General features: G+C 54.4%; 65 protein-coding genes and 1 other annotated feature (2 of these 66 only partly in view). Of the genes, 47 read left to right on the top strand and 18 right to left on the bottom strand.

What is annotated here, in order from left to right:
• From E5161_RS18200 to E5161_RS18190, 3 genes are all read right to left on the bottom strand, one after another.
• On the bottom strand, positions 1-553 hold the start of the coding sequence (locus E5161_RS18200; RefSeq protein WP_169306754.1) for an MFS transporter. It extends 875 nt beyond the left edge of the window; 553 of the gene's 1428 nt are visible here — the first part of the coding sequence; it begins with the start codon at positions 551-553; its stop codon lies beyond the left edge, outside the window.
• A 94-nt stretch (positions 554-647) separates the two neighbouring features.
• Entirely contained in the window at positions 648-1190 is a 543-nt protein-coding gene (locus tag E5161_RS18195; protein WP_136779308.1) for a TetR/AcrR family transcriptional regulator, read from the bottom strand.
• Between the two features lie 144 nt (positions 1191-1334).
• Positions 1335-1529 carry a DUF2188 domain-containing protein gene (locus E5161_RS18190; RefSeq protein ID WP_136779307.1) on the bottom strand — a complete coding sequence of 65 codons (195 nt, stop codon included), beginning with the start codon at positions 1527-1529 and terminating at the stop codon, positions 1335-1337.
• Positions 1530-1744: 215 nt separating this feature from the next.
• Between E5161_RS18190 and E5161_RS18185 the strand changes: the two genes are divergently transcribed.
• The 7 genes from E5161_RS18185 to E5161_RS18155 all read left to right on the top strand — a co-directional run bounded on the left by E5161_RS18185 (position 1745) and on the right by E5161_RS18155 (position 6479).
• Positions 1745-2038 (top strand): LiaF transmembrane domain-containing protein, encoded by a 294-nt coding sequence (locus tag E5161_RS18185; protein WP_136779306.1) that lies wholly within the window; start codon positions 1745-1747, stop codon positions 2036-2038.
• A gap of 44 nt (positions 2039-2082) precedes the next feature.
• Positions 2083-2748: a PspA/IM30 family protein gene (locus E5161_RS18180; protein WP_136779305.1), complete on the top strand. Its 666-nt coding sequence runs from the start codon at positions 2083-2085 to the stop codon at positions 2746-2748.
• 20 nt (positions 2749-2768) lie between these two features.
• On the top strand, positions 2769-3257 hold the full coding sequence (locus E5161_RS18175; protein ID WP_136779304.1) for a PspC domain-containing protein: 489 nt from the start codon (positions 2769-2771) through the stop codon (positions 3255-3257).
• Between the two features lie 3 nt (positions 3258-3260).
• Positions 3261-3944 carry a PspA/IM30 family protein gene (locus E5161_RS18170; RefSeq protein ID WP_136779303.1) on the top strand — a complete coding sequence of 228 codons (684 nt, stop codon included), beginning with the start codon at positions 3261-3263 and terminating at the stop codon, positions 3942-3944.
• Between the two features lie 173 nt (positions 3945-4117).
• Positions 4118-4756, top strand: a complete 639-nt coding sequence (gene liaF, locus E5161_RS18165) for a cell wall-active antibiotics response protein LiaF (protein ID WP_169306753.1) — start codon at positions 4118-4120, stop codon at positions 4754-4756.
• Between the two features lie 21 nt (positions 4757-4777).
• Positions 4778-5833 (top strand): HAMP domain-containing sensor histidine kinase, encoded by a 1056-nt coding sequence (locus tag E5161_RS18160; protein WP_136779301.1) that lies wholly within the window; start codon positions 4778-4780, stop codon positions 5831-5833.
• Positions 5826-6479 (top strand): response regulator, encoded by a 654-nt coding sequence (locus E5161_RS18155; protein ID WP_136779300.1) that lies wholly within the window; start codon positions 5826-5828, stop codon positions 6477-6479. The genes E5161_RS18160 and E5161_RS18155 overlap by 8 nt, the downstream gene beginning before the upstream one ends.
• Before the next feature lie 74 nt (positions 6480-6553).
• Here E5161_RS18155 and E5161_RS18150 read toward each other — a convergent pair whose 3' ends face one another.
• Both E5161_RS18150 and E5161_RS18145 read right to left on the bottom strand, forming a co-directional pair.
• Entirely contained in the window at positions 6554-6814 is a 261-nt protein-coding gene (locus E5161_RS18150; RefSeq protein ID WP_136779299.1) for a hypothetical protein, read from the bottom strand.
• A gap of 142 nt (positions 6815-6956) precedes the next feature.
• A complete protein-coding gene (locus E5161_RS18145; protein ID WP_136779298.1) occupies positions 6957-7331 on the bottom strand; it encodes a hypothetical protein in 375 nt (124 codons plus the stop codon).
• A 248-nt stretch (positions 7332-7579) separates the two neighbouring features.
• On the opposite strand from E5161_RS18145, the gene zwf reads away from it, so the two are divergent.
• The 6 genes from zwf (at position 7580) to E5161_RS18110 (ending at position 13616) form a co-directional block, all read left to right on the top strand.
• The gene (zwf, locus tag E5161_RS18135) at positions 7580-9118 is read left to right on the top strand and encodes a glucose-6-phosphate dehydrogenase (protein ID WP_246042410.1); all 1539 of its coding nucleotides are present in this window, start codon (positions 7580-7582) and stop codon (positions 9116-9118) included.
• A gap of 35 nt (positions 9119-9153) precedes the next feature.
• A complete protein-coding gene (locus E5161_RS18130) occupies positions 9154-9780 on the top strand; it encodes a cyclase family protein (RefSeq protein WP_136779335.1) in 627 nt (208 codons plus the stop codon).
• Positions 9781-9892: 112 nt separating this feature from the next.
• Positions 9893-10516 carry a YhbD family protein gene (locus E5161_RS18125; RefSeq protein ID WP_136779296.1) on the top strand — a complete coding sequence of 208 codons (624 nt, stop codon included), beginning with the start codon at positions 9893-9895 and terminating at the stop codon, positions 10514-10516.
• A 14-nt stretch (positions 10517-10530) separates the two neighbouring features.
• Positions 10531-11232 (top strand): polymer-forming cytoskeletal protein, encoded by a 702-nt coding sequence (locus tag E5161_RS18120; protein ID WP_169306752.1) that lies wholly within the window; start codon positions 10531-10533, stop codon positions 11230-11232.
• Positions 11210-11881 (top strand): hypothetical protein, encoded by a 672-nt coding sequence (locus E5161_RS18115; RefSeq protein WP_136779294.1) that lies wholly within the window; start codon positions 11210-11212, stop codon positions 11879-11881. The genes E5161_RS18120 and E5161_RS18115 overlap by 23 nt, the downstream gene beginning before the upstream one ends.
• A gap of 148 nt (positions 11882-12029) precedes the next feature.
• Positions 12030-13616, top strand: a complete 1587-nt coding sequence (locus tag E5161_RS18110) for a peptide chain release factor 3 (protein ID WP_136779293.1) — start codon at positions 12030-12032, stop codon at positions 13614-13616.
• Between the two features lie 78 nt (positions 13617-13694).
• On the opposite strand, the gene E5161_RS18105 is transcribed toward E5161_RS18110, so the two are convergent.
• Positions 13695-14084: an NINE protein gene (locus E5161_RS18105; protein ID WP_136779292.1), complete on the bottom strand. Its 390-nt coding sequence runs from the start codon at positions 14082-14084 to the stop codon at positions 13695-13697.
• Between the two features lie 4 nt (positions 14085-14088).
• Positions 14089-14430, bottom strand: coding sequence for a TM2 domain-containing protein (locus E5161_RS18100; RefSeq protein WP_425456539.1), 342 nt, complete (start codon positions 14428-14430; stop codon positions 14089-14091).
• A 143-nt stretch (positions 14431-14573) separates the two neighbouring features.
• Between E5161_RS18100 and E5161_RS18095 the strand changes: the two genes are divergently transcribed.
• The 3 genes from E5161_RS18095 to E5161_RS18085 all read left to right on the top strand — a co-directional run bounded on the left by E5161_RS18095 (position 14574) and on the right by E5161_RS18085 (position 17293).
• The gene (locus tag E5161_RS18095) at positions 14574-15743 is read left to right on the top strand and encodes an alpha-D-ribose 1-methylphosphonate 5-triphosphate diphosphatase (RefSeq protein WP_136779291.1); all 1170 of its coding nucleotides are present in this window, start codon (positions 14574-14576) and stop codon (positions 15741-15743) included.
• 82 nt (positions 15744-15825) lie between these two features.
• Positions 15826-16491 carry a potassium channel family protein gene (locus tag E5161_RS18090; protein WP_136779290.1) on the top strand — a complete coding sequence of 222 codons (666 nt, stop codon included), beginning with the start codon at positions 15826-15828 and terminating at the stop codon, positions 16489-16491.
• Positions 16478-17293, top strand: coding sequence for a TrmH family RNA methyltransferase (locus E5161_RS18085; protein WP_136779289.1), 816 nt, complete (start codon positions 16478-16480; stop codon positions 17291-17293). The genes E5161_RS18090 and E5161_RS18085 overlap by 14 nt, the downstream gene beginning before the upstream one ends.
• A 52-nt stretch (positions 17294-17345) precedes the next feature.
• Here E5161_RS18085 and E5161_RS18080 read toward each other — a convergent pair whose 3' ends face one another.
• Positions 17346-18017 (bottom strand): GntR family transcriptional regulator, encoded by a 672-nt coding sequence (locus tag E5161_RS18080; RefSeq protein WP_136779288.1) that lies wholly within the window; start codon positions 18015-18017, stop codon positions 17346-17348.
• A 245-nt stretch (positions 18018-18262) separates the two neighbouring features.
• On the opposite strand from E5161_RS18080, the gene E5161_RS18075 reads away from it, so the two are divergent.
• The 20 genes from E5161_RS18075 (at position 18263) to yunB (ending at position 39232) form a co-directional block, all read left to right on the top strand.
• Entirely contained in the window at positions 18263-19276 is a 1014-nt protein-coding gene (locus E5161_RS18075) for a zinc-binding alcohol dehydrogenase family protein (protein WP_136779287.1), read from the top strand.
• Positions 19277-19324: 48 nt separating this feature from the next.
• Positions 19325-20362 carry a TRAP transporter substrate-binding protein gene (locus E5161_RS18070; protein ID WP_136779286.1) on the top strand — a complete coding sequence of 346 codons (1038 nt, stop codon included), beginning with the start codon at positions 19325-19327 and terminating at the stop codon, positions 20360-20362.
• Between the two features lie 83 nt (positions 20363-20445).
• Complete coding sequence (locus tag E5161_RS18065) at positions 20446-21009, top strand: TRAP transporter small permease (protein ID WP_136779285.1); 564 nt, start codon at positions 20446-20448, stop codon at positions 21007-21009.
• The gene (locus E5161_RS18060; protein WP_136779284.1) at positions 21006-22283 is read left to right on the top strand and encodes a TRAP transporter large permease; all 1278 of its coding nucleotides are present in this window, start codon (positions 21006-21008) and stop codon (positions 22281-22283) included. Before E5161_RS18065 ends, E5161_RS18060 begins: the two co-directional genes overlap by 4 nt.
• A 303-nt stretch (positions 22284-22586) precedes the next feature.
• Complete coding sequence (locus tag E5161_RS18055) at positions 22587-22829, top strand: 3-dehydroquinate dehydratase (protein ID WP_136779283.1); 243 nt, start codon at positions 22587-22589, stop codon at positions 22827-22829.
• Between the two features lie 229 nt (positions 22830-23058).
• Positions 23059-24855, top strand: a complete 1797-nt coding sequence (locus E5161_RS18050) for a sensor histidine kinase (RefSeq protein ID WP_136779282.1) — start codon at positions 23059-23061, stop codon at positions 24853-24855.
• 24 nt (positions 24856-24879) lie between these two features.
• Positions 24880-26466, top strand: coding sequence for a response regulator (locus E5161_RS18045; RefSeq protein WP_246042416.1), 1587 nt, complete (start codon positions 24880-24882; stop codon positions 26464-26466).
• 118 nt (positions 26467-26584) lie between these two features.
• Positions 26585-27421: a sugar phosphate isomerase/epimerase family protein gene (locus E5161_RS18040; RefSeq protein WP_136779280.1), complete on the top strand. Its 837-nt coding sequence runs from the start codon at positions 26585-26587 to the stop codon at positions 27419-27421.
• Positions 27422-27442: 21 nt separating this feature from the next.
• The gene (locus E5161_RS18035) at positions 27443-28435 is read left to right on the top strand and encodes a Gfo/Idh/MocA family protein (RefSeq protein WP_136779279.1); all 993 of its coding nucleotides are present in this window, start codon (positions 27443-27445) and stop codon (positions 28433-28435) included.
• A 66-nt stretch (positions 28436-28501) separates the two neighbouring features.
• The gene (locus E5161_RS18030) at positions 28502-29776 is read left to right on the top strand and encodes an ABC transporter substrate-binding protein (RefSeq protein ID WP_136779278.1); all 1275 of its coding nucleotides are present in this window, start codon (positions 28502-28504) and stop codon (positions 29774-29776) included.
• Positions 29777-29828: 52 nt separating this feature from the next.
• A complete protein-coding gene (locus tag E5161_RS18025) occupies positions 29829-30779 on the top strand; it encodes a carbohydrate ABC transporter permease (RefSeq protein ID WP_246042408.1) in 951 nt (316 codons plus the stop codon).
• 15 nt (positions 30780-30794) lie between these two features.
• The gene (locus E5161_RS18020; protein ID WP_136779277.1) at positions 30795-31631 is read left to right on the top strand and encodes a carbohydrate ABC transporter permease; all 837 of its coding nucleotides are present in this window, start codon (positions 30795-30797) and stop codon (positions 31629-31631) included.
• Between the two features lie 23 nt (positions 31632-31654).
• Complete coding sequence (gene nagA / locus E5161_RS18015; protein ID WP_136779276.1) at positions 31655-32821, top strand: N-acetylglucosamine-6-phosphate deacetylase; 1167 nt, start codon at positions 31655-31657, stop codon at positions 32819-32821.
• Between the two features lie 25 nt (positions 32822-32846).
• Positions 32847-33821, top strand: a complete 975-nt coding sequence (locus E5161_RS18010) for an ROK family protein (protein ID WP_136779275.1) — start codon at positions 32847-32849, stop codon at positions 33819-33821.
• A gap of 36 nt (positions 33822-33857) precedes the next feature.
• On the top strand, positions 33858-35018 hold the full coding sequence (locus tag E5161_RS18005; protein WP_136779274.1) for an acyltransferase domain-containing protein: 1161 nt from the start codon (positions 33858-33860) through the stop codon (positions 35016-35018).
• The gene (locus tag E5161_RS18000; protein WP_136779273.1) at positions 35005-36366 is read left to right on the top strand and encodes a polysaccharide deacetylase family protein; all 1362 of its coding nucleotides are present in this window, start codon (positions 35005-35007) and stop codon (positions 36364-36366) included. Before E5161_RS18005 ends, E5161_RS18000 begins: the two co-directional genes overlap by 14 nt.
• 29 nt (positions 36367-36395) lie before the next feature.
• Entirely contained in the window at positions 36396-36914 is a 519-nt protein-coding gene (locus E5161_RS17995) for an AAA family ATPase (protein WP_246042406.1), read from the top strand.
• Positions 36915-37104: 190 nt separating this feature from the next.
• Positions 37105-37626, top strand: a complete 522-nt coding sequence (locus tag E5161_RS17990; RefSeq protein ID WP_246042404.1) for an NUDIX domain-containing protein — start codon at positions 37105-37107, stop codon at positions 37624-37626.
• A gap of 56 nt (positions 37627-37682) precedes the next feature.
• Positions 37683-38273 (top strand): SOS response-associated peptidase family protein, encoded by a 591-nt coding sequence (locus E5161_RS17985; RefSeq protein WP_246042414.1) that lies wholly within the window; start codon positions 37683-37685, stop codon positions 38271-38273.
• A 98-nt stretch (positions 38274-38371) separates the two neighbouring features.
• On the top strand, positions 38372-39232 hold the full coding sequence (gene yunB / locus E5161_RS17980; RefSeq protein ID WP_136779269.1) for a sporulation protein YunB: 861 nt from the start codon (positions 38372-38374) through the stop codon (positions 39230-39232).
• On the opposite strand, the gene E5161_RS17975 is transcribed toward yunB, so the two are convergent.
• Positions 39229-40293: a M23 family metallopeptidase gene (locus tag E5161_RS17975; protein ID WP_246042401.1), complete on the bottom strand. Its 1065-nt coding sequence runs from the start codon at positions 40291-40293 to the stop codon at positions 39229-39231. The two genes, yunB and E5161_RS17975, sit on opposite strands and share 4 nt — an antisense overlap.
• 128 nt (positions 40294-40421) lie before the next feature.
• On the opposite strand from E5161_RS17975, the gene lipA reads away from it, so the two are divergent.
• Together lipA and E5161_RS17965 are read left to right on the top strand one after the other, a co-directional pair.
• Positions 40422-41312 (top strand): lipoyl synthase, encoded by an 891-nt coding sequence (gene lipA, locus E5161_RS17970; protein WP_136779268.1) that lies wholly within the window; start codon positions 40422-40424, stop codon positions 41310-41312.
• 16 nt (positions 41313-41328) lie between these two features.
• Complete coding sequence (locus E5161_RS17965; protein WP_246042399.1) at positions 41329-42249, top strand: YutD family protein; 921 nt, start codon at positions 41329-41331, stop codon at positions 42247-42249.
• A gap of 55 nt (positions 42250-42304) precedes the next feature.
• Here E5161_RS17965 and E5161_RS17960 read toward each other — a convergent pair whose 3' ends face one another.
• Together E5161_RS17960 and E5161_RS17955 are read right to left on the bottom strand one after the other, a co-directional pair.
• The gene (locus E5161_RS17960; protein WP_136779267.1) at positions 42305-43099 is read right to left on the bottom strand and encodes an NAD kinase; all 795 of its coding nucleotides are present in this window, start codon (positions 43097-43099) and stop codon (positions 42305-42307) included.
• A 96-nt stretch (positions 43100-43195) separates the two neighbouring features.
• Positions 43196-44470: a nucleoside recognition domain-containing protein gene (locus E5161_RS17955; RefSeq protein ID WP_211246762.1), complete on the bottom strand. Its 1275-nt coding sequence runs from the start codon at positions 44468-44470 to the stop codon at positions 43196-43198.
• A 407-nt stretch (positions 44471-44877) separates the two neighbouring features.
• On the opposite strand from E5161_RS17955, the gene E5161_RS17950 reads away from it, so the two are divergent.
• Both E5161_RS17950 and E5161_RS17945 read left to right on the top strand, forming a co-directional pair.
• A complete protein-coding gene (locus E5161_RS17950) occupies positions 44878-45264 on the top strand; it encodes a globin domain-containing protein (RefSeq protein WP_246042397.1) in 387 nt (128 codons plus the stop codon).
• A gap of 20 nt (positions 45265-45284) precedes the next feature.
• Positions 45285-45989: a DUF2225 domain-containing protein gene (locus tag E5161_RS17945; protein WP_246042395.1), complete on the top strand. Its 705-nt coding sequence runs from the start codon at positions 45285-45287 to the stop codon at positions 45987-45989.
• A 24-nt stretch (positions 45990-46013) separates the two neighbouring features.
• Here the strand turns inward: E5161_RS17945 and E5161_RS17940 are convergent, their stop codons facing one another.
• Positions 46014-46253, bottom strand: a complete 240-nt coding sequence (locus E5161_RS17940; protein WP_136779265.1) for a hypothetical protein — start codon at positions 46251-46253, stop codon at positions 46014-46016.
• A gap of 75 nt (positions 46254-46328) precedes the next feature.
• Between E5161_RS17940 and E5161_RS17935 the strand changes: the two genes are divergently transcribed.
• On the top strand, positions 46329-48116 hold the full coding sequence (locus E5161_RS17935) for a M3 family oligoendopeptidase (protein ID WP_136779264.1): 1788 nt from the start codon (positions 46329-46331) through the stop codon (positions 48114-48116).
• A 163-nt stretch (positions 48117-48279) separates the two neighbouring features.
• Here E5161_RS17935 and E5161_RS17930 read toward each other — a convergent pair whose 3' ends face one another.
• Positions 48280-49131 carry a transposase gene (locus E5161_RS17930; RefSeq protein ID WP_169306751.1) on the bottom strand — a complete coding sequence of 284 codons (852 nt, stop codon included), beginning with the start codon at positions 49129-49131 and terminating at the stop codon, positions 48280-48282.
• 627 nt (positions 49132-49758) lie between these two features.
• Between E5161_RS17930 and E5161_RS17925 the strand changes: the two genes are divergently transcribed.
• Together E5161_RS17925 and trpS are read left to right on the top strand one after the other, a co-directional pair.
• Positions 49759-50178: an O-methyltransferase gene (locus E5161_RS17925; protein WP_136779262.1), complete on the top strand. Its 420-nt coding sequence runs from the start codon at positions 49759-49761 to the stop codon at positions 50176-50178.
• 121 nt (positions 50179-50299) lie between these two features.
• Positions 50300-50524: a binding site (T-box leader), on the top strand.
• Between the two features lie 47 nt (positions 50525-50571).
• Positions 50572-51570 (top strand): tryptophan--tRNA ligase, encoded by a 999-nt coding sequence (gene trpS, locus E5161_RS17920; RefSeq protein ID WP_136779261.1) that lies wholly within the window; start codon positions 50572-50574, stop codon positions 51568-51570.
• 6 nt (positions 51571-51576) lie between these two features.
• Here the strand turns inward: trpS and E5161_RS20905 are convergent, their stop codons facing one another.
• Entirely contained in the window at positions 51577-51744 is a 168-nt protein-coding gene (locus E5161_RS20905; RefSeq protein ID WP_169306750.1) for a DUF5325 family protein, read from the bottom strand.
• A 97-nt stretch (positions 51745-51841) separates the two neighbouring features.
• Here E5161_RS20905 and E5161_RS17915 point away from each other — a divergent pair, with 97 nt between their 5' ends.
• Together E5161_RS17915 and E5161_RS17910 are read left to right on the top strand one after the other, a co-directional pair.
• On the top strand, positions 51842-52090 hold the full coding sequence (locus E5161_RS17915) for an alpha/beta-type small acid-soluble spore protein (RefSeq protein ID WP_136779260.1): 249 nt from the start codon (positions 51842-51844) through the stop codon (positions 52088-52090).
• A 175-nt stretch (positions 52091-52265) separates the two neighbouring features.
• Entirely contained in the window at positions 52266-52553 is a 288-nt protein-coding gene (locus tag E5161_RS17910; RefSeq protein WP_136779259.1) for a hypothetical protein, read from the top strand.
• Here the strand turns inward: E5161_RS17910 and gerQ are convergent.
• Positions 52537-53082, bottom strand: coding sequence for a spore coat protein GerQ (gerQ, locus tag E5161_RS17905; RefSeq protein WP_246042393.1), 546 nt, complete (start codon positions 53080-53082; stop codon positions 52537-52539). The two genes, E5161_RS17910 and gerQ, sit on opposite strands and share 17 nt — an antisense overlap.
• Positions 53083-53106: 24 nt before the next feature.
• A complete protein-coding gene (locus E5161_RS17900; protein ID WP_136779258.1) occupies positions 53107-53529 on the bottom strand; it encodes a cell wall hydrolase in 423 nt (140 codons plus the stop codon).
• Between the two features lie 114 nt (positions 53530-53643).
• Here E5161_RS17900 and cyoE point away from each other — a divergent pair, with 114 nt between their 5' ends.
• A complete protein-coding gene (gene cyoE / locus E5161_RS17895) occupies positions 53644-54618 on the top strand; it encodes a heme o synthase (protein WP_136779257.1) in 975 nt (324 codons plus the stop codon).
• 3 nt (positions 54619-54621) lie between these two features.
• On the top strand, positions 54622-55263 hold the full coding sequence (locus E5161_RS17890) for an SCO family protein (protein WP_169306749.1): 642 nt from the start codon (positions 54622-54624) through the stop codon (positions 55261-55263).
• Positions 55264-55321: 58 nt separating this feature from the next.
• Here E5161_RS17890 and E5161_RS17885 read toward each other — a convergent pair whose 3' ends face one another.
• A complete protein-coding gene (locus E5161_RS17885) occupies positions 55322-55684 on the bottom strand; it encodes a DNA primase (protein WP_136779255.1) in 363 nt (120 codons plus the stop codon).
• Positions 55685-55949: 265 nt separating this feature from the next.
• Positions 55950-56119: the final stretch of an MFS transporter gene (locus E5161_RS17880; RefSeq protein ID WP_136779254.1), read on the bottom strand. 1039 nt of this gene lie beyond the right edge of the window; the window shows 170 of its 1209 coding nt (coding positions 1040-1209); its start codon lies off the right edge, out of view; it ends in the stop codon at positions 55950-55952.

The following is a 56119-nucleotide window of genomic DNA, read 5'->3' as shown; positions in this document are numbered from 1 at the left end:
CCTGCAGCCACATTCCGCCCAAAACGAGTGCTAACACACCTACCGGCACGTTGACCCAGAAGATGAGCTGCCAAGGAGCTCCTTCAATGATCAGGCCGCCTACCAGCGGGCCGACGGACAGGCCGAGGCCCGATATACCGGACCAAATGCCGAGCGCGGCGGCTCTCATTTTCTCAGGGAAGGCCGAGTGAACGAGCGTTAGGCTCAAAGGCACAATGGCCGCGCCGCCGACTCCCTGCAGCGCTCTCGAGCAGATTAACTGAATCGAGCTATCGCTCAAACCGGACAGTGCGGAACCGAGCGTGAACAGCACGACGCCGGTTAAAAACATTCTTTTTCGTCCGAACCTGTCTCCGAGAACGCTGAAGGGGATGAGCAGCACCGAGAAGGCTAACGTATAAGCATTCATGAACCATTGAAGATCGGTCACACTCGCCTGAAAAGATTTCTGAATCGAAGGGAGGGCGACACCCAGCACCAAATTGTCGAGCATGGCCATAAACAAAGCAGCGCATGTCACAGCCAACAAACGAATACGAGATGCAGTAAACATTTTGAAATTCATCTCCTTTTTATTTATAGATCAATAAATACTATGGCCGAAAAATGGCAAAGCGCTTGTCAACCAATCGCTTTGCCAGTATTCCTTAATCGCAGTCCGGTCCCAGTTTGCCATGCCAAGGCAGCAATTTCGGCAGGTTCAACGTTTCCGCAAGCGAGATGATCATGCCCTGCCCGATAAAATCGCGCGCGCGGCCGGCGGCATCCGGAATGCCTGCCTGTTCGAAGCGGCTTTTCACTCTCTCATACACCGTATCGAATCTTTCTTGGCACTTCTGTCTCACCGCGTCCTCCGGCGTGGCGTATGACATCATCACCAGCAAGATTTCGTTCCGGTGGGTGGCGAGCAGATCGGCGAACGCTTTGCCCATCGCTTCCGGCAGCTGTTCGGGAGGCGCTTCGGCCGTGTTGAAGGCATGCAAAATCTTCTCATAGGCGTTGTCGAGGACGGCCAGGTATAACTGCTCCTTCGACTTAAAAAAGTGAAACACATAGGGCTGGGTCACCCCGACGGCCCGGGCGACGTCGGCTGTGGTCGTTTTATAATAACCGGATTCCGCGAACAGGGCGGCAGCGGCTTCGAGAATTTCGGCTTTCCGGTTTTTCGATTCTTCCTCTTTTGGGCTCATGGGGGAATGCAACCTCCTTTCCTTAGAGATAATTTATTTATTAATAAATAACAAACCTTAAATGCAGTTGTCAATAAATTCTAATAAAAAAAGGAGACGCCTTCGGCGATCTCCCTTGTTTACGATACATGAACGTCGAACCGCCTAATGTCCCTTTTTGCGGATTTGCTTGTCATGGTCCTCGCCCCACTCTTTGGCGCGGGCGGTGGCGATGGCAATGGCGCGCCCTTCGTCCATTCCTTCCTCCAGCAGCGCGTTGGCAATTTCCACGGCTTTGTCGCGGATAGGGGCGGTGAAGTTTTTGAGGGACTCGGGGTAATCTCCATGTTTCCAAGGCATCGTGATTCCTCCTCCCTATTGCTGTCTTAAAACCCATTAGCCGTCCGGGCACGGTTTCGAAACACCGGGATAGGCGGAAGGCGGAGCGGACAAGGTCCTAAGACGGCCTTCGGCCCCGACCGCAGTCTAGGATCAAAAACATGCGTAAGTCCGTTATGCACAAATGCGCGTGCGTTTACAATGAGATTGTGAGTGAGAGAAAAGAGGTGAAACAAATGAGAAGCGGAAACGGGCTTGCGGTGCTTCTGATCGGTTTCGGCGCGTTGCTTGTCCTGGGTAAACTCGGTATCTTCGGGTTCCTGGCCGGCCTGCTGATCCCGATTCTGGTACTGGCTCTCGGCGTGATGGCATGGAAAAACGGCAGCAGGATGCTGGGCGCTGTTCTTGGGATTATAGGCGCGATGATGCTGCTGGGCAAACTGTCGTTCTTGTTCGTCTGGGTGGCGGCGATTGCGGCGATCGCTTTGGGTGTGTCGATGATTCGGCGCAGACCCGGCGCGAGAATCTGATGAGATGAGTAAAGAATCAAGCCGGAAACGGAGGAGAGCAACGGATGAGCGTTATCAAAAGAGTGCGGGATATGACGGTCGCGACTTTGAACGACCGGTTGGAGAAAGCCGAGGATCCCGTCCGCGTCATTGATCAGTTCCTTTGGTCGACGCATCAGGAAATCGTGCAGTGCGAACAGCTGCAGCGGCAATACTCGGCTCATACGGACAGTCTGTATAAGCAGTGGAAAGACGCCGAACACTGGACGGCCAAACGCGAGGAGCAAGCGCTCACGGCTTTGAAAGCCGGAGAAGAATATGCCGCCAAACTGGCCTTGCAGGATAAAGTGGCCCATGAGGAAAGAGCGGAGCGTTACCGGCAGCTTTATGAGCAAAGCCGGCACGAGTTGAACGATTTGGAGCAGCTGCTGCAGGAGCTGCGCAGCGAGTACCGCAGCGTATATGACCGCCGCCAATTCTATGTGGCTCGAATGGAGTCCTTGCGGCTGCAGCAGAGGCTGAACGCGAGATTCGGTCCGGGTACGGACGATCCGTCGGGTATGTTCCAAAGGCTGGATGACCGCCTGACCGACATCGAGCTGGAAACGCGCAGTCTGAGGGATTTACGGCGGTTCGGCCAGGAAACGATGTACCGGGTCGGCACGGCTGTTCACGAAACGATCGAGCGCGAGCTGCAGCAGCTGAAGCAGAAATTGCAGCAAGGAAGTTAAGCGGCTGGGAGGGTATCAGGATGCGTAAATTGTATCGATCGTCGCGGGACCGGAAAATATTCGGCGTCTGCGGCGGAGTGGCGGAATACTTGGGCGTCGACGCGACATTGCTCCGGATTTTGCTTGTGATTGTTGCAGTGTTTTCCGCCGGATCCATCATTTTCGTGTACATCATTGCCGGTTTTGTCATTCCGAAGGAGCCATACGGCGGACCGTACGGCCCCGGACCGGCCCCGCACGGATACGGATGGCCGGGATCGGAGCCGCGTCAGCAGCCGCATTACGGCGGCCCGAGCTGGAATCACGGAACGGGCGGCTGGCCGGGAACAGGACCGGCTGCACATGGCGGACATCCCGTTGGAGGCGCGGGACCGGCTCCTTCAGCCGGCACGCAGAAGCAAGGGCTGGATGCCATGATGGAGGATATTGAGAAAAAGGCGTTAAGACGGGAAATTGAAGAGCTCAAACATAAAATCTCCAAAATGGAGAAGGACTCGAAAGGAGAATAACCCATGGGTGTATTCCAACGAATGAAAGATTTGACGAAAGCTTCGATTCACGATTTGCTGGATAAACTGGAAGATCCGATTGTCATGCTGAATCAATATCTCCGCGACATGGAAGTGGAAATCCGCGATGCCGAAGTTACGGTCGCCCGCCAAATGGCGGCGGAGCGCCGCATGAAGCAGCGTCTGGAAGAAGGAGCGCGCCTCAGTGCGCAGCGTGAAGCACAGGCGGAACAGGCGCTGCTGAGCGGCAACGAAATGCTGGCCCGCAAGCTGCTGGAAGAGAAAGTGCAGTACGATCAGCAAGCGCACGAGCTGGGCGGTCTGCATACGCAGGCAAGCGCTCAGGTTGCTGAGCTGACAGGGCAGCTGCACGAAATGAAGGAAGAGTACTACAAGCTGCGTAATAAGCGCAACGAGCTTGCCGCACGTGCCCAAATGGCCAACGCGCGCAAACAAATCGCCCAATCGACCGCGCTTCACACGATCGAAAGCGGCAATGCCTCCCGCGGTTTCTCCCGCATGGAAGAACGCATTCTGCAATTGGAAGCGGAAGCCGATGTGGCCCGCATGCCCAGCTCCCCGATCACCGGAGCGCCGATCCGCCTGGATCCGGAAAAATCGTTCCAAGTGGAGCAGCAGCTGGCCGCGCTGAAAAGCCGGATGGCACCGCAGTCGGAAGCCGAATAATCCACCGTTCTCCATAGAGAGAACCTATGGTATGCTATACATTGCGTGTCGGAATTTAGTGCCGGCACCACGCTGACAGCGCAAATCGCGATCTGCCATAACGGGAACATTCCGTTATGGCTTTCGCCGTAGAAACCGGGATTCCAATGCAGCGGGGGGAGGTACGGCCAGTCATGATAATTGCCAGCAACGCTTTTTTACTGATCGCGGCCGGATTGTACCTCGCGCTCGGAGGCGTGGCGGGATTCGCCACGGTCAACGCCGTGCTCCTGCTGCTGCTCGGAATTTACCGTTACCGCTGGGACAGGTCCCGGTGGTCGATTTTGCTCATCGCGGTCAGCTCGCTGATGCTCATCATCAACCAATTTGCGCTATTTGCCATCATTATTTTGGCGTCGCTCGGCATTTATTATTTCCGCGGACGGCCGAACATGCCGGGGCTTTATCGAAGCGCCCACCGCTTGATGCTGAACATCCGGCTGGACGAGCAATCGTGGGTGCTCAAGTCGATGAGCATCTGGCAGGCGGTCGGGGAAATCCGGATGGATATGACCGTGGCCGTCCCGGAGGAACAAGAAACGATCATTATTTTACAAGGCCTGGTGGGCGATGTGGATCTCACCGTGCCCGAAGATTACGGGCTTCATGTCGAAGCCTCGGTGATGGTGGGGCAGATCGGTTTCCGGCAAACGAGGGACGGAGGCATGATGCATCGGCTCTCCTGGCGGTCCCCCGATTATGAAGAACGGGAATATCGGTTGAAACTGCAATTGTTTTATCTCGTAGGAGATATCAAGATCCGTACAGTGTAGCCGGTACAGGGAGGGAAAAGGATGGAGTCGCGCAAGGTCGCCAATATGGTGTGGCGTCAGATGGGAGAAGCCGTCCTTTTCTCTCTGTGCATCGGAGCGCTTGTCATCTATTTGTTGATCCGTTACGGATTGGCGGTGGAAGTGTACCCATGGAATTCCGTGATCACGTTCACATTGGTCACCATCGTCGTCCTGACGGTGGCCGGGGCCGCTTTCGGATTTTTGCGCGGTTATCCGGTGAGACACCGGCTTCGGCTGCTTAGTGAAACGATGCTGCTTTTGGAAAAAGGGAATCCGAGTCCGCCGCTGCCGCCGCTGGGGAACGACGAAATCGGCAGGCTCGGCGAACAGCTCGGCAAAATGGGACGCAAATGGGAAGAGCAGGTCACCGCACTTCAACGGCTTTCGAGCCATAACGCCGAATTGGCGTCCCAGGCGCGAATGAGCGCGGTCGTCGAGGAACGGCAAAGACTCGCCCGCGAGCTGCACGACGCGGTAAGCCAGCAGCTGTTCGCGATCTCGATGACGGCCACTGCGCTCAGCCGGACGCTGGATCAGGACTTCGATCGCGCCAAACGCCAGGTGGAGCTGATCGAGGAGATGGCCGCAGCCGCGCAGTCGGAAATGCGCGCTTTGCTGCTTCATTTGCGTCCGATCCATCTCGAAGGCAAGCGCTTGTCCCAGGCGATTCCCGAGCTGGTGGAGGAAATGAAGGCGAAGGTGCCGATCGACATCGCGCTGGATATGGAAGAGGACCTGCCGCTTAACAAAGGGATGGAAAACCATTTGTTCCGGATCGTGCAGGAGGCGATCTCCAACACGCTGCGCCATGCGAAGGCCACGAAAATGGGCATCGAGCTTCAGCGGCGGGGCGAAGCGGTCCGGCTAGGCATACGGGATAACGGTGTCGGCTTCGATTTGCATGCGAAAAAACAGACCTCTTACGGCCTGATGAATATGGAAGAACGCGTGAGCGAGCTTGGCGGTTCGTTCAATGTGGCTAGTGCGCCCGGCAAAGGAACGCGGATCGAGATCCGGGTGCCGTTGATGACGATGGGGGTGGAGTCGGTTGAGTGAGGAGAAACTCGTGAAGGTGCTGCTGGTGGACGATCATGAAATGGTGAGAATCGGACTGGCGGCGGTGCTCGGTACGGAGGAAGGCATTGAAGTGGTCGGCGAGGCCGGCAACGGCATGGATGGCTTGCGTCTGGCCCGCGAATATAAGCCGGATGTCGTTCTGATGGATTTAGTGATGGAGGGCATGGACGGAATCGAAACGACGCGCCGGCTGACGGAAGAAATGCCCGATATCCGCGTGATTGTGCTCACCAGCTTTCTAGACGATGAGAAAATGTATCCGGTCATTGAAGCGGGGGCGTTCAGCTACTTGCTGAAAACGTCCCGCGCTTCCGAAATCGCGGATGCGATCCGGGCTGCCGCCCGCGGCCAGTCGGTGCTGGAATCGCAGGTCGCATCCAAAATGATGAACCGGTTCCGCCGACCGGCCCAAAATAGCGCTCCCCCTCACGACGAGCTGACCGAGCGGGAGATGGAAGTGCTGAAGTTGATCGCGCAGGGCAAGTCCAATCAGGAAGTGGCGGATGAGCTGTTCATCGGAGTGAAAACGGTAAAGTATCATTTGACGAACCTGTTCGGAAAGCTCGGGGTGGATGACCGCACGCAGGCGGCCATCTATGCGCACCGCAACGGACTGGCGGAATAAATCATTCCCCCAAAAGTGACGTCAAGCTTCGTAGCGTAATCCGATTACTTTTGGGGGAGCCCCCGAAAATTCATTTAGACCTCAAAATCCAACTGTTGTCCGACTGCCATAGCGTCGAGGTTCCTGAGTAGACCCGATTCGTTATATAAAGCGGCGGAGGACCAGTCGGCAGGCCATAAAACACGCTTCTCCCTGCCGTATGAAGCGCGGCCGTCGAACGAAGGCATGTACCGAATCCATTCCCTTTCCGCGGGTTCGTCCTCCCGGAACGGTTCAACCCGCCGAATCCGGGAAACCGGTCCCCAGCGTTCCGATACGCGCCACGATCTCAGCACAACCCATCACCTCGCCGGAATGCTTGATTGCTACTTTATTACCCTATGAAGATCAATCGAATCGCTTGCCATTCGGAGATCCCGGATGGAAAACGCCCGTCGCCGCCTCGGCTGCCACGGGCGTTGTTGCGCATGCCCGGATTCACAAAATCAGGACCGAATCTACCGCATGAAGCGGAACGGACTCCCGGGGAACGGCCGGAAATTGCGCCGGTCCCGGACCGAACGGAGCGAACCCGAACCCGCCCGCTACTTCGGGTGGTGCGTCCGGAAAAGCGCCGACGGGTGTGTCTTTCGCTTTGCGGGATCGGGTACGGCTGTTCCGCCGGGAATGCTTGCTGCGGGACAATCCGGTCTCGGCATCATCGCCGTCGGTCCCGTTCAGAATGATCCGGCCTCCCCTGCAGCCTGTCAGGCGACCCATTTTGAAGCTGCCGTCTTTCATGACAAGACGTACGGGCATTCCGTAAAATTGGCGCAGCTGTTGTTCTTCCGGCGCAACGCGCATCTCGAACATGGCTCCTTCCTCCTTTCCATAAACCTCAGAGGCAGTTTATTCATCTGCGGGCTCATGCGTATGGGCCTGTAACCGGGTGTTTTGCTCATTTTCCGCTAACGGGGAGATCCCATCCCAGGACATGGCGTTAGCCGGATGAATATGCTAAACTACACTACAACGCTAAACTATTACAGCAATCCGCGGGCGCCGGAGACGGCGCAAACTATCCGCTTGGAAGAAAGATGAGGAACATGCCGGAGAATAAAATGGAAAACCTTACTGCACATGAAGCGGTGTATTTCATTTTCGGAGCGACGGGCGACTTGGCCCGCCGCAAGCTGTTTCCCGCATTATATAGCCTTTATCGCGAAGGAAAGCTGGGGGAACGGTTCGCGGTCGTCGGAGTGGCGCGCCGCCCTCGTACGGAGACTCAGTTCCGTGACGATCTGCATCAATCCATTCAGGAATTTTGCCGTTACAAACCCGGTGAAGCCGGCGAGTGGACGGCGTTCGCCGAGCATTTCAGCTATCACTCGCTGGATATCGGGAACGTGGACGGTTTCCGTGAGCTGAAGTCGCTCACCGAACGTTTGGAAACGCGGTTCGACATTCCCGGCAACCGGCTCTTTTATTTGGCGCTTGCACCGGAGCTGTTCGGCACGGTGTCGCACAACCTGCGTGACGGCGGCATGCTGGAGTCGCCGGGCTGGCACCGGCTGGTCATCGAGAAGCCGTTCGGCTACGACTATCCGTCGGCAGAGAAGCTGAACGAGGAAATTTGCCGCGTATTCCGGGAAGACGAAGTGTTCCGGATCGACCATTATCTCGGCAAGGAAATGGTCCAGAACATCCAGATGATCCGGTTTGCCAACGCCTTCTTCGAGCCTCTCTGGAACAACAAGCATATCGCCAACGTGCAGATCACGCTGTCAGAGACGGTCGGCGTGGAAGAGCGCGGCGCGTATTATAATAAATCCGGCGCGCTTCGGGACATGGTGCAGAATCATATGCTGCAAATGTTGACCATGATCGCCATGGAGCCGCCGAGCCGGCTGGATCCCGAGGATGTGCGCGACGAGAAGGTGAAGGTCCTCCGCTCGGTGCGCAAATTCGCTTCGCCCGACGAAGTACGGAAGAACATTGTACGCGGTCAGTATAGCAAAGGGACGGTCAGGGATAAGGAACTGAAGGGCTACCGGGAAGAGGATTCCGTCGATCCGGAATCGGTCACCGAAACGTTCTTCGCGGCTCGCGTGTTCGTCGACAATTTCCGTTGGGCGGGCGTACCGTTTTATGTGCGTACGGGCAAACGGCTGCCGGTGAAATCGACCGAGATCGTCGTGGAATTCAAAAACGTGCCGGGTAACGTGCTGTTCGCAAGGAGACAGGACCTGCTGCCGAACTTGCTGGTCATCCGCGTCAATCCGATGGAAGGCATCTACATTAAAATTAATGCGAAAAGACCGGGCAACGAGACGACGATCCAACCGGTGGCGATGGAGTTCTGCCAAAGCTGCCAGATCGGCATCAACACGCCGGAGGCTTATGAGCGGTTGATTTATGATGCCGTACACGGCGATCACACGTATTTCACCCGTTGGGACGAGCTGGCCGCCGCTTGGCAGCTGATCGACCCGATTGCGGCCGCTTGGCGCGAACACGCGATCGAGCCGGCCTTGTATCCGGCTGGAAGCTGGGGGCCGGCGCAAACGGAAAAGCTTCTCCATGAGGACGGCTTCCATTGGTGGCCCGTCAACGGGCAGGATGAAGACAACGTGATTTGGGTCACCAACAGCGAAAAATAAATTTGAGCGGAATAGCCGGAGGTGCTGACATGGGATTGGGGCGGATTATCGATATCAGCATGACGATTGAGGAAGGCATGCAGGTATGGAAGAGCTATGAGCACAAAAAGCCGCGTATTACGAACGTGCAAAACCACGATCAGGGGAAACCGCATGAGAGCCGGCTGGACATGGACGTCCACTGCGGAACGCACGTCGATGCGCCTTTGCACATGCTGGCGGGCGGCGACACGATCGAGACCGTGACGCTGGAGCAACTGTGCGGACCTGCGCGCGTCCTGGATTTGACCCATGTGAAGGGGTACATCACCAAAGAAGATCTGGAGCCGTTCGCGATTCAACGAGGCGAGCGGATCCTCTTCAAAACCTCGAGTTCGATGACCGAACAGTTCGACCTCGAGTTTCCGTTCCTTCGGGAGGACGGCGCCGCTTATTTGGCCGACATCGGCATCACGCTGGTCGCTACCGACTCCCTCGGAATCGAGCGCGCGCAGCCGGAATACCCGACGCACCGCACGTTGATGCGCGCCGGCGTCATCATCGTAGAAGGGCTTCGGCTCAAGCATGTGGAGGCCGGTCCCTATACGCTGATCCTGGCTCCGCTAAAGCTGACGGGTATCGACGCTGCACCGGCACGGGCATTCCTGCTGGCCGAGCAATAAACGATCATACAAGGGGAGACCTTGTCACCTAATGGGCGGCAGGGTCTTTTTTCCATTTTCCTCTTGCTTAACGTAACAATGTTATGTTACACTGACGGTGGAGTTGATGAGGATGGAACGAGAATTGATCTCGAAAAAAGAGCTGCTGGATTTGACGGGCATTTCATACGGCCAGCTGTACCGGTGGAAAAGAAAACAACTCATTCCGGAAGAATGGTTCATTCGCAAATCGACATTTACCGGCCAAGAGACCTTTTTCCCGAAAGAGCTGATCTTGAGCAGAATCGATAAAATTCTGAACATGAAGGATGATCTTTCCCTCGATCAAGTAGCGGGAAAACTGTCCCCGGCTTTGCCCGATTATGAAATGCGCAGCAGCGAACTCTTAAAGCGCAACATTGTTTCGCGAACAGCTCTTCAAGCATTCGCACCGAATGACCCCGATCACACGGTATATACGTTCGAGATGATTTTATTTTTTTACGTGATCGACAAGCTGCTTGAGGCGGGCGATATGAGTCTGGAGGAAGGCGAACGGCTGCTCGAGACCTTGAAGGAGTTTTTTCCGAAGTTCGAAGGGAAAGCCTGCGAGTTGGTCTTTGTTCGGAAAATGGGGGTTTCCTGGTTCGCTCTGCTGTCGATGCCGACCGAGCTGTTTTTCGAAAAAGGTGTGAAGGTCATTGCCCGCCTTTCTCTTACGGAAATCATCGAAGAGCTGAAAGGTAAACTGGTATGAGGGAGGAACCGGCCATGGACCACAAGGTGCCGGATTTGCACATCAGCGGTGTGAGCACGGCCCCGGGCGGGCATTACCGCCAAGTTACGATAGAAGGGGTCGGCAAGGTGGAAGGAAACGTGCAGGCCGACGATGGGTGCAAAATCAGCGGAATCGTAACGGTGAGAGGGGATCTGCAAGCGGCCTCGCTGCGCTGTGAAGGGAAGTTGAAGGTCGAGGGGCGGCTGTCGGCTGAATCCTCGCAAATCGACGGATATGCGGACGTGCGGGGGCCTGTGCACGGAGAAACTTTGGTGCTGAAAGGCGGCATGAACGTCAAGGGCGATTGCTCACTCGAGAGGTTCGACGCCGAAGGCGGATTTGAGATTGACGGGCTTCTGAACGCCGGGCAGTTGGACATTCGGTTGTACGGAAAAGGCAAAGCTCGGGAAATCGGCGGGGAATCAATCCGCGTGCGTAAAGGCGTCCAGGGGGCGTGGAAAAAACTATGGCAGCGAATGTTTCCGGTCTGGAATCCGGAGCTGACGGCGGACCTGATCGAAGGCGATGAAGCGGACTTGGAGCATTCTCACGTTTCCATTGTCCGGGGCAACCGCGTGATCCTCGGTCCCGGCTGCCGAATCGGACTCGTCGAATATCGTTCGGAATTGATCAAGCATCCGGCGGCGAAAGTGGGAAAGGAGAGGAAGACCGGTGACGGAAGCCATTTTGCCTGATTTGAAGCTGGTGGGCACCACAGCTTCGGCCGGCGGGCGTTTCGGAAACGTCCGGATTACTGGAGAAGCCAAGATGTCGGGAGGTTTGTACTGCCGCAGCTTGAAGTGCATGGGGACGGTCGACTTGGATGGAAGCCTGCAGGCCGCTCTTCTGAAGCTGACCGGGGAATGCCACGTTCACAGCGACATGAAAGTGTCCAAAATACGCGCGATAGGCCAGATCGAGGTGTCCGGCAATCTGACGGGAGAACAGGTTAAGATCACCGGCGGCTTGCAAGCATCCGGTAATTGCGAGGCAGAGTCATTCCAGGTACGAGGAGCGATAGAGCTGGACGGATTGCTGAATGCGGATGAAGTGGACATCCGACTGCACGGATATTCCCGGGCTAAGGAAATCGGCGGCGGCTCTATTACCGTGAAACGAAGCCGGGTCCATTGGTTTAACACCGTTCTTTCTTCGCGCCGCGAAAGAGAGTTGACCTCGGATCTGATCGAAGGGGATACCGTGCATCTTGAGTATACAACCGCTTCTGTCGTAAGAGGCAACCGGGTGACGATCGGACCGGGCTGCCGAATCGGGCGGGTGGAATATCGCGATGACCTGCGTATCGACAAAAATGCTTCTGTGAAAGAACGCATGAGACGTTAAGCTCTCCAAACACCGAGCAGCAGCAATATAACGCTTCGCGTTAACATGATGGGGAGAAGGTTATCCCGCGCGCGCTTGGGCACGCCGGGTAACCTTTTTTGTGCTATAATGAAAGCTGTTATTTTACGAGGGAAGGATCATCGAATTCATGAGCGAAACGACTCGCACCGAACTGAGGCAGGAAGTCGATAAACGCCGCACGTTCGCGATTATATCTCACCCCGATGCGGGGAAAACGACGCTGACGGAGAAGCTGCTCCTGTACGGAGGAGCCATTCATGTAGCCGGTTCCGTCAAAGCGCGCAAGGCCGCGCGCCACGCGACAAGCGACTGGATGGAAATCGAGAAACAGCGGGGAATCTCCGTTACCTCGTCGGTCATGCAGTTCCAGTATGCCGGCAAGCAGGTTAACATTTTGGACACTCCCGGTCACCAAGACTTCAGTGAAGATACCTACCGTACGCTGACCGCAGCGGACAGCGCCGTCATGCTGATCGACGTCGCCAAAGGCGTGGAGGCGCAGACGATCAAGCTGTTCCAGGTGTGCAGCAAACGCGGCATTCCGATTTTTACGTTCATCAACAAGCTCGACCGCGAAGGCCAGAATCCTTTCGAGCTGCTCGAGGAGATCGAGCGGGTGCTCGGCATACGCTCCGTCCCGATGAACTGGCCGATCGGCATGGGCCGCGAGCTTTGCGGCGTGTACGACCGGATGAAAAACCAGGTCGAGCTGTTCCAAGGCAACGATCATTCGACCATCGAAGTACGCAAAGTATCGGATTACCGCGATCCGGTCATCCGCGAAATGGCGGGCGACTACTTGGCGGATAAGCTCATTGAAGAGCTGGAGCTGCTCGACGTGGCCGGAGATCCGTTCGATTACGAGAAGGTCAAAATCGGAGAGCTGACGCCGGTATTTTTCGGAAGCGCAGTGAACAACTTCGGGGTGCAGACATTCCTGGAAAACTTCCTGCAGCTCGCGCCGCCTCCAACCCCCCGCCGCAGCACGGATGGACCGATCGAACCGGAAAACGAGAAGTTTTCGGGATATATTTTCAAAATCCAGGCCAACATGAATCCGGCCCACCGCGACCGCCTGGCTTTCCTGCGCATATGCTCCGGCAAGTTCCAACGCGGCATGTCGGTCCGCCACGTGCGTGCGGGTAAAGAGATCAAGCTGTCGCAGCCGCAGCAGTTCCTCGCGCAGGACCGTGATATCGTCGAAACCGCTTATCCGGGCGACATTATCGGCTTGTTCGATCCGGGCATCTTCCGTATTGGCGATTCCCTGAGCGAAGGGAGCAGCGTCACGTTCGACGAGCTGCCGACGTTTTCGCCCGAAATTTTCGCCAAAGTAACGATCAAGAACGCGCTAAAGCAAAAGCAGTACCTGAAAGGACTCGACCAGCTGACGGAAGAAGGCATGGTGCAAGTTTTCCGCTCGGTCGGTCCTTTCGAAGACACCTATCTCGGAGTGGTCGGACAACTGCAGTTTGAGGTGTTCGAGTACCGGATGAAGAACGAGTATGGCGTCGATATCCTGTTGTCCCGCACACCTTTCCAATTCGCACGATGGATCGTCGCCGACAAGGTAGATCCTTCGAAATTCCGGATCAATTCGACGCTGGTGAAAGATAAGAACGACAACGACGTGGCGCTTTTCGAGAACGAGTACGCGATGCGCACCGCGATGGAGCGGATGCCCGACGTGAAATTTCTGGAGACGGCTCCGTAACTTTAAGCACATCGGCAAACATGACAAAGAGCCTCCAGCCCATGACCGGCCGGAGGCTCTTTGTCGCTTTAGTCGTTATCAGGATATTTGGGTGATCTGAGAGATGATTTCGGCCTCCTTGGCCGAATTCCACTCTCTCACCATTCGCGGAAGGATACACATGTCGACGATAATCCAGATGAACAAAGCCAGCCCGGATAACACAAGGAAGGCAATCGGCACGGCATGCCAAGGGCGCCAGGTTTCATCTACAGCATCGGCGATTCCGTACACGAAGTAACAGGCCGTGGCGACCAAGAACAGCGCCAATTGAATGCCGCCGCTGGCGAAACGCCGCAAGTAGAAACGGTGTACGCCGAGGTGACCGCCGATCAGCATGAAATACGCAAGGGCGAGAGACTTCTCGGCATGGCGCATTTCGGACTGCAGCAAAATCAGCTGTTCCAGGGACAGATCCGTTTTGTTCATCGGATTAGAAGCTGGACGGCGCCGGAGGCGCTTGGTGGCCCAAGATTTCATGTACGAGCTTATATTCCAGCTGGCGATTGTGATCTTTGACCCACGTATGCAGCAAGAAAGCGTCGACGATTATCCAAATGCCTGTGACGATCAGTCCGATCACGGTGATGGACAGGATCAGCATCGCGACGGCAGAGCCCTTTTTCTGCATATAGAACCGGTGGCCGCCGAGTAATCCAAGAAAATACCATAAAACATATGCCAGAAACATATTTTTGCCCTGACTTTTGACTTCGGATTCCAACAACATCAGTTGTCTTGCGTCCATTCGGCTTTTTAATGCGATAATATCCAATTTATGAACACCTCACCGCTCAAAATGGGAACAGCCTGCGTTCCAAATGAATTGTATCAGCATTTCAAACAAACGTCGACAAATTTCGTGTTTCGCATTTGATAAAATTGGGTAGAGAAATGATTCGAAACGGATGTGGTCGGATGAGTCGGTTGATCATACGCGGAGGGACGGTCGTTCTCCCGCATGAAGTCACGAAGGCGGACATTGCCATCGAGAACGGGCGTATTACGGACATTGCCGAGGGGTTGGCCCGGCAAGCCGAGGAAGCCGGTGACACAGTAGTGGATGCCGAGGGGAGATGGGTGCTGCCCGGATTGGTCGACATCCATTGCGACGCCATCGAGAAGGAGACGGAGCCGCGGCCGAACACCCTTTTTCCGATGATGATGGCATTTTTGCAATTCGAGAAAAAGCTGGCGGGGCACGGCATTACGACGATGCTCCACTCTCTGTCGCTGGGTGTGGGTTTGAGCTTGCGGGGTGAGAATCTCGTCAGCCAAATGATCGAGTTAATCCGCGCCTGCCGGGAGGAGCGCTCGATGATCCGGCACGGCATTCATTTGCGGTATGAGGTTTCCCATTTGACGGGGATGCCGCTCGCACGGAAGCTCATCGAAGAAGGGGCAGTCGACTACTTGTCCTTGATGGATCATGCGCCGGGAATCGGGCAGTATCGGAAGCCGGGGGCTTTTGAGCGCTATGTGATGAAAAACCAAGGCGTCGGCGTGGACGAGGTAGCGCACATTGTAGCGGAGCTGCAGGAGAAGCGGAAGCGGGTCGATTGGGATACGCTTCGCGACTTGACGGGGTACGCGAGAGAATGCGGCATCGCCATCGCCTCCCATGACGACGATTCCAAGGAAGCGGTAGAGCGTTCCTTGGCTTTTCACGCGGATGTCAGCGAGTTTCCGCTGGACATGGAGACCGCCCGGTTCGCCTGCAACCGGGGCATGAACGTATGCGTCGGCGCTCCGAATATTGTACGGGGCGGATCCCACGACGGCAATCTGAATGCGGCGGAGGCTGTCCGCGCCGATGCGGCGGACATTATTTGCTCAGATTATCATCCCGCGTCGCTGCTTCAAGCGGTATTCGACCTGGAGAAGCAAGGGGTGCCGCTTTCTGAGGCGGCTGCGTTGGCTTCTTTGAATCCTTCACGTGCGATCGGACGGGAGGGAGAAATCGGATCTTTGGAACCGGGCAAAGCCGCGGATTTGATCCTCGTGCGTAAATGGCGGGATTACCCGTTGGTCGAAACGACGGTGGTCGGCGGATCGATCGTATACGAATGCCGGGACAGAGAACGGTGATCGCTAAGGGGCTCCTGCTGCCGCGGGGGTCTCTTGTGCTATAATAGGAAATAGTTGCTTGTTACGGAGAGGGGAACGGGACATGCTTAAAAAACAATTTGCGGTCATCGGACTCGGCCGTTTCGGTTCCAGTGTCGCCAAGTATTTGGCGGGAATGGGATATGAGGTGCTCGCCATCGACGAGAGCGAGGAGCGCGTTCAGGATGTGGCGCATGCCGTCACGCAGGCGGTATCCGCGGATTCTACCGAAGAAGAGGCGCTGCGCGCGCTGGGAATCCGCAATTTCGACGTGGTGGTCGTGGCAATCGGACAAAATATCCAAGCCAGCATTTTGACGACGCTGGTATTGAAAGATATGGGCGTTCCGTTTATTATCGTGAAGGCTCAGAATGAACTGCACGGCAAAGTGCTGGGCAAAATCGGAGCGGATAAAGTCGTCTACCCGGAGCGGGATATGGGATTGCGGGTCGCGCATCAGCTCATATCGCCGAACATTTTGGAGCATATCGAATTGTCTGCTGAGCACAGCATCGTAGAGCTGAAGGCATCTTCCGCCATCATCGGGAAAAACTTAAAGCAGCTGGACATTCGGGCTAAATTCAACTGCAACGTACTGGCGGTCAAACGCGACGGTGAAATCAACATCACCCCGAGGCCGGATGATTTGCTGGAAGAGGGCGATGTGCTCGTGATCGTGGGACGGAACGACCAATTGACCCAATTGGAGCAGGAATATGCCGAAGCTTGAGCCTTATCTCAGTTCTTCATCCAATTCGCGCGTGAAGGAATGGGCGAAGCTGACGGAACGGAAACACCGGGAGCGGGAGGGCAAATTTTTGCTCGAAGGCGCCCACCTGGTGGAGGAAGCGTTGCGCGCGGGGTGGCCGGTAACGCATGTGGCCTTTGATGCCGGAGCGGGCATCCCGGAAGAGCTCGCGGTGTACGCCGAGTCGGAGCAGGCCGGCACGGCCGGACCGCTTTGGGTGCCCGTGTCGCCGGAAGTGATCGCCAAATGCAGCTCCACCCAGACGCCGCAGCCTGTGTTTGCCGTTGCGGAGAAGAAGAGTTTGCCGCCGGACAAGCTGTTCGATCCCGACGCCGGCCTCGTAGCGGTGCTCGACGGCGTGCAGGATCCGGGCAATGTAGGCACCATCATTCGAAGCGCTGCAGCTTGCGGAGCTACCGCGGTCGTGCTGGGTCGCGGAACGGCGGATGTGTACAACGCCAAAACGCTCCGCGCCACGATGGGCGCCTTATTCCATGTTCCCGTCACGGAAGCGGATTTGACGGAACTGCTGCCGGAAGCTCGCGAGCGCGGCGTTACGGTCGTCGGAACTAGCCTGCAGGCCGCGCAATCTTGTTACGATTACAATTTTCGGCGCGGCGTTTGGCTCGTATTCGGCAGCGAAGGCGGCGGATTGTCCGCAGAAGTGTCGGCCGCAGTGCAGGACAATGTCATTATTCCGATCACCGGCCGCGCCGAATCGCTGAATGTGGCCATGGCGGCGACGGTGTTGCTGTTCGAAGCGCAGCGGCAGCGGATGATGTAATGATGAAAAAGCAGCCACTTGACCGTCAACCGGTCGGTGGCTGCTTCTGTTCTCATTCTTTTTTCATGAGCTCGTTCCAACGGCGCTCGGTTTCCTTTTTGACGCTTTCAATGTGTAGTTGCAAGATTCCCAGGAAGCTGGGAATGTTTCGCTCCTTCAAAGCCTCTAGTAATTTCTCGTGGTCCTTGTGCCGTGATAGGGTGCTTTCGAAGGAAGTTGAGTATACGATGCGGGATAAGGTAACGTGTGAATTCAGGGCAAAGTACATGTCATGAACTTTTTTGTTGCCTGTCCATTGGACGAGCTTGCGATGAAATTTCAAATCGAGCTGGTTGTACAATTCAAAGGGAAATGGATGGACATCGAGGAGAGAATTCATCTCTCGGATAATCTGCTCCCATTGCGCGATTTCCTCGTCCTGAACGGTTTTGACGACTCTTTGCGCCGCCCACATTTCAATCATCAATCGGGCGTCATGCAACTCTATGTAATCGGTTAAGTCCATCTGGGTGACATAAGTTCCTTTTCGGGGAATGATTTCAACCAGCCCTTCATGCACCAGCTGATTGATGGCGTCCTTGACCGGCGAGCGGCTGACGCCAAATTCTTCCGCCAGCTTGTGAATGTCCAGCTTTTCGCCTGCACTGTATTTGCCGCCGAGAATTTTTCGGCGGATTACATTATAAACCTGTGTGGTTAATAGGGAGGTTTCGATCTCCGACAAGGCAGGATTCCTTCTTTCTATCGAAAAATCTGTAGCATTTAACATGTTACAAAAATTATAAGCTACGACATTGCTTTTGACAAATTTAAAAACTGTTGACGGATGAAACGCTTTCAGTTATTCTTTGATATGCAGAATGTGAAATGTTACATATTAGAAGATTCACAGCACAGCAGAATTACTGTTACTCGTCGCATGGTGAAATCGCCTTCACCCAGAATCACACAGGAGGAGCAAGAGGCATTATGAAAAGAATCAGCTTGAATGAACCGAACCAACTGGCCATGCGTGAGGTAGAGGAACCGACCTTGAAGGATGGGGAAGCACTGGTCCGCGTTCGCCGGATCGGCATTTGCGGTACCGATTACCATGCATTCAGAGGCCGTCAGCCCTTTTTCGAATATCCTCGGGTACTGGGACATGAACTGGCCGGCGAAGTGGTAAAGGTCCAAGCAAATGGAAGCGCTTTTTCAGCAGGCGACAAAGTTACGATTGTCCCGTATCTGGAATGCGGACAATGCATCGCGTGCTTGAGCGGGAAACCCAATTGCTGCTCGCAGCTTCAAGTCCTAGGCGTCCATGCGGATGGCGGGATGCAGGAATATTTCGCGGTTCCCGTTTCCCATCTGATGAAGACCAGTGAGATTTCGCTGGATGCAGCAGCAACCGTTGAGTGCCTGAGCATCGGCGCCCATGCAGTAAGACGGGCAGACATCAAGAAAGGCGAGTTTGCACTAGTGATCGGGGCTGGCCCCATCGGCCTCGGAGTCATGCAATTCGCGCAACTGGCGGGAGCGAAAGTGATCGCCATGGATATGAATCAGGGGCGGCTCGATTTCTGCAAAACCTGGGCCAAGGTGGACTACACGGTGAATGCTTCAGAGAACCCGGCGGAAGAAATGAGACGCATCACGAACGGGCAATTCCCGACAGTCGTATTCGACGCCACGGGCAATGCGAAATCCATGAGCGGCGCTTATCAGTATGCCGCGCATGGCGGGCGGATCGTCTATGTCGGCCTCGTGCAAGCGGATCTTTCCTTCCCGGATCCCGAATTCCATAAACGCGAGCTGACCATCCTGTCGAGCCGCAATGCGACGGTTGAAGATTTTGAAAATGTAATTGAAATGATCCGGCAGGGGCATGTGGACACCGATGCTTTCATCACGTCCAGAACCCCGTTCGATCAAATCATCGATAAGTTCGAATACTTCATGACGCCGGAATCCGGCACCATCAAAGCGATGATTACTTTGTAAAACAAAGCAATCATATAACCACCACTAGATATGGGAGGGCATTTTACAATGAAAAAGTGGATTTACACACTCGTGTTTGTTCTGGCAGTCACAACGGTTTTGGCAGCTTGCGGCGGCAAGGAAAAAGGCCAAGCAGCCGGCGGAGACCAAGCGGGAAGCAGCGAAAAGTCTTATACCTTGAAAGTCGCGAACTACTATGGTCTCGACCATCCGCAAAACATCGCTTTGAAGGACAAGTTCAAACCGCTCGTTGAAGAAAAATCGGGCGGTTCGTTAAAAGTGGAAATCTACGAGAACAACAAACTCGGCGGGGAAAAAGAATTTTACACCGGCGTACGGAATGGCACGATCGAGCTCGGCGTTCCGGGGATGATCATGCAAGCAGACGTTCCGCAAATGGGTGTTCCGGAATGGCCGTTCCTGATGAGAGACTTCAAACATGCGAAAGCCGTTCTTACGGGGCCGATCGGGCAAGAATTGGCTGCTGAGCTGGAAAAACAACAAGGCGTACACGTGCTGGCATGGACGGCGAACGGATTCCGGATGGTATCCTCCAGCAAGAAGGTAGCCAGCATGGGAGACTTCAAGAGCCTTCGCCTGCGGATGCCGAACACGCCTGTCTTCGTAAAACTGGGTGAGCTGCTCGGTGCAACCGTTTCCCCGATGCCGCTGTCCGAAGTATTTACTGCGTTGGAGCAAAAGGTCGTTCATGGCCAAGACAATCCGATCGGCGTTGTGAAAGCAAACGGTTTCTATGAAGTGCAAAAATATATTCTGGAGTCCCGCCACGGCTTCACTCCGAATGTTCTGATTATCAATTTGAAGCTGTGGAATGGACTGTCCGATAACCAAAAGAAAGCGCTTGAAGAAGCGGCTAAGGAATACGCCGATTATCAATGGCAGCTTTCCGAAGAAAGCTATGAATCCGACAAGAAGTTCCTGATGGAGAAAGGCATGGAATTCGTTACTCCGGACCAAAACTTCATGACTCAAATGCAAACGGCCGTCCAACCGATTTATGACGATTACTACAGCAAATTCCCGTGGGCTAAAGATCTCGTAGAAAAAGTCAAGAATACGCAATAATCCTGTTTGAATAAAGGATAATCGGCGGAGAAAGGGTTCTGCATTCAGGAACCCTTCTCTCCTCTTTACAGGTGGTGTTTTACATGAACAAACTGATCAACAAGATCACCGCCTTCTTGAATTTCCTATTAGCGGTGTGTCTTTCACTCATGATTATTTTCGTATTCGGCAACGTCGTTCTCCGGTACGCCTTTGACTCGGGGATCACGTGGTCGGAGGAAGTGTCCCGGTTCTTGTTCATTTGGTCCATTTTGATTGGATCCATTTTGGCGCTGAAGGACAATGAGCATCTGGGAGTCGATTCTCTTATTAAAAAGCTGTCGATAACAGGCAAGAAAATCGTATACGTCATCAGCAATCTCATGATTCTGGCGACGATGGTGCTCGTATTTATCGGATGTTGGAAATTGACGATCCTGAATGTCGACCAATCCGCCCCGGCTACAGGCATGCCTTATGCCTATATTTATGCGGTCGGATGTCTTATGTGTGCTTGCATGGTCCTGATTGTCTTCGCCAGGCTTTACCGGGTGCTGGCTGGAAAAATGGAAGAACGCGAGTTCATCATGACAACAGATTCGGACGAACTTGTGCAGCAGAATGAGACAGACAATGACAACCATGAGGAAGGGGCGAAGAAATCATGACTTTGGCGATTTTCGTCCTTTCGCTCCTTGCCGTAATGGCACTCGGCATTCCGGTCGCTTTCGCTCTATTAATCAGCGCTATCGTCCTGATGTTCACCATGGGCAATTTCAATACCCAGATTCTCGCGGGCAACTTGATCGATGGAGCCGACAATTTCCCGCTCATGGCGATCCCGTTCTTCATGCTTGCCGGGGAGCTCATGAACGCGGGGGGGATAACGAGGCGTATTGTTAATTTTGCGATGGCTTTTGTTGGCCATATTCGCGGCGGACTTGGGTTCGTAGCGATTATCGCCAGCGTCATCTTCGCAGGAATATCCGGCTCGGCTGTTGCGGATACGGCGGCGCTTGGCGCGGTTTTGATTCCGATGATGGCGGCTGCCGGGTATAACAAAAACCGTTCGGCAGGCTTGATAGCGGGAAGCGGGATTATCGCTCCGATCCTCCCTCCCAGCATCCCCATGATCGTCTTCGGCGTAACGGCCGGCGTTTCGATTTCTAAGCTGTTTTTGGCGGGCATCGTGCCCGGACTCCTGCTTGCTTTGGCGTTATCGATTACTTGGACCTGGATTGCCAGAAAAGAAAAGGTGAAAGTACAACCGAAAACGACGGCAAAAGAAAAATGGCAGGCGACTCGTGATGCCCTCTGGGCGTTGATAATGCCTGTGATCATAATCGGCGGCTTGCGCGGCGGCGTCTTTACGCCTACGGAGGCCGCGGCTGTAGCTGCTGTATACGCATTGTTTGTCGGTTTATTCGTTTATCGCGAAATCAAGCTCAAGACGCTTTACAGGCTGTTAATTGCAGCGGCTAAAACCAGCAGTGTCGTGATGTTGTTGGCGGCAGCCGCAATGGTTTCGAGCTGGCTCATTACGGTGGCCAATATTCCGGCACAGCTCGAGGACATGCTTCAACCGTTCATGCATAATCAGTTCCTGCTTCTCATGGTTATCAACGTGATCGTGCTGATCGTGGGTTCGGCGATGGACGTGAACCCGACGATCTTTATCCTGACGCCGGTGCTCATGCCGGTCATTACGGCGGCAGGCATCGATCCGGTGTACTTCGGGATCCTGTTCGTATTGAACAACTGTATCGGCCTTTTGACGCCGCCGGTCGGAACCGTGCTGAACGTCGCGGCCGGGGCCGGCAAGATCAGCATGGACGACATCATGAAGGGCGTTTGGCCGTTCCTGATTGTAGAGATTATCCTGTTGCTGGTCTTGACCGCGTTTCCTGGTTTGGTTCTGGTGCCGCTGGGATGGTTCCACTAAACCTGTCGAAGAAGGCTCCGATGAATCTTCTCCAAATAATTGCCCACGCTTAAAAATGAGTGTCCACGAACACACCAAAAAGGCTGGAAACTGCACGGGTAAACTCCCACGCAGAATCCAGCCTTTCTCATCCTATTATCTTTCCGCGTTTTGGGTTTCCGTACGATTTATTTCTTGCTCCTGTAAAATTATTCGTCGTGTTCTCGCAATTTTCACAAAATATTAAGCTTCATTTTATATAGTGATGGTAAGTTATTATAAAGGATGTAGCACAGCGAAAATGGCCATTCGAGGTGACGAAAAATGAAAACGGAACTCAAAAAAGTCATCATAGAATTTCACGAAAATCAAATCCCGGTATATTGCAAGGACGACAGACGGAAAGTGATCGACATGCTGCTGGAAGTGCTGGAACGCAAGCTGGCGACCGGAAGACGAACCGTTCAACGGTTTCTTGCTACTCTGGACAGTGTGGAAATCGAAGGCTCGGAAGCGATCCTTTACTCGACGAGAGAACGTGGAACACTGGCGTTGTCGCTGTATTGACGGTTGCCGGCGGGAATGATTAACGTTCATCATGTACATCACCGAAAGAGCAGCTCGCCAAGGCGGGCTGCTCTTTCTGCGTTAGGAGAGACAGTAAATTTTACCCACCCGCAATGGACTTATGATTCGACAAAACAAGTGGAAGTTCCACAAAGGATAAGATTTGCAAGGGCGAGAACAGAGAAAGGGTGAGCAATTCCGTCAACATCGCACGGGGAAGGTGGTGCCGATGAGAACGAAAATGTACAGTCTGTGGAAAGCCTTTCACTCGATTCAAGTACGTCTCATTTGTTATTTGCTGATCGTCATGCTTCCGTTAATCGGCGTCAGCCTCTACGCCATTAAAGATTCCGAGGCGCTCCTCATCCAACAAACGAGCGACAAAACCTATGCGGCGTTGTCGGCGTCCATCGATTACATCGATGTGATCATGCGGAGCATCGAAAACATCTCGATATTGATTGCCTCAGACAAAGAGATGAACAGCATTTTGTCCGATACGGACACGATGGGCAAAAAATTCGGTTCGACGCTGATCATGAACAAGGTCTCGCGAATTTCCGCGATGAATCAGTTCATTTCCGATATTTCGATTTACCAGCAGGAGACGGGCACGCTCGTCTCTTCGTCGAAGACAGGCGTCAGGAAAGTATCGTTCGAAAACGAGTCCTGGTACAAAAGGGCTTACCAGCTTCGCGGGTTGAGTGTACTCGTCAATCCTGACGGCACGCCAGACCGTTTTCGCAACGTCGACTACATCTACAACAAAGACAACGTTTTGCTTGTGCGCGCGATGGGATTGGACAGGCCCGGTTATAACTCGAACATTGTCACCGTAGCCGTGCAGCGGGCTGTACTGCTGCAGTCGCTTCAGCAATTACTTTCCGGCAGCAGCAGCCAAGTCTTTCTTCTATCCAACGAGAATCAACTCATGGCTTCATCGGGCGACCGCTTTACATTTAAATGGATCTCGGACAAACGGAGAAGCTTCCTTGCTTTGTCACCCGACGGAAAACAGGAAGTTTTCGTCAGTAAAGTGTCATCGCCCGATTCCTCCTGGTCGATCGTGCTCGTTCAGCCCAAAAGCTCGCTCTACGAGGCATCGAAGCAAATACAGGAATACATCTTCATGATCATCATCGTCAGCGTTTTGCTCGCTTTGATCATTTCCTGGATCTTGTACCGGAACATCACCTCACCGCTTAAAATGCTCTCGCGGGGCATGCATCAAATTCGCAAAGGGTTTTACAACGTATATCTCGAGAAAGAACGTAACGACGAATTCGGTTTTCTCATGGATTCTTTCAACCAGATGGCTCAGCAGCAAGGCTATTTGATCCGGGACATTTATGAGCAGCAAATCCAGCGCTCGAAAACCGACCTCAAGTTTCTGCAGTCGCAGATCAATCCCCACTTTCTGTACAACACGTTGGACTCCATCTATTGGGCTGCCCGCAATTACGAGGCGGACGAAATCAGCGAAATGGTGCTCAATTTGTCTAAATTTTTCAGATTGAGCCTGAGTAAGGGCAAAGAGACGTTCACCATGGAAGAGACGGTTGAGCATCTGCATTATTACATCCGTATCCAGCAATTACGGTTGCTTGACAAGTTCAAATACGAAGTTCGGTTGGCCGAACCCACCAAAAAGCTGAATATCATTAAACTGGTGCTGCAGCCGATCGTCGAAAACGCGATTTTTCACGGGCTCGAAAAAAGAAGAGAACTGGGCGGGGAGCTGACCATTGCGTCGGAGATCGAAGACAACCGTCTGAAGATCCTTGTCCAGGACAACGGAATCGGCATGGATGAGGAGCGCCTGCTTTACGTGAAGCAGCGGTTAGGTGAAATTACCGTCCATTCCTCCTTGGCGACTGAGAATCCGATTCCGGACTTATTCGGCATTCGCAATGTGAAAGCGAGGCTATTACTTCATTACGGGGAACAGGCGGATCTTCAGTTCGAAAGCCGAAAATTCGAAGGGACCGTCGTCCGGATCTTCATTCCGCTGGAGAAAACGTCTTGAACGGGAGGTCATCGCGTGAATCTGATGATTGTCGAGGATGAAGTTCGGCTGCTCAACAGTCTCGCCTACCAAATTCCATGGGAATCACATGGGATCGAAGTCGTGGCGCTAGCCTCGGACGGTCTCGAAGCCAAATCTATTTTTGAACGAAAGAAACCGGACATCATCATTATGGATATCCTCATGCCGGAAGAGGACGGTTTGTCGTTGTCGGGCAAAATGCTGAAGCAGACGCCGGATACCCGGATTATTATTCTCAGCGGACACGATGACTTCCAATATGCGCAAAAAGCGCTGGAAATCGGCGTTTTTAAATACTTATTGAAGCCGGCAGGCGACGAAGAAATTATGAATGCGGTGCTCGAGGCCGCGGAAGCGACCCGGAAAGCTCGGGAAACGCGCCATAACTTCGAAGCTTTGCAGTCCCGATGGCTGGACCACCTGCCGCGCCTGCGCGACGGCTTTCTGAGAAACTGGGTGGGCGGCAATTACTCGGATGCGGAGATTCACAGGCTCAGCCGGGAACTATCCATGGCGGTACATCAACGCCGCCCTTATTGTACAGCCGTCTCCGAGGTGGATCCGCTGCTCCACACGGAGAACCGGTTCACCAAAACCGACATGCCCCTGCTGCACTTCTCGTTATACTGCATCGCGAACGAATTGTTCGGCCGGGAGGGCTGTTTCGTATTTCAGGACCATGACGGAGCGACCGTCGTGATTTTTGCCGCTTCCGAGTCGGAGAGCACGGGAGCTTTCATGCAGCGGACCAACCAATCGATGACCCAACTTGTTTCGATTGCCCGCGAGTGCCTGAAGGTGACCGCGAGTGCGGGAATCGGTCTGGCCGGCAGAATGGGTTCGGTATCCGTGTCCTATAAACAGGCCAGAAGAGCATTGCAAGAACGCGCAGTACTGGGACATGAAATCGTCATCCCTTATCGTGAGCAGTCGAACGTAGCCTATACTTTTGAGTTTTCGGACGACTTAGAGAAAAAATTGCTGATCGCGGTGGAAATCGGCGAGAGATCGGAATCGGTTGCCGAAATCGTCTCGATCTTCGACAAGCAGATGGAAAATTTGAATACGCTGTACGCCTTCCAGGAATACAGGCTTTATGTGCAAAGTCTGTTGATCCGGGTCATTCACGAGCAAGGCTGGTCCGTCTCCGATGTATTGGATGAGGACTCGGTGTATCTGCAATCTCCGCGCGGGATTCAAACGAAAGAACAAATGCAGGATTGGTGCCAAAGTATGGTAGGCAAAATCATGAGCTATGCGGAGGCGGAGCGAAAATCCGGCACTCACCGTCTCATCAAAAGCATTTTAGCGCTCATCGATCAAAGCCTGCATGAAGATATCACGCTGCACACAGCCGCGGATCGGCTTTATGTGAATTCTTCTTACTTGAGCCGCTTGTTCAAGAAAGAAATGGGCAAATGCTTCTCCGATTACGTGCTGGAGCGAAAAATGAAAAAAGCGAGGGAGCTGCTTCAAACCGGCCTCAAAGTATCCGATGCGGCAAGGAGCACCGGTTATTTGGACACCAGCTATTTCATCAAATTGTTCCGAAAATTCTGGGGAGTAACCCCGGGAGAGCTCAAAAAATGAGAATCCGCACATCGCGATTGGTCATCATCGTCCTATGAAAAGTAATGGTTGTCCCCTTTTTCGCCTCCTTCCTTGCGGCCTACAATGAATTTGATAGGCAGAGAAAGGGGATGGAACAATGCTCAAAGGGATCAATCAGTGGTGTTTTCCCGACGGTACCCGTCTCGAAGACGTATTCGGTTACAGCAGCAAGGCCGGTTTCGACGCGGTCGAGCTGAATCTGTACGCTCCCGGCGAAACCGGTCTCACACTCGATACCACCGCATCCGAAGCGGAGAAGATCAAGCAGCTGGCCGATTCTTACGGCATTCAATTACGCAGCTTGTCTTCCGGTCTGATGTGGCAAAACTCCCTCTCTTCCGAAGACGAAGAGGTGAGAGCCCGAGGCCGGCAGATCGTGGAAAAACAAATCCAGCTTGCAAGCATACTCGGTATTGACACTATCCTTTGCGTGCCCGCCTTCGTAAAGAAAGAAGGCGATAACAGCTACGATGCCTGTTACCGGAGAAGTCAGGAGGAGCTGGCGAAGCTGGTGCCGGTTGCGGAAAAATATCAGGTACATATCGGAATTGAGAACGTGTGGAACAAATTTTTGATGTCGCCGCTCGAAATGGCCCGGTATATCGATGAGCTCGATTCCCCCTATGTCGGAGCGTATTTCGACGTCGGGAACGTGCTCAACTTCGGCTACCCGGAACAGTGGATCCGGATTTTGGGCTCTCGTATCCGCAAAGTCCACGTGAAAGATTTCAAGATCAGCGTCGGCAATATCAACGGATTCGTACCGCTGCTGGCAGGCGACGTGGATTGGCCGGAAGTGCGCAAAGCGCTCACGGAAATCGGGTACACGGACACGTTGACCGCAGAGCTGAGCTGGTATGAGGCAAGTCCTTATCAGACGGCGTTCGACACGGCGCGTCACCTGGATATTATCATCGGCGGAGACGAGCGATAATGGGAAGGAGCTGTGGGACGTATGAGTAAAGTGAGAGTCGGCTTCGTCGGCGCCGGGGGTATCGCCGGAGCCCATATGGAAGCGCTGAGTATTCATGAAAAGGTGCAGCTGACGGCGGTGTGCGATGTGGTCGCGGCAAGCGCGCAAAAGGCCGCCGATCGTTACGGGATGCAGGCTTACGGCGACTTCGACGCGATGCTGGAGTCGGAACAACTGGACGTGCTGTTCGTTTGCGTACCTCCTTTTGCTCACGGAGATATTGAGGAGAAGGCATGCGCTAAAGGCATTCATCTATTTGTGGAGAAACCTCTCGGACTCGATATGGACGTAATCCGCAAGAAAGCGGAGATCATTCGTCAAGCCGGCATTATGAGCGCATCGGGGTACGTGCTCCGTTATCTGGATACCGCTTCCAAAGCGAGAGAGTTCCTGCAAGGCAAAACGATCGGTCTCGTTCGCGCGCACTATATGACCAGCTTTGTTCCGACACCTTGGTGGAGAGACATGGCCAAATCGGGCGGGCAGCTGGTCGAGCAGACGACGCATACCGTCGATATGGTTCGCTTCCTCGCGGGCGATATCCGCAAAGTATACGCTCAGATGGCTCTGCGCGTCATGGGAGATATCGAGAATCTGAATATTCCCGATGTCGGTACGATGTCCATTGTGTTTGATTCCGGCGCCGTCGGGCATGTGGACACCTGCTTTATTCAACCGGATCACCGGGTAGCGGTCGAAGTGCAAGGCCGGGACTTCCGTGTTGTACTGGACGGATCTACCTTGAGCATTACGGAGAACAACCGCACCGTGACAGTCAAGAGCGAAACGAAAGATATGATGTTTGCGCAGGACAGCGCGTTTATCGAAGCCGTGCTGACCGGAGACAGATCGCTGATCTTGGCGCCTTATGATGATGCCTTGAAGACGGTCGAAGCGACGCTCGCCGCGAACAAGTCCGCAGAAACCGGCCATGCCGTTGTGCTGGGTGAAGAGGGATTGACCGTCAACGCATAAAACGTGCAGACGGCCAAATTGTGAAAGCGCTCGCAGAGTCGAGTTTATAATAATGGAGGGTTCGGTATGAAATTCAGGCGTTTGGTGATCAGCTGTATAGCTGTCTTCTTTGCGCTCGGTGCCGCGGCTTGTTCATCCGGAGGCGGATCGGGCGGCAAAGGAGGCAAGTCGGGCGGGAAAGTGGATATCGTCTGGTGGTTCCCGGCGAAGGAGCAGGAAGCCACGATGAAGAAAATCGCCGAAGAATTCAACAAAAAGCAGGATCATATCAACCTGAAGCCGCAGCTGAACGCGGGAGCGGACTACTACACCAAGCTGCAAACCGTGCTGGCTGCCAAAAACGGCCCCGATGTTATGTGGATGAACGGACCGAATTTCCCGAAATTTCAGTCGAAGGGCTTCCTCATGAAATTGGACAACAAGGTCGACACCGACGGAGTATCCATGACCAACTACCCGGAATCGTTGGTTAAGCTGTATTCGAAAGACGGCTATTACGGGATCCCGAAGGACTATGACACGATCGGATTATTCTATAACAAAGAGATGTTCGATAAAGCCGGCGTTCCGTATCCGTCCGACAAATGGACGTGGGATGATCTGAGAAGTGCAGCGTTGAAGCTCACGGTGAAATCGGGCAAAACCGCTTCCCAGTGGGGAATTGCCGCCCATCTGTCTACCCAGGAAGTGGTATATCCTTTCCTCGTGCAAAACGGCGTGCTGCCGATCGCCGAAGACCGGAAATCCCTGAAATACGACAGCCCGGAAGGCATTGAAGCCGTTCAATTCCTGTTCGACCTGATGTACAAAGACGGCTCTTCGCCGGACGGCCAATACATGACGGACAACGATCCGCTGCAATTGTTCCAATCCGGCAAAGTGGCCATGATCATGAGCGGTTCGTGGCAAGCCAAGCCATATTATGACGCGCTGAAGGATAAGGTGGACGTCCAGATGCTGCCGTCCCACATGAAAAGCGGCAATATTATTCACGGTGTCGCTTGGGTCGGCAATGCTAATTCGAAACATCCGGACGAGGTCTGGGAGGTTCTTAAGTATTTGGGCTCCAAGGAAGTGGCGATGCTGCAGGCCGAGACCGGCACGGTGATCCCGGCGTTCAATGGCACACAGGACGCATGGGTCAAATCGATGCCGCTCAATTTGAAAATCTTCATTGATTCCACTTCAATCGCGGAGCCGTATCCGAGCGCCTTCGATCCCGAGTGGGAAACGCCGGTCAACACTCATTTGACGAATATTTGGCTGAATAAAGAAACACCCTCTGACGGCTTGAAGAAGATTACCGAAGAATCGAACAAAGTATTGGCCGCCACGAATTAAGAATGGGGGGTCCCTGCTCGCCGGGGACCCTTTTCCACAAGGAGGGGATTCCATGTCTTTAGCCAAAGAGCCCCAAATGATGTTGACCGGATCGGCTGTGAAATCCGCCTTACGTACTCGCGAAATGCTATGGGGCTATTTTTTTATCGCTCCCGTCGTCATCGGATTGTTTATTTTCGTAGTCATTCCTATCATCGCTTCACTGGTTCTTAGCTTCTCGAGCTGGGACGGTTCTAGTAACATGAATTTTATCGGTCTGGACAATTTCGTGAAGATGTTCTCGGACCAAGTGTACCTCAAAGCGTTAAGGACGACGACTGTTTACACCGCCATAACGGTCCCGGCCACCATTATTTTATCTGTCATGGTGGCGGTGATGCTGAATCGCCAAATAAGAGGCCGGGATGTGTACCGGCTCATCTTCTTTCTCCCATCGGTAACGATGCCCGTAGCGATTGCCGTTGTTTGGAAGTGGATGTACAACGGCAGCAACGGCTTGATCAATTATTTATTGTCGCTTGTCGGGATTGACGGGCCCGGCTGGATTACGGACGAACGTTTTATTTTGACAAGCATTATGATCATCGCCATTTGGGGCGGTATCGGCTACAACATGATCATTCTTCTCTCCGGTTTGCAAGGGATCCCGGATACTTACTACGAAGCGGCCTCGTTAGATGGAGCGACGTCTTGGAGCCGATTTGCCAACATTACCGTGCCGCTGCTCACGCCGGCGATTTTCTTTGTACTGGTGACCAGCTTGATCGGCGCCTTCCAGGTGTTCGACCTCGTCTTCATGCTGACTCCCGTGACGTCAGGCGGTGGAGCCGGCGGGGTTCTTCAGGACGCCACGCGCACGGCGGTGTTCTCCATTTATCAGAATGGATTCACCTGGTTCAAAATCGGTTATGCTTCCGCACAAGCCTGGGTGTTGTTCGTCATTATATTCCTAATCACCATGCTGCAGATGTACCTGCAGAAAAGGTGGGTCCACTATGAATAAGGAGGAAGCACATCCATGGTCGGCGAAAAAGGTACAAACCCGGTCGCGCGCGTTGTCATCCATTCGGTATTGATTCTCGGTGCCCTGACGATGCTGCTTCCTTTTTTCTGGATGATCACGACTTCGTTCAAAACCTATGCGGATTCCGTTCAAATTCCGCCGGTGTGGTTTCCCGCAAAGCCTGATTTTTCTTGGTACCCGAGAATATTCGAGCAAGTACCGTTCGGCCGGTTTTATTTCAATACGATTTGGGTCACCGTTGGGCGGACCGTTCCGCAGGTCTTTTTGTGCGCGATGGCGGCGTATGGCTTCGCCCGGCTCCGGTTTCCCGGCAGAACGGCGATCTTTATCGGAGTATTGGCCATCCTCATGGTACCTTCCCAAGTGCTGCTCATTCCCCAGTATTTTGAAATGGTCCGATTCGGCTGGGTGGACACCTATAAGGCGTTAATTGTTCCCGGCATTTTTTCCGCTTACGGCACGTTTTTGCTGCGGCAATTTTTTCTCACGCTGCCCAAGGAACTAGAAGAAGCGGCGGTCATCGACGGCTGTCATTATTGGACGATCTTCTGGCGCATCTTGCTTCCGCTGACCGTGCCGGCGCTCGCGGCCTTGACGTTTTTCGTCGTGCTGTGGAGCTGGAACGATTTTATGTGGCCCATGGTCGTGACCAATGACGAATCGATGCGCGTATTGTCCGTCGGCATCAACTCTCTTCAAGGCGTATACACCTCACAGCAGCCGCTGCTCATGGCCGGAGCCGTGATGGCTACGATCCCGCTTCTCGTATTCTTCCTCGTGCTGCAGCGGTTCGTCATTAAAGGGATTTCATTCTCGGGCATTAAAGGCTAGAGAAAGAAGGGGCGCAAACCGTCATGGAAACGAAGCAAACGATGTTTGACCATGCCAAATTGTACTTGCCGGAGGGTCCTGTGGACGACGGCTGGATGCTGGTAGATGAAAACGGCCGAATTGCCGCTGCTGGAGCGAACGGTGAAGCAAGGCCCGAGGATACAACAATTGTAACGGTGGATTGCGGCGGCCGCGGCTTGCTGCCCGGACTCATCGACGTACATGTCCATGGAGGCGGAGGATATGACGTGCTGGGCGAATCGTTCGAGCACCTGGACGGCATGAGCCGCTTCCACGCTGCGCACGGTACGACGACGTTTCTTGCGACCACCAGCACGACCAACCATGAAACCATTCTTCGAGTCCTCGATTCTGTGTCCTCGATGATGGGAGAGCTCGGCGGAGCGGACTTGGCGGGCATTCATCTCGAAGGTCCGTTCATTGATGCCGTTCGGCGGGGCGCCCAATCGCTGGAGCATATTCAGCCGCCTTCGGTCGATAAGATGAAAGCTTATCTGGAGGCATCGCGAAACTCGATCCGAATCGTGTCGATGGCACCGGAACGCGAAGGAGGCCTGGAGCTCGTATCCTTTTTGGCCGGCCGCGGAATTACGGTTTCCGCCGGTCATACGAATGCAACCTTGGAGCAAATGAAAGCCGCGGTATCTGCTGGCGTGCGTCACACGACTCATCATTTTAACGGCATGAGCCCGCTTCATCATCGTGAGCCGGGCGCGGCAGGAGCAGGAATGGTCCTGCCGGAATTGACGACCGAACTGATCTGCGACGGAATCCATGTTCATCCCGAGGTCGTAAAGCTATTGTTTGCGGTCAAGGGACCGGCTTCGGTCTGCATGATCACCGATGCCGTCTTCTGTGCAGGTCTTCCTGACGGGGAATATGGCTCCGTCACCCTGAAGGAAGGACAGGTGCTGCTGTCCGACGGTACGAGTCTGGCGGGAAGCGGGCTCACGACACTGGCCGCTTTGCGAAATGCGGTCAAGTTCACCGGCCTCCCGCTGGAGAGGATTCTTCCTTCCATTACTAGCGTTCCGGCCCGGCAGGCCGGCCTTTCGGACCGCAAAGGCTCATTATCTGCGGGCAAAGACGCAGATTTTCTTGTCGTGGATGAAGATCTCGAGCTCCTGGCGACTTATGTCAGAGGCAAGCCGGTCTATCAAAGACAATGATCTGTGAAGGGAGCCGTGGAGAGGCGTGGAGAGATACTTCATCGGGATGGATATCGGGGGGACCAATACCGAGCTGGGAATGTTCAATGCGGATATGAAGCTGCTCGACGTTCGCACTTTCGGAACGATTAAACCTCACTGGCCGAATGTCGTAAGCGACCCGCACGATTACTTGGATTTGCTGGAGCGGGAAATACGAGAGCTGTTACAGCGTCACGGCTTGGATGTGGATCGGGTAGAGGCGATTGGCGGAGGCGTGCCGGGAATCGTAGATCCGATGAACGGCATCTCTTTGGGCGCCTCAAATTTGGGGTGGAAGAACGTTCCGTTCGCCGCGGAAATGAAACGCCGGCTTGGCGTGCCCGTGTATATAGATAACGATGTTCGGATTTATACGCTGGGAGAAGCTCATGCGGGCGCAGGTGTCGGCCACCGTCACATTCTGAGCGTGACGCTCGGCACGGGCTTGGCCGCTTGCGTACTGTTGGACGGCAGACCGTTGCGCGGATCGACTTTGTTTGCCGGCGAGATCGGCCATGATCCGGTGGAAGGTGCGACCTTTCGGTGTAACTGCGGGAAAACCGGTTGTCTGGAAACGATCGCCTCGGCGACCGGTATCGCCCGTTTGGCGGAGAGCGGGCTCTCGTCGCATCCGGAGAGCATCCTGAACCGGGTTGCCGGCGGCAAAAAACTGAACGCGCACGATGTTTTCCTGGCTTGCGAGGAAGGGGATTCCTTTGCTTTGGACGTATTTACTAGAGTAGGGACGATATTGGGAAGAAGGCTCGCCAGCTTCATGTTTCTGATCAATCCGGAAGTTGTCATTGTCGGGGGAGGCGCTTCCCGGGCGGGTGATTATTTACTGAATCCGATTCGGGCCCAGATTCGCGAATACTACCATTTCAGTGAGCCCAAAGTAACGGCTGCGGCGCTCGGCAATCTGGCGGGGCTGCACGGCTCCGTTCATTTTGCGCGGAATTATGAGAGGCTGCAGGCTTAAGACCGGATTGTTCTGAAAATAAGAGGTGTCCCCAACATGCAGACCGGCTTTTTATCCGAATCCTATTTGCAGACGGCAAACGAGATTTTGCGGCTTCCGCCCGATATCTATGGTGCTTATGAAACGGCCATGCGGCTCATGCGGGAGAACGGCAAGCTGGCGGAATGGGCAGTCGAGAGCCGCGGTAAGTTGTTCCGTTCATGGGAAACGGATGAACTGACGGATGATTTGTGGCCGGAATACGAGGCGCTTGAACATTTGCTCGGGGAGCAAACCGGCATGTTCTACGCCGTCGTGCTGATCTCCGGCCTGCCGGACACGATAGATGACTATCGGACAAAAGGTCTTCCTCCCGGTATTTTAACGGATACGATGGAAGACGTGACGGTCTGGATCCGCGATTACAGGCGCCGTTACGGTAAATGGGGTTTTGAAAACTTCGACTGGCTCAAGCTGCACTTCACCGGCCGATTGTTCCGGTTGGGGAGATTGCAGTTTGTCCATGATCCTTTTGGCTACAAGATTCATGTTTTCCGCCACGTCCGAACCGGAGAAGTTGCCGCTTTGTCCGCGGCGAGTATTTGGTACGACCGGCATGGACTCATCGATGGTAACAATGGGATGTCCGACGAGGAAGGCAGATGGGAATCCTCGTACGAAGAGAGAGAACGGGCGATTGTAGGGACGCCGATTTCAAGCGGCGGATACGCTCGGCGGGAAACCTTGTGTCTTCCGAAAGAGGAGTGGAAGAAAGTTCTCGCGGAGAACGACCCTGTACTGCATGTACATATCCCGGAAGGCGGCAAAATGTCGCACGAGTTATGCCGTAAATCTTATAAGCTGGCACTCGAATTTTACTCGGCATATTTTCCGGAACTCGAATTCAAGGCGTTCGCCTGCGGCTCATGGCTGCTCAGCCCGCAGTTCCGCCGGCTTCTGCCTGAGAGCTCGAATATCGTGCGTTTTCTCAACGATTTTCACTTGTTTCCGCTGAAATCGATGGAAGAATGGACATTCAGCCGGGTGTTCGGCAAGCGTCATATCGATCCGGCCACCGCACCTCGGGACACGGCGCTTAGGCGCGCGATTCTCGAATTCATGGCGCAAGGGAATCGGATGATCAGTGCCGGCGGCTTTATTTTACGGGAAGAGGCCCGAAATCTATCGGATGAAGGAGTGCGACATGGCCAACATTAAAGTGCTGTTCTGGTTCGATGTCGAGGATTATACGACGCCGGAGTCGGAGGAAGCGTTGCTCGGCTTATTGAACCTCTGCGAGGAGAGGGGCATTCCGGGCGTCTTCAAGCTGGTAGGGGAAAAAGCAAGGGCGCTGGAGGCACATAACCGGATCGACATACTCGAAAAGCTGAAAAAGCATGAGGTCGGTTACCACACGGACTATCACAGCGTTCACCCGACGATCAGCGAATATTTGGAGCCGATGGGATTCCGCAATGGCGCCGAACAATTCGACCGGGAGGAGCATCCGGGTCTTCGCGACGTGGAGCGGATTACGGGCATGCCGGTGACGTGTTACGGGCAGCCGGGGGGTGCCTGGGCTCCGCAGACGTTTCCTGCGCTTCTGAAATGGGGAGTGCCGGTCTATTTGGATAATCACGAGCAGATCACCTTGAACAGCCGGCCCTATTGGTATGGGGGTGTGCTGAACTTCATGGAGCTGACCGGCTTTATGCGGATGGAGCTGACAGAAGACGGTTTACAAACGGCGAAGCGGCAGTTCGACGAGATCTATGAGAAGCTTTCCGGGGAATCCGTCGGATTTGTGAGCATCGTTTATCATCCCACCGAGTTCGCAACCACGCGGTTTTGGGATGATGTGAACTTCTCCAGAGGAAGAAATACGCCCCGCGAGCAATGGAAGCCTGCACCATTAAGGCCTCCCGGGGAAATGGAGCACTATTTGCAGATGCTGGGGCAGTTTCTCGATTACACACTCTCAAAAGATAACGTCGAATATATCACCTCCATCCAAGCGCGGGAATTGGAGCGGTCAGCGAAGGAAGAGCTGACCCGGGAGCAGGTGAAGGAGATCGCCGCCCGAATCGGGGACGAGCTTTATTTTGAGCAGTTTGAGGGGTACTCGTTATCCGCTTCGGATCTTCATTCTCTCTTTTGCAGCTATTTGCTGGAAAAGCCGCTCAAGCCGGAGCTGATATACGGGCCCGAGACCGATGAGGCCAGCGATCCTGTGTCCTCCCTGAAGGTGGCGGATCTTAAACAGGCCATTTCCAAGGCATATCCCCGTGTATTGGGTTACAAACAGCTTCCTGACACGTTCGAGGCCGGTTCCTCCAGGATCAATCCCGTGGACCTGACCTGCACCTTGGCACGAGTAATTCACGAAGGGCTGACGGATAAGGATGAAGTGCCTGTTATTCAAGGCCGTCTCCGGTCGCAAATTCATGCCAAGGACGACGATAATTGGGGAAAAGGGTGGGTCATTTTCCCCGAGGATTTTAAAGCGCCTCGTATTATTCGGATGTCTAAGCTGCAATCGTGGACGCTTAAGCCCGCACTCTTTTAATTACCAATTAGGCACAAAGGATGATTCGCTTGCCACAAAATCACGGGAAAACCGTCTATCTCATCTCCGGCCCAGTCGGCGTCGGCAAGTCCACTACGGCTGGGGAATTGTCTCGGACATTGCAAGGCGCAGCGGTCAGACTCGAAGGGGATCTCCTCATGCACATGCCTGTGCAGGAAGTCCCCTGGGAGAAGCTGATATCCATGACATGGGAGAACATCGTGCTGTTGACCCGGAATTTCTTGGTGCACGGCTTCGATGTCGTAGTTGATTATGTGGTGGAAGAAGAGCTCATGTGGTTTTGCGAGAAGTTAAAGGATTTAGACGTAGACATTCGATACATCGTACTATGGGCGGACGAGACAGCTTTATCGCAGAGACTCAAAAAGCGGGGAGACGAGTATTTGATCAACCGGTCCGTGTTCTTGATGCAGAAACTCGCGAATCTGGAGATCAATCGTCAGCATCTGCTGGACATCTCAAGTATGGAGACCGCTGAAGTCGTGGCGTCGATTTTGTCGGATTCCCGGTACAGCTTAAAATTTTAGAGGTCAATTCGTCTTATGGCGCAAGCTCTTCTCCTTTAGGAGAGGAGCTTGTTGCGTAGATGAAGGAATAAGGATTGCATTCGCGAATGTAGTGAGGTGGCAGTATAATCGACTTGTACATATGGAAAGCGATCTAGAAATTCGAGGTGGCCTATTGGAAGCCAAATTTTGCAGTTTATGCGGACATGCGATGGAATGGCGAGACTTCGACGGGACGATGAGAAACGCGTGCACACAGTGCGCTTTCGTTCATTGGGGGAATTACAGTATCGGGGTCGGAGCGCTCGTGGTCAAGGACGGTAAATTGCTGCTCGTGCGCCGGGCGCAAGAGCCGGGTAAAGGATTTTGGACGAATCCCGGCGGTTATATCGAGCAGCTGGAACCGATCGCGGAAACGATCGAGCGGGAAGTTTTCGAAGAGAGCGGCGTCCGGGCGGTTGTCCAAAACATCGTAGCCGTTCGGGATCAGCCGAGAAGCATTCATAACGTGTATATCGCCTTCTCGATGGAGTATGTCGCAGGCGAACCGAAGCCGGACGGATTTGAAGTGGATGCGGCGGGGTTTTTCAGCTCACAGGAGATGGAAGGCATGAACGTCGCCGGTTTCACCCGGTGGCTCGCGGACGTGGCGCTCCACGGCCGCGAGCCGGGGCTGGCCGCGGACCGCAAGCCGATTGTCGACCTGCCGGGGTATGGATTGTTTCGCGTTTAAAAGAGGAAGCTACCGTTAATCCTATCCATTTATCGGAGGAAACGGTGGTGACATCCATGAATGAGCGATACGCTTTGACGGCAGAACTGGCGGACTTGACGAGCGAATTCAAGGTGGACCGGATCGAGTACGCATTTTTCGAAAAGGAGCAGTACGAGCCGACGGGTCAAATTCCCGTCATCCGGCCGATCGGAGGACAGCGCTGGCTGAGCGCGCAGCGGTGGGGGTTAATGCCGTATTGGGGCAAAAGTTCCCTTCATGCGGACAGAGCGACCTTGGGAGAAAAACGTTATTTGCTGAACATGCTCGCCAAAAAACGTTGCGTCATCCCGTGCAGCGCACTGCTTTTTGAACGCCGGGAAGGGAAAAAACGGATCGCGGTCTACCGCCGCCGGCATGCGGAAAAGCGGGTGTTCGGCGTGGCCGGTTTGTTCGACGTATGGCTGGACTCGGAAAAACAGGAATATCCGATGTGCACGATCGTGACCGCGTCCGGTTACGGAGCGGAAGGCAGCATGCCGCTCATCCTGGAAGGGGAAGCGATGGACAAATGGCTGGATCCGGCCTATAACCGGCTGGAATCGGTGCGCGAACTGCTGCTCTCGATTCCCGAGCCCGAGTACCGGACAGAGCCGGTGTTGCCGTAAAGGAAGGAAGCGCGGACTGCGCTTCCTTCTTTTTTTGGCGGCCGCGGCATATTCATGAGACAACGGAGAAAAAGGACTTGCATGCGGGGAGGTCGCTCATGCGGCGCAGATGGGGAAGTGGTTTTCCGGCGCTCCGAAACTGGTCGCCTCCGAAGCCGGCACCTCGCCGGTGGGGATCGCCGAAGTGGCGGCTGCCCGGTTCCGGCTCATCCGGCGGGATGCAGGCGAAAAAATGGACGCCGCGTCCGCCCAAACGGCGCAAGAAATTGGGACGCAAGCAATGGGCGATCCTCCTGTTGCTTCTCCTGCTGTTCGCAATCGTTCAGTCTTTTGTGTTTTTCGATAAGGAAATCAAGGGGCCGCTGCTGTTCTTGGCGAAGGTACGAATCAAACAAATGGCGACGGAAGCGATCAATACGGCCATTACGCAGGAAATCGCGCAAACGGCGGATGCCGACAAAATGATCAGCTGGAAGCTCGACAGCCAGGGTAAGGTTACCGGGTTTCTGATCGACTACCGGGAGCAGATGAAGCTGACTTCCCGGACGATTCAAACGGTGGAGCGGGTATTGAAGGAGAAGGAAGAGGTTCCCGAACATATTCCGATCGGGCACGCGATGAACAGTCCGCTGCTGTCGGCATTCGGTCCGAGAGTTTCGGTCAGCTTTCACCCGGCGAGCGCCGTGCGGGCCGAAGTCGGGACCCGCCAGACCCAGTCGGGCATCAACATGCTGCTCGTGGAAGTATTTATCAAAATCCGCACGGAAATTGCCGTCGTGATCCCGTTCGATCAGGATCCCGACACGCTGGAGACGGAAATCCCGTTGTCCTACGCGCTTGTCGTGGGCAATGTGCCGATGTACTACTATGACAATCAAGGTAACGCGGTAGGCAGCAAAGCTCCTCAGGCTCCGGCGATTTCGCTGCCGTCCCAGCCGCAGCCGTCCGCTTCCCACTAGCGCTTCCGGTTCATCCGGAGCGCTTTTTGTTCTTCCCGTTCCCATTGTTTCAACAGAGGGAACGGATCGAACGCCCACTCGACCATCCCCCTGTCCCGGTAAATCCCGTAATGGAGATGCGGCGGAAATTTGCCTTGCGTACCCGGTCGTCCGTAACCGGAGCTGCCGACCCAGCCGATCACGTCTCCGGGGCGGACAAGGTCTCCGACCTTGAGCGATTTGTTGTACCCCGACAGATGGGCGTAATAATGATACAAGTTATCCAGGTCACGGATGCCGATTCTCCAGCCGCCGAATTTATTCCAGCCTTTTAATTCGACAATACCGTAGCTTGTGCTCCGGACCGGCACGCCATAGCCGGCGAAGAGGTCAGTGCCTTCATGAATCCGATACCCGCCCCAGCTCCTGCTGTAGCCCCATGTGCTGCGATAAGTGTAATTGGAATTGAGAGGCAGAGGAAATGCGTGCTTGGACAAATCTGATTTGCCGAACGCTTCGTACAGTTTGGCGAATTGCATGACCCGTTGGACCGCGCGGATATTGTGGTAATATTCCCACAGGCCGATGGCGAAGTCGTCGTTTCCGGAACCATATTCGCGTACCCGGCTCGCCACGGTATATAGAAGGTCGACGTCGTTCCGGCGGTCGGCGATGCCGTCGCCGGAACCGTCCCGTCCGATCCCGCCGAAAAACCGGATGGACACCGGTACCGTATCGCCCGGATCCGGGTTTAATTCGCCAGCCCATCGGGTGTCGGGGATGTAGATGCCGGTTAAAGCGTTGAGAGCAAGCGGTCTCGTTTTTCGGCGGGCACGGCTGATCGTCAGCTCGTAACGATCGATGGCAGCGACCAGGTGCGGGGGAAGTCCGACGGATCGGCCGACCTTCTCGTACAGCCGGCGAACTGTTTCCGCTCCGTTTGGCGCTGTTTTCGGTTTTTCGTCCCCATGTACGAACGGTACGGATAACGTGGACAAGCACAAAAATGCAAGAATACCGGTTACAGCCGCTTTACCCAAGCGGCAACGCCGGTGTTCGCCGGATTGTCTTCGCCGCAGCAATGCGGATGCCCTCCTTCACGGCGGAATACGACCATGCCGCCTCGTTTCACAGGTAGCTGTAGGGTTTGCAAATCATTGGTTTTTATCCGAATCATGCTATAATAGGGGACAGAAAGAGGGGAACAGCGATGACGAGCAAGGCACAACCGCGAAAACCCGACTGGCTGAAAATTAAGCTCACGACCGGCGAGCCGTATCGCGAGCTCAAAGATATGATGCGCAGCCGGACTTTGCATACCGTATGCGAGGAAGCGCGTTGCCCCAACATTTACGAATGCTGGGCCAACCGTACCGCGACGTTCATGATTTTAGGAGATATTTGCACGAGGGCGTGCCGGTTTTGCGCCGTCAAAACGGGACTGCCCACCGAGTTGGATCTGCAGGAGCCGGAGCGCGTCGCCGAAGCGGCCGAACAGATGGGCTTGCGGCATTGCGTCGTCACCTCCGTGGCCCGGGACGATTTGAAGGATGGAGGCGCGTCCATATTCGCGGCTACCATACAGGCGATTCGCCGAAGGCTGCCCCTGTGCAGCGTGGAGGTCCTGATTCCCGATTTTCAGGGCGATCTCGAATCGCTGAAAATCGTGATGGATGCTAACCCGGATATTCTCAATCACAATGTGGAGACGGTGGAACGGCTTTCGGACCGCGTGAGGGCGAAGGCTAAATACCATCGTTCCTTGGAACTGCTGCGGCGGGCGAAGGAGTTGAAACCGCACATTCCGACCAAGTCCAGCTTGATGCTCGGCGTCGGGGAAACAATAGAAGAAGTGCTGCAAACGATGGACGACCTGCGCGCGGTCGATTGCGGTATTTTGACGCTCGGACAGTATTTGCAGCCGACTCCAACACACTTAGCCGTGGAGCGATACGTACATCCCGATGAATTCGCACGGCTGAAAGAAGAAGGATTGGCCCGCGGTTTCTCTCATGTAGAGTCGGGTCCGTTCGTACGAAGCTCCTATCACGCACACGAACAGGTCAAGTCCGCGGCGGCAGCTGAAGCCGGCAAGGCTTGAACCGGGAGGAGATACCGTGATCGTTTCGACAGGCGGAAACGCCTTTACACTCGTGCATGAGCACAAAAACGGATGGAACCCGGAAGCGTTCAAGGAACGTTACAGCGAGGTGCTTGACCGCTACGATTATATCGTGGGCGACTGGGGTTACAGCCAGCTCAGGCTCCGCGGCTTTTATAAGGACGGTCATCCGCGTGCGACCAAGGAAACGACGATTTCCAGCCTGGTCGATTATTTGAACGAATATTGCAATTTCGGCTGCGCTTATTTTGTCTTGACGAGGGCGGATGTGGACGCATTGCCGCCGGGAACTCCAATTATCGATCTGGGCCTGTCGGTCCAATCCCCGGAATCCGCGGCGGAGTCGGCCGCTTCTTCGGAAGCGGCGGCGCAGACGACGGCGGAAACGGCGGCAGCGGCGACGGGCGGCATGTTAATGCGCTGGCCGCTGAAGGAGAGGCCGGGCGGACCGGTGCGCGTCCCCGGGGCGGCAGCCGTCGCGCGTGCCGCGCAAGAGGCGGAGCGCCGCAATCAGCAGGCGCAGTCCGCGGCGGCAGGCAAGACCGGCGGCGATGCGCGTTCGTCCCGCCAAGGTGATGGCGGCTTTGGACGGCAGGGAAGCCGGCCGTACGGCGGCGGAGCGGACAAACGTTCCGGCGGCGGACAAGCCGCCGCAGCGGAAGGCCGCTCGGGCGGAAGGCCGCAAGGGCAGCGGGGGCCGCGTCCGCAAGGGGGCGAAAGACCCGCGGCCGGCGGCAGCATTAGGCCGGCAGAGCCGGTCCGGTCCGCGGAACGGCCGGAAGGCGCCAAGAACGGAGGCCGCTGGCCCGGCAAAAACCGCCGCAGAAATCGCTTCGGCGGCAAGCCCAACCGGCCCGAGGGCGGCCCTCGCGAAGCCGGAAACAGGCCGGATTTTCATAATCGCGGCAACGAATAACTGCAGAACGAGAAGGGGATGAACCGGTGAGGTTCATCCCCTTTGCTTGTTAGATTCAATTCTCGGAGCCGATGAATGCGCTCCTCACCCGATTCCAGAACGGAAACGGGCGGTAACGGGCGAACGTGATCTTCGATTCCGCCACGCGGCAGATGATGGAACGTACGCCTGTCATCGGCATGACCAGGTGATCGATGCCGAGATAGAGCTGCTCTTCCGGGTCCGGAGTAATATCGCAGTGATGATGCTTCGGCAGTACGATCGAAGAGCCGAGCGTCCGGTACACCCGGTTGTTGATCGAGGCGAGTTCGGCGATTTGAATGGCCTCGAGGGACGGATGAATGATCGCTCCGCCCAAACTTTTGTTGTACCCCGTACTTCCGGAAGGCGTGGAGACCACGATGCCGTCTCCCCGGAACATTTCGAAAGGCTCGTCGTTAATGTTGATGCCTGCCACCAGCGTGCCGTCGACGCTTTTCAAGGAAAATTCGTTGAGCGCCAAATGCGAGACGGTGGACGCATCGGTGACGATATCGATCTGGATGAGCGGATAGCTCACCTTCCACGGTTGTTTGGTTGCGATAAATTCGACGAGCGTGGGGAGCTCGTCCTTTTGCCAGTCGGCATAGAACCCAAGGTGTCCGGTATGAACTCCGACGAAGGAGACATCGTCCACCCGGTCTTTAAAACGATGAAATGCTTGCAAAAGCGTGCCGTCCCCTCCGATGGAAAGAACGAGCTCGGGTGCTGTGTCGTCCGGCGTAAGCCCGCGGGCCGCCGCCAGGGTCTGAAATTGTTCCGAGAGTTCCCGGGACAATCGATCTCCGCGGTCGAGCAGCGCATATTTCAACGGTGACGCTCCTTTGCGAGGGCTATTCCCTGTTTTCTTTATTCGATCATAAACAATAAAGGTCGGGAAAACAATCCTCACGCGGGCATTTCGATCTTAGCGGCGCCGTAAACCTCCGATCAGACAAGCGGCAGCACCCGCAGCCGTCAGTGATGCCAAGACGGCGATCGCCAAGAGAGGCGGCCACAGCACGTGTTCGATACGCGGGGCGGCCGCAGCATTCAACCAGACGGGTAAACCGGCTGCCGAGGCAAAGTGGAATAATGGCCACAAAACATAGACAAGACCGGCCGCCAATAAGCCGTGGAGGAAACGTGTGCGCGCGAAAGGACCGTACCGCCAGCCCGTGCGGCCCATCAAGCCGGCTACCTGGGCGTGTACGGATAAGCCGGCCCAAGACAAGGCGAAGGCTGCTGCGGCCAGCCTGTCGACCAAGGGGAGGGGAGCGCCTTCCGCCGCTGCTTCTGCCGCCGCCCGTGCGCCTAATGTCACTTCAAAGGTGCCTTTAATGAAGGAGGAAGACAGTTCCGCAGGCATCCCGGCCATGGAAAGGATCCAGGCGGAAGCCTGGCGCATAGGGGTCAACACACCGCTCTGCACCAGCAAATCGAGAGCGGCGGAGAAAAAAACGACGAGGCCGCCTACTATGACCATCAAGGTAAGGGAAGATTGGATCGATTGGTTTAAAAGTACGCCAAACGGTCTGCCGTCCGCTTGCCTTGCAAGGTGCATGGACACAATGGCGGAACGGAGTCTGCCGGCGCCAGGGTTGGGAGATGCGATGGACTTGTGTTCGGCACTTGGGGCTGCGGATTCCGGTTTCTCCCTCCAACGGCCCAGAAATCCGAGCAGCAAAGCGCCCCCATAATGGGCGAGCACCAGCACCGGAACGGCCTCCGGCCGTCCGAAAAATCCGACGCTCACCGCGCCAATCAAGAAGATCGGATCGGAGGTGGTGGTCATTTCGACGAGCCGCTCCCCTTGTTCCCGGTTCACGAGCTTTTGTTCGATCAGTCTGGAAGTGAGCTTGGCACCCACCGGGTAACCGGAAGCGAAACCCATGGACACCACGAACGCGCCTGCACCCGGAAGGCGGAAGAGCGGCTTCATCAAAGGATCGAGAAGCGTGCCGGCCAAATGAACGATTCCGAATCCGAGCAGCAGCTCGGAGAGAACAAAAAACGGGAACAGTGCGGGAAATAACACTTCCCACCACACCTTGACCCCGCGCAAAGATGCGCTCAATGCCACGTCAGGCATGGCCAAAGCCAGTCCGCCCACCAACAAAACCGCACTTCCCAGGGCGAGCGCGCCGGTACCTCTGAATCGGTACTCCGGCACCTGTTTATTTTCGAGCGATCGAATCTCCACGGCGCACCTCCGTCTTGCCCTTCTTGTCCAATGTATGAAGCCGTTCCCCGATACTTTCCCGTATTTAACAGGACAAATTTAGTCTGCAAACGATTACAAAAAGGATAGAAATTTGAATATCTTCTATGGTACAATAGGACCAGAATATGCCGGTTGACGGCACAGTTGGGGTGAGGACGGAATGACAGGAATCGTGGCGGGGTTGCTTGTATGCGCTTTCGTGTATGTCATTCGTGAAGCTTTGGTTACGCCGGAAGAAGAGATTTGAGTGCTTTAGGCCTATAGAATAACGACACTTCCGCCCCTCCATCGGGGCGATTTTTGTTTTATTATTCAGGGTTTCTGTGCCTTATTGTGGTATAATGGGGAGTGCCGAAAGTCGGATATTGCAAGGTGGAGGGACAACTTTGTACAGCAATGAGACATTGTTTGATGCGATAGGCGGAGAATCCGCCGTTCGAGAATTGGTTGAAAAATTTTATCCCAAAGTGCAAGCGAATCCGCTGCTGTCTCCCCTGTTTCCCGAAGACATCCAGCCGGTGATGGACAAGCAATTTTTGTTTCTTACCCAATTTTTCGGAGGTCCGCCGCTGTATTCCGAAAAGTATGGACACCCGATGATGAGAGGCAGACACCTGCCTTTTCCTGTAACGCCCAAACGGGCGGCCGCGTGGCTTTCCTGCATGTCACAGGCTCTGGCGGAGACGAATATTTCAGAACCGCTCCAAGAAGCCGTGATTGAACGATTGTCCGGACCCGCTCATCATTTCATCAATTCGGAAGATGAAAGCTAAATTCGAAGGGGAAATGATCGGTGTTGGATCCGCTTTTTCAAATCAAGGTGACCTGTGCGTGCTGCGAAGAGACTTTTCAAACCTCCCGCGTTCGTCCGAGCTTTAAAAAAGCGGTACACAGAGATTCCGACTTTTGCTCGCACTACAACTCGGTCAATCCCGATTTTTACGTCGTGCGGGTTTGCCCGCATTGCGGCTTCGCATCTACCGAGCATTTCACGGAGAAGCTGAGTGCCAAGCAAAGATTAGCGTATGACAAAAAAGTGGGCAACCGTATCATAACGAGAGCTTTTGCAGGAGAACGTACGCAGAGCGATGCCATGGAATGTTACAAGCTGGCATTGCTTTGCGGGCAAGCGATTGATGAAAAAGACAGGGTCATCGCCGGTTTGCTGCATCATATCGCTTGGTTGTATCGTTATATGGGCAACAAGGAACAAGAAAAAAGATTTCTCGCATTTGCCGTGGAAGCCTATATACGGGTGTTCGAAACGGAGCGCGATTCACTCAGCAACGCGCGTCTCATGTACTTGATCGGGGAACTTCACCGGAGACTTAAACAATATCAAGAGGCGGTCAGGTGGTTCGGCCGTGTCATTCAGGATAAAAACATTACGGATGCCTCGATGATCCGGGCTTCGCGTGAAATGTGGCAGTCTATCCGCGAAGAGATCATGAACGAAGGCCTGGAGATGCCCGAAGAAATGAAAGAGACCGGCGCTTGAGCTTGAACATCAATTGGCCGAACGTTACTTCCGGTTCAACGGGCGGTCGGCCAGCAAGTAGTCGCCGTCGGCGTCCACAAGCTGCAACCGGGTATGACAACAAGGGAACACCACTGCGCGCTTGCGGACACTGCCTCGCAAATCCCGGACTTCATCCGGTTTGATGGGCAGCAGTACATGGGTTTGTCCGCAAAATGGGCACTCCGGAACATACACATCTTTCATCACAATATCGTAAGGTAAGCTGTTACGGAATGGAATCATGCCGGACACCTCATTTCACTGTACATACAACATACAACAGACAATAGCGGGTCGTAAATGGAGGGTATGATCAAGATGACGAACGACTATGCAAAGGTTTGGGATTTGGAAGTCTTCTTCCCCGGCGGATCGGAATCGCCGAAGTTTGCTGAATTTATGTCGGAGACCGAACGAACGACGGCGGAACTGCTCACTCAACTCCGGGAAAGTGAGGGCGGAGCTGCGAATATTGAACGGCTTGGCGAACGGACATCGCAAATTCAGCAGCTACTCTCCCGGCTCCGGCAAAGCGAGTCGTTCGTATTGTGCTTGACGTCGCAGAACACGGGCGATCGCCGTGCCGTATCTTGGACGGAACGTGTGCAAACGTTGGCCGCCCGCTTCCGCCAAGTGCTGGATCTGTTTGATGCTCAGCTTGCCTCGATGCCGGAAGATCAGTGGGACACCTGGCTGAAGACCCCGGAACGTGCGGAGCTGTCCTTTGTACTGAACGAGCGTAGGCAAGGGATCAAGGAAAAGCTTCCTCCAGCCCTGGAAGCGTTGGCCGGTGAGCTTGCGGTCGACGGGTTCCACGGTTGGGGCGAACATTACGACACGATTGTCGGAGGAGTCGGCATCCCTTGGGAGGAAGGAGACCGGCAGGTCACCTTGTCCGCCGGACAAGCCTTTAACAAGCTGAGTCACCCGGATCAAGCCGTCCGCGATCGGATGATGGAAGCCTGGGAACAAGCGTGGGAAGGCAAAGCCGATCTTTGCGCGGATACGCTGAACCGCTTGGCCGGCTTCCGCTTAAAACTTAACCACCAACGCGGCTGGAAAAATATTCTCCATGAGCCTTTGCGCATCAATCGCATGAAGCGCGAGACGCTGGACGCCATGTGGACGGCTGTTGCGGAAGCTGTTGAGCCGCTGAAGCGCTACTTATCATTGAAGGCTCAACTGCTGGGGAAGCAAAAGCTGTCCTGGCAGGACGTGTCTGCTCCGCTGCCTTCCAATCAGGCGGATATTCCATACAGCGAGGCCGCCTCATTGATCGAGAACGCATTCGCAGAATTTTCCCCCAATCTGGCCGGATTGGCCCGCCGGGCTTTCCAAGAACGCTGGATCGAAGCCGAAGATCGTGCGGGTAAACGCCCGGGCGGGTACTGCACGGACTTCCCGCTGGACAAGCAAACCCGGATTTTTATGACCTATTCCGGTACGCCGGACAATGTGTCGACGTTGGCGCATGAATTAGGTCATGCCTATCATGGATACTTGGTTCATGGTTTGCCTCCGATGAATCAGGAATATGCCATGAATGTGGCCGAAACCGCTTCGACCTTCGCGGAAGCGCTCGTGAGCGACGCCCTGCTGAAGCGTGTAACCATCGACCAAGGAAAGCTGGCCTTGTTGGACGACCGGCTTCAAAGCGCGGTTGCCTTCTTGATGAACATTCGGGCCAGATTCTTGTTCGAAACGCGGTTTTATGAACGCCGCACCTCTGGCATGCTGCAGGCGTCCGAGTTGAACGAGCTGATGGTAGATGCGCAAAAAGAAGCGTACGGTGATGCTCTGTCCAGCTGGCACCCTCATTTTTGGGCTTCGAAAATGCATTTTTATATTACCGATGTACCGTTTTACAATTTTCCGTACACGTTCGGATATTTATTCAGCACAGGTCTCGTAGCCGTGGCGGAAAAAGAAGGCGCGGACTTCCATCAACGTTATGACGCTCTCCTCCGGGACACTGCGGTGATGACGGTTGAAGATCTGGCTTCCCGTCATTTAGGCGTGGCTTTGGATCGTCCGGAATTTTGGCGATCTGCCGTTTCACGTGCGGTTTCAGACGTCGATCGCTACGCTGCGCTCATTCAGAAATAAAGTAACAAACGAAATAGATTCTTCACGAAAGAGCTTCGGGTGGCATCTCGCTTCCGGGGCTTTTTCGTTGTTTCAATCGGTGTATCCACCTATTTTTTCCCTTTGTCGATATCCCCTTCGCTCAGGTTGCAGGGAGTGCCGTTCAATGGTTCAACCGCAGAGACTAACTTGCTTCTCTCCATGCCATCGTCTTCCGTTTCCGGAATCGATAACGTGTTGCGGCCGTAGCGCCGATCAAGGCAGGATAAGTGATGCAAGGCCCGGAACTGCAAGCCATCCGTAATTCTTGAAGGAGGGGACGATTAACCCGATTGAAGACATAGCAAAATTGATCCAAATAAACTTGTAAATGCTTAGGACTGACGCCGCGGAAAGTTCGTGCCAGCGCATTTTGTGCCTTTTGAGCAATATTGAGCAGCACATAGTCTCGCTTACCTCCAAAATAATGACGAGATACGGTAACTTTTTCGGCAAGGTTAGGGTCCACAACTTCAGAAATAAAAGGTTCTACTTTAGGCGATTCATAGCAGTTTTTGAGAACATGCTTATTTTGCTTTTTGATTTTGATCCGTTCGATTTGCCCGGCTTCATCCGCGGATGCGGCGACAAATACCGATTGCTCTTGCTCGTGCCATGCTGAGGAGCCGGTCGTACGCGGGAATAATTTCGCGTCGGTGATACGAATCAATCCGGTAAGCATCTCATGGCAATTTTGGCGCTGCATCGCATGGCGAATTTTATGGCAAATAAGCCAGGCTGTTTTGTAGGTGACTTTGATCGCTTGGGACAATTGAACGGCGTTGACGCCTTCAGGGCGGGTGTGGAGCGAAATCGCTTGAAACCAAAGGCGCAGCGGAGTGCGACTGCCTTGCATCACAGTGCCGGCGATCAACGACGTTTGGGTGTCGCAAGCCGAACATTGATACAGCGGAAGTCTGCGAGTACCGATGAGATAGGCATGTTTGTGTCCACAATCGGGGCAGCGAAAGCCTTCCGGCCATTTCAGCTTGTACAATAATTGGATGAAATCTTCCTCTGTCTCATAAAGACTGCAAGCTTCTTCCCAAAACGATTGCATCCTGATACCCCCTTGTCCGCTGGTCTGGCAATTCTGTTGTTTTCATTTTACCAAACGTATGTTCTTATTTCAATTAAAATTCCCAATTATTTTCTGAGCGGAGGGGATATTAATCGGTACATTAGCAAGTGGTGGGCTGCCTGACCGAAAGGGATAACTAGCGGTCAAATGAGTTAGAAAATGTTCTGAACGAAAGGGATAGCGATAAAGGGTGGAAAAAGCCGTGAGTAAATCTTGGGGGGACTGCGGCGAAGGGGGTGGGAAGATCGTTCGGACGAGGCGAGGGGGATAGCGATAAGGTGGGTAAAAGCGAGTACATGAGCGAAGGGGATGGCGATAAAGGTGGGTAAAATGCGAGTGCATGAGCGAGGGGGATAACGATAAAGGATGAGGATAATGGAAGTTGGTTCTGGAGCAGTGCATCGAAAAGATACGCAGCGGCGCGCGAGATTTGCAAACATTTCATGACATGATGATACAAATGTTTACAAAATGATTGTAAATTTCTATTTTTTCAAGTATAATGAGTCCACAGTCATAGGTCAGTCCTAGTCGCTGAGTTTAATGGGAAAAAAGGAGGAGAATGATTCATTGGAGCAGGTGTCGTTGGCACGTCAGGTGGATTTGGTTTTAGAGCAATTGGCAAGTGAATTGAAAGGGCTTTCAGCAGGAACGATTGTCATCCAGGTTCGGAACGACGAAGTGGGCAAATTCGGGATTCGCCATCTGCCCGTCATGTGCGGGGAGAAGGAGAACAGCGGGACGGGCATGAGTTCCGAGCAAGTCCGGCAGCTCCGCCGGATGGCCGTGGAAGCTCTTCAACACAAACGCGGCTGGACGCACGGTGAAATTTCCTATGATTTCGCTCTGCGGCAAGGAGAAATTTACGCGAGTGTACAATTCGAATCCAACTACAACATGGCCAACATCCTGTTCCGGGTTCAGCCGAAACAGCGGGATCGAAAGGACGTTTCCAACAAGTAGCATACATAAGGTGCCGGCCGTCCGTCAGGGCGGCCGGTTTATATTGGGGAAGCCATGTATGAAGGGCCGCTCGGTTGACTTTGTCCTGCGGAAGAGTATAATGTTCTAAAAACCGAGTTACAAATCGGCTGTGAACGGAACAAGTACGTCGGAGTAAGGCGCTTCAGAGAGCCGGTGGTGGCTGCGAACCGGTGCGCACATCCGTACGGAATGGAGCCGGGAGCCGGGAGCTAACGGCGCAGGCTGCGCCCGATCCTCTCCGAGTCGTTCCCCGTTACCGGAACATAGAGGCTGCGCAATCCGCGTAGCGAATAAGGGTGGCAACACGGCTTTCCACGTCCCTTGCGGGCGGGAGAGCCTTTTTATTTTTCCCTGAAAAGGCGGTAGATCCAAATGTCTAAACAACGCGTATTGTCCGGCATCCAGCCGAGCGGCAAATTGACCATCGGCAATTATATCGGAGCCATGATCAACTTTGAGGCGCTTCAACACGAGCATGACTGCTTTTACATGATCGTGGATTTGCACGCAGTCACGGTACCGCAGGAGCCTGCGGCTTTGCGCGAGCAGAGCGAGTCTGTGGCGGCTTTGTTCGTGGCGGCCGGGCTGGATCCGGCGAAAGCTGCAATTTTCCTGCAGTCCCATGTTCCCGCACATGCCGAGCTGGGCTGGCTGATAACGACCTTGTCTTACATGGGCGAATTGGAACGGATGACCCAGTTTAAAGACAAGTCCGCCGGAAAAGATGCCGTGGGCGCGGGCTTGTTCGTGTATCCGGCTTTGATGGCGGCCGACATTCTTCTTTACAAGACGAACCTCGTTCCGGTCGGAGACGACCAGAAACAGCATCTGGAGCTGACGCGGGATCTCGCGGGGCGTTTCAACCATCGTTTCGGCGAGACGCTCGTTATTCCCGAACCCTTCATCCCGAAAGTGGGAGCGCGGATCATGTCGCTCGACGACGCCTCCAAAAAAATGAGCAAAAGCAGCCCGAACGCCGGAAGCTACATCGCGATGCTGGACTCGCCGGACGAAATTCGCAAAAAAATTTCCCGGGCCAAAACGGACTTGGGCCGGGAAATCGTGTACGATCCAAAGGAAAAGCCGGAGATCAGCAATTTGATGAACATTTTTGCGCAAGTCACCGGCAAATCGCTGCAGGACATCCAAAAAGCGTACGAAGGTCAAGGTTACGGCACATTTAAGAAAGATTTAGGAGAAGCGGTGGTGGCGGCTTTGGAGCCAATCCAGCAAAAATACAAGGACATTCGTGCCTCCGGAGAAGTGCACGCCATCCTGCGGGACGGCGCAGAACGGGCAAATACCGCGGCCGAACAAACGCTCCGTGAAGTGAAACAGGCCATGGGTTTTTTGCCGCCCGTTGAGCGATAATATCGATTATCTGCGCGAAGCGCGGGCTTTGACCACGAAGCCTAGGCCCATGATGCCGAAAGTCACGATACCGAACAGAACGGCCAGCCACGGGTTGTAACTAATGGAAAACGCGGTCCCGCACATTCCAAGTACTGATGCGACGGCAAATAACAGCGCTGCGGTCTTGCTCACTTTTATAACCTCCTTGAGCATATTTTTTACGCGGCCTAGCATACTAACAAGGCAAGCTTGCACCCCATAATCATCAAGACGAAAGGAGACTTCACACATGCCTAGATCTAATCGGACTTTGGTTCCTCAAGCTCGCGCCGGCTTGAACCAATTGAAGGCGGAAGCTGCTCAATCGCTGGGGGTACAAACTCCTGCCGACGGTTACTACGGCTTCGTAACGGCTCGTGAAACTGGTGCACTCGGTGGATATATGGTGAAGAACATGATCGCTAGCGTCGAGCAATCGCTGTCTCAAGGCGCTGGCGGACTGGCTGGCTTCGCAGGCCAAACGGGCGGTAGCCGCTAAGACGCAGCCGCGTCCGGTACCGAAAGCCCGAGGGTTAATCCTCGGGCTTTTAAAGTTGCATTCTGTTATTGTGCGGCTTACAGGCAACAGACGTCAAGTGCGCTCCGGGACAGCACGCATTCAGTCTGGTATAATCTGCATGTTTTCAGTACTCATCTTTAAAAGGAGGCGCGGCATGATCCTTTTTTGTGAATATGTAATCCCGGAACTTCACCGGGAAGCCTTTCGCCGCTGGGCGTCCGAACACAAGGAGTTGTGGCGGACTGGCGAGCTGCTGGAAAATACCGCACAACCCGGCGTTTTTGTGGAATTATGGCGGACAACCGGAGAAGACGAAGCAGCTCAAAAGCAAAAGGAACGCCTGGAGGGGCGTTCCGAGTGGCGGAATATGGAATGTTGGGTAAAAGGCGGCCGTGAAGGGTTACGCGTATGGACGTTTCGACCGCTTATTCCGAACGGGTAAGTCCGGTGGTCCCGGGACCGGGGCCGGTACCGAAAGGAAGCGAATAAACAAGCGGCTGGTCGAAGACGATATAGTCGAGATTTACCATCAGCAGCACATAGCGCCGACCCGTCGTCGGGTCGCTGATAATGATATGATCCCGGCCGGCAGCTTCAAGCTCACCCCGGAAAACTTTCGCGTTCCATTCGCGGTTACTTTCGAACGTCATGAAGATGGTCGCCACTTTGCCGAGATTCATCCGCAAAATATTTTCGATATACGACTCCTCAGCGGCCGGCGGAGCAGTCGGAAAGGCCATTCCGTCCGGCGTCAAGCCGGCACCGCTCGGTATCGGCGGCGGGGCTAGCATCCCGGGCATCATGGCGGATGCGCCGGCTACGCCCGTCGGATATCCTCCCACACCCGGAAAGCCTCCAGGCATACTTGCGGGATAGCCTGCATTCGGCAAGGCAGCGCCCAATCCCGGCGCTTGCGCCGCTGGGGATACCATCGTCGGAGAAGCAGGGGGCCACATTTTGCTGCTGTACATGTCGTTTCCTCCTTTTGTCGGTTATTAAAAGACGGCCGGGCAATCACTCGGTTGAGGAGCATAAAAGCAGTGCTTCTTGTACTTGCCCGTATGACGCTGGTTCCACCATGTGGACGGGCATGCGCCGGTTGGACGGAAATACCAAAGCGCGTTGGTCGCCGGATTTTGGCGCTCGCCGTTCACGTTTCGTCTCGCCAGACGGACATCTCTTGTCCTCGCTTTTTGGTAGAAATACGGCTTTCGCACCGCCTCGAATCCTCCGGGCGATTGGTAGATCATCTGTTGAATGGTGCGGATGTTTTTAAAGTCCAGACAGTTGGAGATAACGCGGTTCACCCCCACGTTTCCGACCATCAACATCCCCAATTCTCCTTCACCCTCAGCTTCCGCCCGCATCAAACGGCCCAACAATTTCAAATGCTTGCTGGGTGCCTTGACTACCGCCATACGATCGTCAGTCCTTCCTTTTCGCACTGGGCGATTGTCGCAATACAGTGTATTTCTCACGCCCGCAATTTGTTACTAGCAGGTTCGCGAGGCCGACGTTCTCACGTTGTTCACATGCGGTGGCGATTTGATGAACACCGCGCGGGTTACGTTGTCAAGCCCTTTCCATTGCGGTATCATGAGTTGATTAAGTTCGCCGATGCCGCAATTCGACATCAAGGAGGAACCTCGTTGTTCAAAGATCTAGTAGCCCTGACCAAGCCGCGCATTATCCGCCTGAATCTGTTCGCGGCTTTCGGCGGTTTCTGGGTCGCATCCCGATGGCATATCGACTACCGTATTCTTGTGTGGATGCTTCTCGGCTCCGCTCTTACTATGGCTTCGGCCTGTGTATTCAATAATTATCTCGACCGCGATTTCGACACCAAAATGGCCCGCACGCAGGACCGGGCGCTTCCGCAGGGACGTCTGAGCCCGCGTTTCGTGCTGACTTATGCTATTTTGCTGGGAATCGCCGGGCTCGCGGTCCTGTTCCTGCTGGTCAATCCGCTGACCGGATGGCTGGGACTGCTCGGCATGTTCGCATATGTCGTGGTGTATACGATGTGGCTGAAGCGCAACTCCACGTGGAGCACGTCCGTAGGCGGCATTTCGGGCGCCATGCCGCCGGTGATCGGCTATACCGCCGTGACGGCCGCTGTGGATGAAGGCGCGTGGCTCTTGTTTGCTCTGCTGTTTCTGTGGCAGCCGCCGCATTTTTGGTCGCTGGCGATCCGAAGAAGGGAAGAATACCGCGCCGCGGGTTTTCCGCTTCTGCCGGTCGTGAAAGGCGTCACCCGGACGAAGTGGCAGATGCTGCCTTATATCGCACTTTTGCTGCCGGCCTCTATCTTGTTTTATCAATACGGCTACGTCGGCATCTATTTTCTAGTCTTCTCGCTTGTAATCGGCGGAGCCTGGCTCATCCATGCGGCCGTCGGGCTGCGGGCGAAATTCGACGAGAAATGGGCGAAAACCGATTTCTTCCTCTCCATCAATTATTTGATGGTCGTGTTTCTGGTGATGATTTTGGATACGAACGGGGTGTAGGTGTTGGAAGCTCAAGATAAAGTGCAGCGTCCTTTTTTGAAAAGATACGGATTTCCGCTGATTGTACTGGCACTGTGTCTGGCGCTCGGCGGGTACGTTCTGTGGAGTCAGAACAAAGGCTCCAGCCTGCCCGTACAGGGGCAGGGAGAACCTTTCGCATATACCGACACGGAAGGAAAGATCGTTTCCCTCGAAAACACGAACGGCAAAGTGCGCTTACTGTATTTCTTCTTTTCTTATTGCCCGGACGTATGTCCGCCGACCACGTTCCTGATGTCGCAGGCGCAGGAAAAATTGAAAAAAGACGGTCTCTTCGGAGACAAGGTGCAATTTTTATCGGTGACGATTGATCCGACGCGGGATACGCCGGAGCGTCTCAAGCAGTTCGCCGATCAATTCGATGTCGATTACGCCGGCTGGAAATTTATGCGGGGCGATGAGAAGCAAACGGCGGAGCTCGCCAAAAAATATCAGATCTTGGTCACGAAAGATGATAAAGGGAACTTCGGCCATATGAACCTGATCGTGCTTCTGGACAAGAAAGGGCAAATTCGGGACTGGATTTCCGCCAACGATTACTTCGCGAAAGGCAAAGACAACCGGCCGCTCAGCGATCTTGTGAAGGAAATCAAAAGCTTGTTGTAAGATGCAATGACGAACAAACAAAACCGCCGCCCGGTACGGGACGGCGGTTTTTGCGCATTTATTCCTTCGGCCAAACCGAGACGGGGGCCGGATACACAATATATTCCTCCAACCCGGCTTTTTCGAGCTGTTGAATCAAATATTCCTCCGGCGTTCCTTCGACTCCCTTATAGCCGCGGCGAGTGTAAATGTGCTCGGCGTCGGGAAACACATCCCTCAGCACACCCCGGATGCGCTTGCCCGATGAATCGTTGTCCATGAACAGGAACACATGACGATCTCCGATCGTTTTGCGAAGCGATTCAATCTTCAGCGTATTCAGTGTACCGAAAGTGCAATGGATGGGCACTTCGGGCGACAGCACGCGGGTGAGCCGGCTTTTGTCGTTTTTGCCTTCCACGATAATCGCGACATCGTCCATGATGATAACCCCCAATATTGCGGCGTCTCGGAAGGAGAATGTTTTTTGTATTGTACCACGAAAAGCCGGGTAAGGTTTCGCCTTTCGTCAGACGAACAGTACCATAACGAGCAATACGAAAAGGACGAGCACGAGAATGGCGGTCCTGACGTGCGAATGGCTGAGCCCGGCGAATTGGGTCATATGCGGTCACCCCCACACAGCAGGATATGCGCCCGAATCGGCTTTGACCTGTGCGCTAACCCACACACCGCGCGGACGGGCTTTATGCGTGAGGTACGGCCGGCTTTCCTTCCCAGCCTTCATGATAAGTACGACGAGGGTACAAGAGCAGAATCGCGGTCATAATGGCCAGGAATGACAGGAAAAACGGAGAAAACCGGTCCCTGATCATGCCGGCCGCTACGGGACCGAGAAAGGAGCCGATGGAAAGAG

The sequence above is a fragment of the Cohnella pontilimi genome (assembly GCF_005049045.1).
Classification (GTDB): domain Bacteria; phylum Bacillota; class Bacilli; order Paenibacillales; family Paenibacillaceae; genus Cohnella; species Cohnella pontilimi.
Note: the sequence above shows the minus strand (reverse complement) of the source record. Positions and strands in the feature narration are given on the sequence as shown.

Bases quoted from the DNA above. Each gene is read 5' to 3' on its own strand.
- E5161_RS18065 (WP_136779285.1), top strand. From the start codon at position 20,446: ATGAACAAACTGATCAACAAGATCACCGCCTTCTTGAATTTCCTATTA.
- E5161_RS18105 (WP_136779292.1), bottom strand. From the start codon at position 14,084: ATGAACAAAACGGATCTGTCCCTGGAACAGCTGATTTTGCTGCAGTCC.
- E5161_RS17885 (WP_136779255.1), bottom strand. From the start codon at position 55,684: ATGGACGATGTCGCGATTATCGTGGAAGGCAAAAACGACAAAAGCCGG.
- E5161_RS18170 (WP_136779303.1), top strand. From the start codon at position 3,261: ATGGGTGTATTCCAACGAATGAAAGATTTGACGAAAGCTTCGATTCAC.
- E5161_RS18025 (WP_246042408.1), top strand. From the start codon at position 29,829: ATGTCTTTAGCCAAAGAGCCCCAAATGATGTTGACCGGATCGGCTGTG.
- E5161_RS17985 (WP_246042414.1), top strand. From the start codon at position 37,683: ATGAATGAGCGATACGCTTTGACGGCAGAACTGGCGGACTTGACGAGC.
- gerQ (WP_246042393.1), bottom strand. From the start codon at position 53,082: ATGTACAGCAGCAAAATGTGGCCCCCTGCTTCTCCGACGATGGTATCC.
- E5161_RS18030 (WP_136779278.1), top strand. From the start codon at position 28,502: ATGAAATTCAGGCGTTTGGTGATCAGCTGTATAGCTGTCTTCTTTGCG.
- E5161_RS17935 (WP_136779264.1), top strand. From the start codon at position 46,329: ATGACGAACGACTATGCAAAGGTTTGGGATTTGGAAGTCTTCTTCCCC.
- E5161_RS17900 (WP_136779258.1), bottom strand. From the start codon at position 53,529: ATGGCGGTAGTCAAGGCACCCAGCAAGCATTTGAAATTGTTGGGCCGT.
- yunB (WP_136779269.1), top strand. From the start codon at position 38,372: ATGCGGCGCAGATGGGGAAGTGGTTTTCCGGCGCTCCGAAACTGGTCG.
- E5161_RS18040 (WP_136779280.1), top strand. From the start codon at position 26,585: ATGCTCAAAGGGATCAATCAGTGGTGTTTTCCCGACGGTACCCGTCTC.
- E5161_RS18070 (WP_136779286.1), top strand. From the start codon at position 19,325: ATGAAAAAGTGGATTTACACACTCGTGTTTGTTCTGGCAGTCACAACG.
- E5161_RS18045 (WP_246042416.1), top strand. From the start codon at position 24,880: ATGATTGTCGAGGATGAAGTTCGGCTGCTCAACAGTCTCGCCTACCAA.
- nagA (WP_136779276.1), top strand. From the start codon at position 31,655: ATGGAAACGAAGCAAACGATGTTTGACCATGCCAAATTGTACTTGCCG.
- E5161_RS18125 (WP_136779296.1), top strand. From the start codon at position 9,893: ATGGAACGAGAATTGATCTCGAAAAAAGAGCTGCTGGATTTGACGGGC.
- zwf (WP_246042410.1), top strand. From the start codon at position 7,580: ATGGAAAACCTTACTGCACATGAAGCGGTGTATTTCATTTTCGGAGCG.
- E5161_RS18145 (WP_136779298.1), bottom strand. From the start codon at position 7,331: ATGTTCGAGATGCGCGTTGCGCCGGAAGAACAACAGCTGCGCCAATTT.
- E5161_RS17990 (WP_246042404.1), top strand. From the start codon at position 37,105: ATGGAATGGCGAGACTTCGACGGGACGATGAGAAACGCGTGCACACAG.
- E5161_RS18190 (WP_136779307.1), bottom strand. From the start codon at position 1,529: ATGCCTTGGAAACATGGAGATTACCCCGAGTCCCTCAAAAACTTCACC.
- E5161_RS17940 (WP_136779265.1), bottom strand. From the start codon at position 46,253: ATGATTCCATTCCGTAACAGCTTACCTTACGATATTGTGATGAAAGAT.
- E5161_RS18005 (WP_136779274.1), top strand. From the start codon at position 33,858: ATGCAGACCGGCTTTTTATCCGAATCCTATTTGCAGACGGCAAACGAG.
- E5161_RS18180 (WP_136779305.1), top strand. From the start codon at position 2,083: ATGAGCGTTATCAAAAGAGTGCGGGATATGACGGTCGCGACTTTGAAC.
- E5161_RS18090 (WP_136779290.1), top strand. From the start codon at position 15,826: ATGCTTAAAAAACAATTTGCGGTCATCGGACTCGGCCGTTTCGGTTCC.
- E5161_RS18175 (WP_136779304.1), top strand. From the start codon at position 2,769: ATGCGTAAATTGTATCGATCGTCGCGGGACCGGAAAATATTCGGCGTC.
- E5161_RS17910 (WP_136779259.1), top strand. From the start codon at position 52,266: ATGATCCTTTTTTGTGAATATGTAATCCCGGAACTTCACCGGGAAGCC.
- trpS (WP_136779261.1), top strand. From the start codon at position 50,572: ATGTCTAAACAACGCGTATTGTCCGGCATCCAGCCGAGCGGCAAATTG.
- E5161_RS18035 (WP_136779279.1), top strand. From the start codon at position 27,443: ATGAGTAAAGTGAGAGTCGGCTTCGTCGGCGCCGGGGGTATCGCCGGA.
- E5161_RS17925 (WP_136779262.1), top strand. From the start codon at position 49,759: ATGGGAAAAAAGGAGGAGAATGATTCATTGGAGCAGGTGTCGTTGGCA.
- E5161_RS17915 (WP_136779260.1), top strand. From the start codon at position 51,842: ATGCCTAGATCTAATCGGACTTTGGTTCCTCAAGCTCGCGCCGGCTTG.
- E5161_RS18050 (WP_136779282.1), top strand. From the start codon at position 23,059: ATGAGAACGAAAATGTACAGTCTGTGGAAAGCCTTTCACTCGATTCAA.
- E5161_RS18195 (WP_136779308.1), bottom strand. From the start codon at position 1,190: ATGAGCCCAAAAGAGGAAGAATCGAAAAACCGGAAAGCCGAAATTCTC.
- E5161_RS18060 (WP_136779284.1), top strand. From the start codon at position 21,006: ATGACTTTGGCGATTTTCGTCCTTTCGCTCCTTGCCGTAATGGCACTC.
- cyoE (WP_136779257.1), top strand. From the start codon at position 53,644: ATGCGGTGGCGATTTGATGAACACCGCGCGGGTTACGTTGTCAAGCCC.
- E5161_RS18110 (WP_136779293.1), top strand. From the start codon at position 12,030: ATGAGCGAAACGACTCGCACCGAACTGAGGCAGGAAGTCGATAAACGC.
- E5161_RS18055 (WP_136779283.1), top strand. From the start codon at position 22,587: ATGAAAACGGAACTCAAAAAAGTCATCATAGAATTTCACGAAAATCAA.
- E5161_RS18000 (WP_136779273.1), top strand. From the start codon at position 35,005: ATGGCCAACATTAAAGTGCTGTTCTGGTTCGATGTCGAGGATTATACG.
- lipA (WP_136779268.1), top strand. From the start codon at position 40,422: ATGACGAGCAAGGCACAACCGCGAAAACCCGACTGGCTGAAAATTAAG.
- liaF (WP_169306753.1), top strand. From the start codon at position 4,118: ATGATAATTGCCAGCAACGCTTTTTTACTGATCGCGGCCGGATTGTAC.
- E5161_RS18085 (WP_136779289.1), top strand. From the start codon at position 16,478: ATGCCGAAGCTTGAGCCTTATCTCAGTTCTTCATCCAATTCGCGCGTG.
- E5161_RS18020 (WP_136779277.1), top strand. From the start codon at position 30,795: ATGGTCGGCGAAAAAGGTACAAACCCGGTCGCGCGCGTTGTCATCCAT.
- E5161_RS18120 (WP_169306752.1), top strand. From the start codon at position 10,531: ATGGACCACAAGGTGCCGGATTTGCACATCAGCGGTGTGAGCACGGCC.
- E5161_RS18095 (WP_136779291.1), top strand. From the start codon at position 14,574: ATGAGTCGGTTGATCATACGCGGAGGGACGGTCGTTCTCCCGCATGAA.
- E5161_RS18160 (WP_136779301.1), top strand. From the start codon at position 4,778: ATGGAGTCGCGCAAGGTCGCCAATATGGTGTGGCGTCAGATGGGAGAA.
- E5161_RS18075 (WP_136779287.1), top strand. From the start codon at position 18,263: ATGAAAAGAATCAGCTTGAATGAACCGAACCAACTGGCCATGCGTGAG.
- E5161_RS18185 (WP_136779306.1), top strand. From the start codon at position 1,745: ATGAGAAGCGGAAACGGGCTTGCGGTGCTTCTGATCGGTTTCGGCGCG.